We start from the raw sequence: 54,363 nt of genomic DNA on the forward strand, positions 1-54,363 counted from the left end.
GGTGTCGGCGAGGTCGAGATCGCCGTCGCCGAGTACATCGATTGGTTCAATCACCGCCGTTTGCACGGCGAGATCGGCCACGTCCCACCCGTCGAGTACGAGGCCGCCTACTGGTCGACCTACACGGTCACCAGCTACCATGAGAACCCGGTCCCGGCATCCGCTGGAACCAACTAACCGAGCCTCCAGCAAACCCGGGGCGATTCAGTGAGGTCGTTGCAGTACTGGTAGGGCCGGCGGTGGTTGAACCAGTCGACCCATTCCGCGGTGGCGATCTCGAGGTCGTCGAGGCCCTTCCACGGCCGGCGGGGTTTGATCAGTTCGGTTTTGTAGAGCCCGTTGATGGATTCGGCCAGGGCGTTGTCGTATGAGGAGCCCACAGCCCCGGTGGAGGGCCTGATGCCGGCGGCGTCGAGGCGTTCGGAATGGGCCACCGACATGTACTGCACTCCGTGGTCGTGGTGGGCGATCAGACTTGTGAGGTCACTGCCTTCGCGGCGGCGGGTCCAGATCGCCTGTTCGACCGCGTCGACGACGAGTTGGCTGGTCATCGACGTCGAGACCGACCAGCCGACGATCCGACGGGCGTAGGCGTCGATGACGAATGCGGTGTAGCACCAGCCTGACCACGTCGAGACGTAGACATCCCACGCCAGTCAGATGTCAAGCGGAAGTTGGCGGATTCGTTCTTCCAGGTGCGGTCAATGCTGCGGTGGCCGGGGCGGCGGCGCGTGGCCATGCTGCGGTGTCGTCCCAGTACTGGTTGTGGTGTAGGCACCACCAGAGGCGGCCGATGAGTTTGTTGGCCAAGGCACGCAGTGCGGCGTTGTGGTGGTCTCCGGCCGCGCGTCGACCGTCGTAGAAGTCGCGGGCCGGCTTCGACCAGCTCAGCGCGGCGAACGCCCACCAGTGGCACGCGTCAGCGAGGCGCTTATCACGAATCTTTCGCGCTTTGACGTAGTGCGAACGTCCTGACGCGATCGTCACCGGTGCGGTTCCGGCGAAGGATCGTAAACCACTGGGTGAGGTGAAACGATTCGGGTCATCACCGATCTCGGCGAGTAGTCGGGCACCGAGGATGTCACCGATACCTGGGACCGAAGCAAAGATCGGTGCTTGGGGGTGCTCGCTGAAAGCAGCGGTCAGCTCACGTTCGAGGACGGTGACGGCATCGAGCATGGCGGTGATGATGGCGACCAGACTGCCCACTGCGTGGCCCAATGCTGTCGCGACGGCGGCAGGCTGAGCGAGTCCGGGGGCGCGTAGATCGGTCCAGATCTGTTCGACCAAGCCGGGATCGTTGCGTCGCCCTGCCCGTTTGAGTGCAGCAGTGATCCGTGGTCGAGTGAGCTTCGCGGCGGTGGTCGGGGTAGGAGCCAGTGTGAGAATCTCCATCGCCGCACGATGCTTGAGCTTCGGAAATGCTTGCAAAGCTTGCGGATAGAACTCGAGAAGTACTGACCGCAACCGGCTGATCGTCTGGTTCTGCGCCCAGATCGCTTCCTGATGCTGACGTGCGAGCGCCTTGATCACCTGCTGCTGTTCACTGTTAGTTGGCAACGGGCGGTGCTGATGGCGGTCGGTGCGCACGATGTCGGCGAGTACCGCAGCATCTCGAGCATCGGACTTGCTGCCGGACTGACCGTGCCGTTCCCGGTAGCGAGCAACGGCTCGCGGGTTGATCGGATACACGGTGAACCCGGCACCCGCCAATGCCACTACCAATAAGTTCTTGTCGGTCTCGATGGCGACGGGCACGTCGGCGGGGCTACCCCCGTGTTCGGCTACCAGCGCGAGCATCTCGGTAAATCCTTTGGGTTCGTGTTTAATTCGTTTGCGACCGACGACCACTCCATTCTCGTTCATGAGTGCCACGTCGTGGTGGTCCTCGGCCCAGTCGATACCGCAGGTAATCATTCGTTGCCCACTTTCACCAGTCACCTCCAAGCGGGCTTTCCGCCTGGAGAATGTGCGAGCTCGAAGGGCGGGCGGCGACCTAATGGCAGCACTCGTCGGTGCGGCATCTCACAAGCCGAACACGCGTCTTCGTGGCGGACTGGTGGGGTCGCCGTCTACGTTGAGATCTCAGTCATCCCGTGAATCAACTGTTAGTGATCATTCCCGCCAGCAGCTCATGTCAACGATGCGTCCCGATCGGTAAAATCTCAGTGACCACCCACCAGTCGCCGTGTCATCCCCAGCGCGTGCGCGTGGCTCTGACTCTCCCATTAGGTGAAGTCCGCAACCCAGAGCAAATCCGGCGCGAGCGGTGTGAATCGGCGTCCGACCAGATCTGATGGTTTCGGCGATGACGGGTCGCTGATCGTGGTGCGTTTAACCTTGCCGCGGACCGCCCCCGCCAGACCGAGCTCGCGCATCAATCGTTCGACGGTGCACCGTGCGATCGGCGCTTCCCCCTGTGAGCGTTGACGATTCAACGTCAGCCAGACCTTCCTAGCTCCATAGACGCCGTAGTTCGCGGCGTGCACCGCGGAGATCCTCGGCTTCAGGTCCTCATCGCGGACCTCACGGGAGGTGGGCTGGCGTGATCGGTGTTCGTAGTAGGTCGCGGGGGCGATCTTTGTGCCCAGCTCGGTGAGCTGGTTGCAGATCGACTCGACACCCCACCGCAGACCGTCATCACCGTCGCGGGCGCCAGCATGCTCGTCGATGTACCGCGCGATCAACGCTGTGGCCGGTCGAGTTCGGCCGCGAAGAAAGCCGACGCCGACTTCAGAATTGCGTTGGCCCGCTTAAGTTCTGCGTTCTCACGCTTCAACCGTCGCAGCTCCGCTGACTCCTCCGACGTCATCCCCGGACGATCACCTGCATCGACCTGCGCCTGCCGGCACCACTTGCGGACCGTCTCCACTGTCCCGATCCCGAGCAGCTCGGCGACCTTAGTCATCGCCGCCCACTCCGAATCGTGCTCTGACTGGATCTCGGCGACCATCCGCACCGCCCGCTCACGCAGCTCGGTCGGATACCTCTTCGACGTACTCCCTGACATGACTCCATCCTTCCCAAGGAACGGAGTCTCCGGACTCGCCGGGGCGATTCATCCCACAACGACTGGACCACTCAGGAGGGCTCACCTCACTCCGATCCGCGAGTGGGGGACCCCTGGAACTCTTTGCACACCTGTGTGACTTCTGTTCACCACAGGAGCTTGCGTTCACCACCACAGTTCCAGGGGAACTCTTCACTGAAGTTACGAAATGCGTTGCAATGCTACACATCAACCCTGTGAGCATCGTTTAGTGCGACAGGTCGGTGTCGATCGTCGACGCCAAGTGATGTTGAATATCGCGAAGACTCATTCCGCCGGCGTATAGCGAGACGATGATGTCATCAAGACCGCCGAGCCGACGCGCCCCCTTCGGGACCACGCGGTCGTGAAGGTTCCATCTCGGTCGCGTGGCGCGTTCAACTCAAGCTGGCCGACCTCGGGCCGTACCGTCTCGGACTCGCCCCGTTGAGGTCACCTCGGCCCATCACCATTGATTTCGTAAGAACTCCACGGAGAACAGCGCGGGTTCGCATCCGACGATGAGCAGCACACCAACCGCGACACTCGGATCCGAACCCACCCAGCCCCCGGCGAACAGCCGGCAGGCCGTGAACTACTGGCAGGCAGCCAGCACAAGCTCCTGAACCCGAGCCGGATCTGCCTGCCCACGAGTCGCTTTCATGACATCGCCGACGATCTTGCCGGCCGCCTTGACCTTGCCACCGCGGATCTTCTCCACGATGTCGGGGTTGTTGGCGAGCGCTTCATCGATGGCCTTCTGCAAGGCGGAGTCGTCGCGCACGACCTCGAGGCCACGATCGGCGACGATCTGCTCGGGCTCACCCTCACCGTCGAGGACGGCGACAACGACCTGCTGTGCCAGCTTGTTGGTGAGTTTGCCGGCGTCGACGAGACCGATGACCGTGGCAACCTGTGTCGGCGAAATCGGCAAATCGGCGAGCTCGATCTCACGGGAATTCGCCTGCTGCGCCAGGAACGACACCCACCAACCACGAGCCGCCTCGGGCGCTGCGCCCGCGTCGACGGTCGCGATGATCAGGTCGACGGCACCCACGTTGACCAGGTCACGCATCACCTCGTCGGAGACACCCCACTCCTCCTGGATGCGCGCACGACGCACCCACGGCAACTCGGGCAACGTCGCCCGGATCTCCTCGATCCACGCCGGATCCGGCTGCACCGGAGGCAAATCCGGCTCCGGGAAGTAGCGATAATCCTCGGCGGTCTCCTTGCGACGGCCGGGAGAGGTGGTCCCATCGGTCTCGTGATAGTGCCGGGTCTCCTGGATGATCTCGCCACCCGCCGCCAAAATGGCTGCCTGGCGCCGCATCTCGTAGGTGACCGCAACCTCGACACTCTTCAGCGAGTTCACGTTCTTGGTCTCGGTGCGTGTGCCGAATTCGCTTGCGCCCTTGGGCATCAGCGACACGTTGGCGTCACAACGCAGTGAACCCTGATCCATCCGGACGTCGGAGACGTCGAGCGCCTTGAGCAGATCCCGCAGCGCAGTCACATAGGCGCGCGCCACCTCCGGTGCCCGCTCCCCCGCACCGACGATCGGCTTGGTGACGATCTCCACCAGCGGGACACCGGCGCGGTTGTAGTCGAGCAGTGAGTGATCGGCGCCATGGATTCGTCCGGCACCGCCGATGTGCAGCGACTTTCCGGTGTCCTCCTCCATGTGCGCGCGCTCGATGTCGACGCGCCACGTCGTTCCGTCGGAGAGCACCACGTCGAGGTAGCCGTCATAGGACGTCGGCTCGTCGTACTGGCTGATCTGGTAGTTCTTCGGCTGATCGGGATAGAAGTAGTTCTTCCGTGCGAACACACTCGACGGCCGGATCGAGCAGTTCAACGCCAGTCCGATGCGGATGGCGTATTCGATGGCCTTAGCGTTGGCCACCGGCAGCGAGCCGGGCAGTCCGATGCACACCGGGCAAACCTGGGTGTTGGGGTCGGCACCGAAGGCGGTCGGGCAGCCGCAGAACATCTTGGTCGCGGTACCCAGTTCGACGTGGACTTCCAGGCCCATCACCGGATCGAACTCGGCGATGACCTGGTCGTAATCCATCAAGTCGGCAGCTGCGGCAGTCATGGCCACCAGTTTATGCGGCGCCGAACCTCCACGACGCGACGGGTGAGAACACCCCGGACCCCGCTCGGGAAATCTCCGGGTGCGGGTTACGGGTCATCCCCGATGCGGTACTGCCCCACGGTTCCTACCGTGGAAATCACCTGATCATCGACTACTAGGGAGCGCCCGATGGCCACCGACTATTCACCCACCCCGCTGTCGCAACCGACGCCGGAGCGACGCCTCACCCGTTCACGCAGCGACGCCTGGATCGGCGGCGTTTGCGGTGGAATCGCCCAACGCTACGGCTGGGATCCCACATTGATCCGAGTCCTGTTCGTCGCGTCGATTCTGCTCCCCGGCCCGCAGGTGCTCCTCTACCTGCTGCTGTGGATCGTCATCCCCCGCGACCCCGCCTGAGGCCGACAGCAACCCCGAGGTGCACCGGTCACCCGAAGATGACGCGGATCTCCTGATACTGATCCAACGGCACCGTCTTCGGGTTGGCCAACGCCTGATCGAAGGTGATGCGGGCGATCTCGGTGCCGTGCAACGCCACCATGTGACCCCACTCCTTGTCGGCGACGAGGTCGGACACCGCCATCCCCAGCCGCGTCGCGAGCACCCGGTCGAACGCCGTCGGCGTACCACCGCGCTGGATATGTCCCAACACGGTGGCCCGGGTCTCGATGCCGGTGCGTTCCTCGATCATCGGGGCCAGCACCTCGGCAATTCCGCCCAGCCGGGGACGGTTGAAGCCGTCGAGGCCCTTGGTCGAGTGCGCGGAGTCCATGTCCGGAAGCTTGAATCCCTCGGCCACCACCACCATCGGTGACCGGCCACGATTCTTGACACTGGTCACCCACGCACAGATCTGATTGATGCTCTCCGGCTGTTCCGGGATGAGTATCGCGTGCGCACCACCGGCGATGCCGGAGTTGAGTGCGATCCAGCCGGCGTGACGGCCCATCACCTCGAGCACCATGCACCGCTTGTGCGAGTTGCCGGTCGTGCGCAGCCGGTCGATGGCCTCGGTCGAGATCTCGACGGCCGTGTTGAAACCGAAGGTGTAATCGGTGGCGTTGATGTCGTTGTCGATGGTCTTGGGGACGCCGACGATGTTGATGCCGTCCTCGTACAAACGCTTCGCCGCCGACGCGGTGCCCTCACCACCGATGGCGATCACCCCGTCGATGCCGAGGTTCTTGAGCACCTTCTTGATGTTCTCCGGACCACCGTCGGGCTCGGAGTACGGCCCGAAACGGCTGGTCCCCAGGATCGTGCCACCCTGATTCGACAGGCCACGGACCACGCTGCGGTCGAGGTCGATGATGTCGCCGTAGACCAGTCCGTACCAGCCGTCGCGGAATCCGACAAACTCCTGGCCGTAGACGGTTTCCCCCTTGAGGACGGCTCCACGGATCACCGCGTTGAGTCCCGGGCAATCGCCGCCGGACGTGAGTATCCCGAATCGCTTGGCCATTCCGCTGAGTGCCTCCTGCCGCGTCTGATTCCGCGAACGGTTGTCCCGTCCCCGAACAGCACTCAATCTAGTGCGCTGGGAGCACTCGTGCCGGACGTGTGATGGCCCGCCTGAGCGTCGAACACTTCACTTGAGACCGTTCTCATAGGCAAACACGACCGCTTGCGCACGATCACGCAATGACAACTTGGCCAGCACACTGCTCACATGTGTCTTCACCGTCTGCTCTGCGACGAAGAGTTCGGTGGCGATCTCGTGATTGGACTTCCCGTCGGCGACAAGGTCGAGAACCTCACGTTCGCGGGGCGTCAGGATGTCGGCAGCATCGGATCGAGGGCGACGGGGACGCTGGTCGGTGATCTCGCGGATCAACCGCCGCGTGATCGACGGGGCGAGCAACGCCTCACCTGCGGCGACCACCCGCACCGCACGGACCAACTCGTCTGCGGGAGCATCCTTCAGCAGGAATCCGGAAGCACCGACCCGCAGGGCCTCGTACACGTAGTCATCGATGTCGAAGGTCGTGAGCATCAACACCTTGGTCCGGCCGGAAGCCCCGTCGGCGGGGTGCGCAGCCGTCGACGCGCCCGATCCGAGTGACGCGCCCGATCCGAGAATCTGGGCGGCCGCCCAGATTCCGTCCTTGCGCGGCATCCGCACATCCATGAGCACGACGTCGGGTTTCACCCGTCGACACACCTCGACAGCCGCCACTCCGTCGGCGGCATCGCCAAGAACCGAGATGTCCGGTTGCGCGGCAAGTAACGCCGAGAAGCCTTGACGCACCATTGCCTGGTCATCGGCGACGACAAGCGTAATCGGCACGGCCGCAACGCTACCCTGACACCGCGGCGAACCGGCCCGATGCCTCGACGACACCGCGGCCGGCAATGGCAGGAATGTGTGCACGCACGACGAAACCGCCATCGCGGGTGGGATGAGCGGTCAACCATCCACCGACTGCCCGTGCCCTATCGCTCATCCCGGTAATCCCGACACCCGCACCGCCGAGTTCGAGCGGTGCGTCGGTACCAGCCGCGTTCACCACCGTCACCTCGGCACCGTCGTCGGCGGGCACCAGGGTCACCGCGATCGTGGCACCGGGTGCGTGTCGTGTCGCATTGGCAAGGGATTCCTGCACGATGCGGTAGATGACCAGCGCCGATGACTCCGCGAACTCCGCATGATCAAGCGTGTCGGACACCGTCACCGACGCCCCCGCCAGCCGCGTGTGGTCGAGCAGCGAATCGATGTCGGCGAGACCTGGATTGGGCGCTGCACTGGCCTGTGTCCCGTCGAGACGCAGGACACCGAGGAGCTGCCGGACCTCGTCGAGCGAGTTTCGGGCCGCCGACGCGATGGCGTCGAACTCGGCAGCGGCGGCATCGCCGACATCGGGAATGCGGTAACGCGCAGTCTGTGCCATCACCACCACCATTGACATCCGGTGTGCCACAACATCGTGCAGATCTCGGGCAATGCGGGCCCGCTCTTCGAGGACCGCGGTCACCGATTCAGCCGCCTTGGTCTCCTCGGCACTGGCCGCCAGTTGCCTGCGGGAGCTGAGCAATCCTCTGAGCAAGGCCACGACCACCGCCATCGATGTCACGCCGAACACCCACCCCACTCGGACGGTGGGAGGGGCTGCAAGTGCGAACGCTGCTGCCGACACCAACCACACCGGGGCGAGATACCGCAACGGACACCGCAGATACGCCACGAACGTCAGCACCAGCAGCGCAATGATCTGGGTGACCTGAATCGTCCACGGCCAGCCATTGGCGGTGGGCACCAGAAATCCGATCAGCTGCGCGGCAATCACACAGACCGCCCACCCCAACAGAGGCGCCGCCCATGCAAGGGCCAGCGGCAGCGTCGCCACCGCCGCCGTCACCGGCAACGCATACGACGGAAGGTCATGCGTCTCCGGAAGCGTCGGCCATGCCACGGTGAACAACACCACCGCAAAGATCAGGAAGAACCAGTTGACCGGCGACCGTAGATAGGCACGGACATCGGGATGTTGTACCACCGGCAGACCCCGGATCTCCGTGGCGGCCGCGCTGCCGATCTGACGAACTACGCGCAAGAACATGTCACTCACCTCCCGCTCCACGCTAGAGGGTGCGGACCTCCATGTCGTCATACTGCAGAGGGAGATGCGGGTGATACCGGGTGGCTACCTCGCACGTCACACCCCGCTCCGACGTCGCGAGACACAACCACCACTGCGACCGATGTGTGCAGGCGTGCGCGATTCCTAGCGTCGAGAACCATGACCTTGCTGCATGACGATGACCCGAACGCGTCCTTGGCACCGCACCCGCCGACCCAACACCGACCGACACCGCATCGACCGGTCCGCCACCGGCACCGGGTTATCCGAATCATCTTCTGCAGCTTGTGCTTACTTGCAGTCGCTCTCATCCACACCGCCATTCACGTGCCCACAGCAGCGGCCGGCGGACAGTTGGCCGATATGTCGACCGCGCGCAGTTCCCCGGCCGCCACGTCGGCGGTCGACGCCCTGGTCGGCCCTGACCCTGCCCAGACCCTGCGGTACCTACCTCCGAATTTCGCACGAGTGATCGGCTACCGACCGCTCTTGACGGACGGATACCCGGTCAACCCGACCGGCCGGTGCTCCTCACCGGTACCCTTACCGCAGAGGTTCGAACCACTTTGCAAGACACACGATTTCGGCTATGACCTACTCCGCTACAGCGCGCGGACCGGTGCGCCGTTGCAGCCGTGGGCCCGGCTCGCCATCGATCGCATGCTGATCGATCGCATGCGCGCCAGCTGCACCGGCAATCCTTGTGCCGCCGCCGCGGAGGCCAGCCGAATCGGATTGGCCGTCAACACCTGGCGCCAGAACGGCGAAGCCCCGGCATCACGAGAATCGTTGTCGCACATCGTGATGACGACGATGTGGAAGATTGTCGACGGAAACCTTGGAGTCATCGGCGGCGAACGATGATTGCCGTGCGGACCTCGCGTGCCATCGAGGCACCGCATGCCTGTATCCCGATCTCAGCAGCAATCGGTCTGATGATCGCACTGTGGCCCGGCTCGCTGCCTCGCTCCACCGGCTCCTCGGCAGCTGTCGTCGCCGGATGCGTAGGAGTCGCCACGATCGCGGCACGCCTGTGCACGTGCCGACGGACCGCGGACTCGTCGCCACGCCGACGCCTGATACTGGTGGCCGCCACTCTCGCCGCGGCCTCCACCGTCAGCGCCAATGTCGCGTGGCAGAACACCATTCGCGCAGATCTCGGTGTCGCGTCGATTGGCGCGAGGTACTGGTGGGTGATGTTCGGGACCGCCGTGGTCACATTCGTGATCACAGTGTGGACATCACATCGCGCTGTCGCCATCGCAGGCCTGCTGACCGCCCTCGTCGCAGGCTCCCTCGCCCCACCCGCCCCGACGGAAGCCGCCACTGGTACCGGCCGGGAACCGACTCGCATCGACGCAGCGGCGGCCGCGCTCACCCGAGGGTGGGTCCGCAGTGGCGGGCTCGACAGCACCGCAGTGGTGATCGCGATACCGACCGGCTCCGGCTGGGTCGACCCTCAGGCCATCGCCGAGATTCGGGATCAGTTCGGTGGCAGCGAGATTCGTCCCGAAAGCCGGCTCCTGCCCGCTAGCCAGTCTTCCCCGGGCGGCCGGCACGCCGGTGTCGCGATCCTCAGCCTGCCATATGCGAATGCCTCGTCGTGGCGGGTGTTCCTCACCGACCCTGATGCGGCCGCGCGCAGCGCGATCGCACTGTTGCGTCACGTGCTCGACGCGCGTGATCGCCGACCCGGTGGTGCGCGTCTGCCCCGCGTGTATCTCTACGGGCAGAGCCTCGGTGCCCTGGGGGCGGATCGCGCCCGGGCATGGGCCGAGCGCACCCACCCAGGTGCGGTGAGTGCGACCATGCTGGCCGGGGTACCGGCAGACAGTATCGACACCACTCACCCGTCCTCGCCGCGCACCATCGTGGCCAACGACTCAGACCCGGTCACCCACTGGTCAGTACAGGCACTGTGGCGTCGGCCGGCGGCACCGGACGGAACCCGACGCGTGGGCAGACCGGCGCACACACCACCCTGGCTGCCCATCGCCTCATTCATCCAGGCGTCCGTGGACCTGCCGGCGTCTCTCGACGGGCCCGTCGGAACCGGACACCGTTATGGACGCGAGCAGATTCAGCCGATCGGGCCGCGCGCCGCCTCGTAGGCCGCGCCCACCCGGTACAGCCGGTCGTCGGCCAGGGCCGGAGCCATGATCTGCAAACCGACGGGCAGTCCGTCGTCCGCGGACAGGCCCGACGGCACCGACATCGCAGCCACCCCGGCGAGGTTGACCGGCAGCGTGCACAGGTCGAACAGGTACATCGCCAGCGGATCGTCGACCTTCTCCCCGATCGGGAAGGCGGTGGTCGGCGTGGTCGGCGAGACCAGCACGTCGACGGATTCGAATGCCGCGGTGAAGTCGCGGGCAATCAGCGTGCGCACCTTCTGCGCCTGACCGTAGTAGGCGTCGTAATAGCCCGCCGACAACGCGTAGGTGCCGATCATGATGCGGCGCTTGACCTCTGGTCCGAATCCGGCTTCCCGGGTCAGTGCCATGACCTCTTCGGCGCTGTGGTGCCCGTCGTCGCCGACGCGCAATCCGTACCGCATGGCGTCGAAGCGTGCGAGGTTCGACGACACCTCGCTGGGCAGAATCAGGTAGTAGGCACCCAGCGCGTAGGTGAAGTTCGGGCACGACACCTCGACAACCTCGGCGCCCCGCGCGGTCAACTCCGCGACGGCCTTCTCGAAGGAGCCCAAGACCCCCGCCTGATAGCCCTCACCCTGCAACTCGCGGACCACACCGACCCGCACGCCGGTGAGATCGCCTGCGGCGCCGGCCCGTGCGGCGCCGACCACGTCCGGGACCGGAACATCGATGGAGGTGGAGTCGCGCGGATCGTGGCCGGCGATCACCTCGTGCAACAACGCGGTGTCAAGGACGGTGCGACCACACGGACCGCCCTGATCCAGCGACGACGCACAGGCGACCAGTCCGTACCGCGAGACGGTGCCGTAGGTGGGTTTGACGCCGACGGTCGCGGTGACCGCGGCCGGTTGCCGGATCGAGCCACCGGTGTCGGTGCCGATCGCCAGCGGCGCCTGATACGACGCGAGCGCCGCGGCGCTGCCGCCGCCGGATCCGCCGGGAATCCTGGTGGTATCCCATGGATTTCGGGTCACCTGATAGGCGGAGTTCTCGGTGGAGCTTCCCATCGCGAACTCGTCCATGTTGGTCTTGCCGAGGATCGGGATGCCCGCGGCGCGCAGCCGGGCGGTGACCGCGGCGTCATATGGCGGCACCCAGCCTTCGAGGATCTTCGATCCGCAGGTGGTGGGTGCATCGGTGGTGGTGAAGACGTCCTTGAGTGCGATCGGCACACCGGCCAGCGCCGACGGCGCCTCCCCGGCGGCGATCGCGTCGTCGGCGGCCTTGGCGGCGACCAACGCCTCCGCGCCACTGACGTGCAGGAATGCACCGAGTTGATCGTCGATCTCGGCGATGCGGTCGAGGTGCGCCTGGGTGACCTCCACCGAGGAGACCTCACCGGCGGCGATCTTCGCGGCGAGGTCGGCGGCGGACAGACCGGTGATCTCGTTCGCGGTGCGGGTGGCGGATTCGGTACTCACTGCTCTTCCCCCAGGATCTGCGGAACGGCGAAACGGTCCTGCTCGACGGCCGGCGCACCCGCGAGCGCCTGCTCGGTGGTCAGGCCGGGCACCACCTCGTCGGCGCGCAGCACGTTGGCCAGCTTGGCCGGGTGGGCGGTCGGTGGGACATCGTCGGCAGCGACCTCGGACACCTGGGCGACATGCGCCAGGATCGAATCGAGCTGAGCGGCGTAGACGTCGAGTTCCTCGTCGTCGAGTGCCAGTCGCGACAGCCGCGCGAGATGGGCGACCTCCTCGCGGGTGATCGCGGACTCTGACTGCCCTGACATGTCGATCGTGTCCTTTCTGACCTGGCACTCGAAGACGAGGGCGCACCTCATCCGCTCCTCAGCGCAGTGCCGACAACGCCATCAAGCCTAGACGCCGCCGCCGACGGCGGGCCCGGCACGGTCAGTGCAGCCACCTGGAGAGGCGGGCGGTGATCCACGGCAACACCAGGTACACCATCAGCGGCGTGTTGATGAGGGTGCCGATCAGCGTTTTCAGGACGATGTGCACGCCGTCGAGGTGGGCGAGCACCAGCACATTGATCAGCAGGGACATCGGGAAGAACCCGAGCCAGATGGTGATGGCCTGCTTCCAGCGTGGCGGTGGCGCACCGACCACCTTCACCGCATTGGTGAGGTTGTGCTGCGGCTCGAACCACCCTTCGATCCCCGACAGCCGGTGCGTCGCGTATTCGACGGCGACGCCCTCTCCGCGGGACAACCACGCCTTGCGCACCGGCGAAGAATTCCAGTCGTCGAGCGCGTCCTCGTCGGCGAATCGGTAGACGACGTAGTACTCGTCCGGTTTTCTGGTCGACCGCAGCCAACCTCCGCCCAGGAATCCCGGGAAGGTGCGGGCCAACGCGATACCGGCGTCGGTCCAGGTCACGAAGTCGTGTTCGCGCCCGGGCTGGATGCGGCGGGCCACCGACGTCGTGACGTGTGGGGACTCGTCGACCGCGTTCTCGGCTGGATCCGTCATTACCCCATCGTCACGGCTTCACCGGCCGGACGCACGTTCGTTGCCGACAACCGTGAACGGACCGCCTCGACTCTGGTCGACGTGATCGACGTCACCACCGGGCATCCGCCGGCGGTGCACCGCCCCGAGCACGCCACGCCTACCGGTGCGACAATGCTCGTCGTGTCGTACCTCCTACGGGTCTACCTCCAAGACCGCCCGGGCAGCCTGGGTCTGCTCGCCGTGCAACTGGGATCGGTGGGCGCCGACATCCTCTCCCTGGAGGTCGTCGAACGCGGTGAGGGCTATGCGGTCGACGATCTGGTCGTCGAGGTCGCGCCGGGATCACTGCCCGACGCGTTGATCACCGCCGCCGAGAAGGTCAAGGGTGTGCGGGTCGATTCGATTCGGCCGTATTCGGGTGTGTTGGACACCCATCGCGAACTCGAACTGGTCGACAAGGTCGCGACCGCCGGCACGGACCGATTGCAGATCCTGGTCGACAACGCGCCCCGCGTGCTGCGTGTCTCTTGGGCCACCGTCATCACCAGGGCGGCCGGCGGCGTCCTGCAGCTGTTCGGGAGTTCGGGTGCGCCGGAGACCCCGCTGACGACGGCCGACTGGCTGCCGCTGACCACCGCCACGCAACTCGATTCGGAGGCCGAGTGGGTTCCGCAGGCGTGGCAGGACATGGACACGCGGATGGCGGCGGCGCCGCTGGGTGACGGTGCGAAGGCAATCCTGTTGGGCCGCATCGGCGGTCCCGATTTCCGTCCGTCGGAGATCGCGCGGCTCGGCTACCTCGCCGGCATCGTCTCGACGGTTCTGCGCGCAGAAGGTTGAATTACAGAAGGTTGAATTACAGAAGGTTGAATCACAGCGGGTGACCCCGGTGGGTTGAGCACAGCCCCTTGCCCCCGACCAGAACTGCGCCGACAATTGCAGGGTGATCGAGATCGCGTTGGTCCGGGGTGACATCACCGTCGAATCGGTGGATGCCGTGGTCAATGCGGCCAATTCGTCGTTACTCGGTGGTGGCGGCGTCGACGGGGCCATTCACCGTCGGGGTGGTCCGGAGATCCTCGCCGAATGTCGGGATCTGCGCGCCACGCGATTTCCCGATGGCCTGCCCGCCGGGCAGGCCGTGGCCACCACCGCCGGACGCCTTCCTGCACGGTGGGTGATCCACACAGTGGGCCCGGTCTACTCGGCGCACCAGGACCGTTCGGCGATCCTCGCCTCCTGCTACCGCGAAACACTTAGGGTCGCAGACGAACTCGGTGCGACGTCGGTGGCGTTCCCGGCCATCTCCACCGGAATCTACGGGTGGCCGATCGACGACGGAGCCCGGATCGCCGCGGCCACGGTGCGGGCCACCGACACCTCGGTCACACAGGTCCGCTTCGTGTTGTTCGATGATCGCGCGTTCGACGCGTTCAGCGCTGTCGCGAAATGAACAACCACCCGCGGAGCCGCCACAGAATGATCCGCAACCAGATATGTTGTGCCGCGGTGATATTCAACTCGGTTCGGCGTCACCGGTTTCCAGGAGTCGTTTGAACCCGTCTTCATCGAGGACAGGCACACCGAGTTGCTCGGCCTTGTCGGCCTTGCTCCCGGGTGAATCCCCCACCACCACATAGTCGGTCTTCTTCGACACCGACCCCGACGCCTTCCCGCCGCGGACCAGGATGGCCTCCTTGGCACCGTCGCGGGAGAAGTCCTGCAGCGATCCGGTGACGACGATGGTCTTGCCCTCGAGTGTGCGGGTGATCGACTCATCGCGCTCGTCTTCCATGGACACGCCTGCGGCACGCCACTTGTCGACGATCTCGCGATGCCAGTCGACGCCGAACCAGTCACGGATGCTGGTGGCGAGGGTGGCCCCGAGCCCCTCGACCTCGGCGAGTTGTTCGGCGGTGGCGTCCTCGATGGCCTGTAACGAACCGAATTCGGTGGCCAGCGCCCGTGCGGCGGTCGGTCCGACGTGGCGGATCGACAGTCCGACCAGAACCCGCCACAGCGCAACGTGTTTGGCGTTGTCAAGGTTGGCCAGCAGTCGTTTTCCGTTGGCCGACAACACACCGTTCTTGGTGGTGAACAGGGTGGTCTTGGTCAGGTCGTCGGCGGTCAGCGAGAATAGATCGCCCTCGTTCTTCAGGACCCCGGCCGACAGCAGCGCCGTCGCCGCCTCATATCCGAGTGCCTCGATGTCGAAGGATCCCCGCCCGGCCAGATGGAACAGCCGCTCCCGCAACTGTGCCGGGCAGCTCTCGGCGTTGGGGCATCGGATGTCGACGTCGCTGTCCTTCTCCGGACGTAGCGGCGCACCGCATTCCGGGCATCGATCCGGCATCACGAACGCGCGCTCGGTGCCCTCGCGGAGGTCGACGACGGGGCCGAGGACCTCGGGGATGACGTCGCCGGCCTTGCGGATGGTCACCGTGTCACCGATGAGCACGCCCTTGCGTTTGACCTCCGACTCGTTGTGCAGGGTCGCGCGCGCCACCGTGGAGCCGGCCACCAGCACCGGTTGGAGTACGGCGAACGGGGTGACGCGTCCGGTCCGTCCCACGCCCACTTCGATTCCCAGGAGTTTGGTGGTCACCTCTTCGGGCGGGTACTTGTAGGCGATCGCCCAGCGTGGCGCCCGCGACGTCGCCCCCAGCCTGCGCTGCAGACCGAAATCGTCCACTTTGACGACGATCCCGTCGATCTCGTGCTCGACGTCGTGACGATGCTCGCCCCAGTAATCAATCTTGTCCAGGATCGCCTGTGCACCGGTGAGTTTGGTGGTGTGCGAGGAGACGGGCAGGCCCCAGGCACCCAACGCCAGATACGCGTGGTGCAGCGAATCGGGCCGCCATCCTTCGATGTGACCCACGCCGTGGCAGATCATCCGCAGCCGGCGGCGAGCGGTGATCTGCGGATTCTTCTGCCGCAGCGAACCCGCCGCAGAGTTACGGGGATTGGCGAACGGGGGTTTGCCGTCGGCGACCAACGACGCGTTGAGGGCCTCGAAGTCCTCCACCCGGAAGAACACCTCTCCGCGTACCTCGAGGACGTCGGGGATGGGGTACTCCGGTGTCGACGTCAGCCGCGCGGGGATGTCCTCGATGGTGCGGGCGTTGAGGGTGACGTCCTCACCGGTGCGGCCGTCACCACGGGTGACCGCGTGGTCGAGGACGCCATTCCGATACACCAGGGCCAGCGCGACGCCGTCGATCTTGAGTTCACACAGGTACTCGACGCCGGCGCCGACCTCGTCCTCGACGCGTGAGACCCACGTCCGCATCTCGTCGGCGTCGAAGACGTTGTCCAACGACAGCATTCGTTCGAGGTGATCGACCGGGGTGAACGCGGTGGAGAATCCGCCGCCGACGAGCTTCGTCGGCGAGTCCGCGGTCGCCAGCTCCGGGTGCGCGTCCTCGAGTTCTTGCAGTTGGCGGAGGAGCCGATCGAACTCCCCGTCGGAGATGACGGGGGCGTCCTTCACGTAGTACCGGAACTGATGCTCGCGGATCTCTTCGGCGAGCGTCGACCATTGCTCCCGGATGCCGGGATCGATCGGGGTCTGCTCCTCATCTGCCACGTCATGAGGGTATCGGAGCCCCCCGACAGACCTCGTCGACCTCCGGCCGCCCGCCACTCAGCCGGGATCAGTGCACCGCTCGGCGTCCCATCAGCGCAACATACCCCGCGATCAGCGCCGCGGCGACAGCGATTCCCACGATGAACGGGATGACCTTCCAGCCGCCGTTGTCGTTGCTGTATCCGAAGAGCGAATAGCAGATCCAGGACCCGATCAGTGATCCGGCGATTCCCAGGACGATGGTCATGATCACGCCGATCGCCTGCTTGCCCGGCATCACCAGTCGCGCCAGTGCTCCGATGATTGCGCCCACCACGATGGCGCTGATGATGGTCATGAACATGGCCGCCTCCTTCGTTTGTCCTACTCGATGGCGGACCACGCTCGCTGCTCGACGTGATCTGTTCGAAGCCTACGTCCGCGTGTCGGCTGTGGCGAGGACCTCGGGAATCCGAGACCGCACTGCAATGTCGCCCGAGTCGCGTACGGTACGGCGCAAGAGGTTCCGGACCACGCAGGGAGAGGACACCCATGCCGCATCCGATCATGTTCGACGACGCCGATCCGCACCTGATCCGGGTCCGCGAGATCGCGCTCGCCCTCCCGGACACCACCGAGGTTGTCGCACACGGCCGCCCGACGTTCCGGTGCGGAAAGATGTTCGGCAACTACGGTGGCGGTGAGAAGGGTGGGCCTCGGCATGATCAGTCGTTGCTGTTCATCCCGGAACCCGCCGAGCGGGAGGCGCTGAGCGCCGATCCGAGGTTCTTCCTGCCCGCATATCTGGGCCCCTACGGGTGGCTCGGGATCCTGCTCGACGACGATGCCGACTGGACCGAGGTCGCCGAACTCCTCGACGCGAGCTACCGACAGGTCGCCCCGAAACGTTCGGTCGCCAAGCTGGACGGCTGACCCTCCACCGCGTCCGATCAACGACCGTAGGTGCACGCGCAACTCCCACATACCCACCACGCATTCCGTGCAGGTGGGAGTAGAACGCGCATCTACCGTGGTCGACGGGGCTACAAGGCGTCCGGGTCGGTGGCCAGCAACTCCCCCACCTGGGCGCAGATACCGAGGGCCGTCGTCGCCCACTGTGGGGAAGCGCCCGCCAAACCGCAGGTGGGTGTGACGATCACCTTCTCCGACAGCACTTTTCGATTCAATCCGATGCGGTCGAGCACCGCCGCCAGCGATGTGGCCACCGTCTCGGCACGCACACCCGGCCGTTCCCGTTCTGCCGGAACCACGCCGGCGACGAGCACGTCTCCCCGGTCGAGGAGCGCGCCGATGCCGTCGAGTGTCTCCGCGTCGAGCGCCGCCGCACCGATGGTCGTGGCGGTGGCCGCGCTGACGTCGACGCTGTGGGCCACCCCCGGGACCCGGGCGATCAGATCCCAGCGCGGCGCACCGCAATTGTGGATGATGATCGGCGCGTCGATACCTTCGGCCAGCGATGCCAACGCGTTCGCGACGTCGGCGATCGGCAGCGGCGGGATGACGTCGAGCCGGGTCAGCGGTGGCACCGTGCCGTCGAGGACCGCACCGATCATCGGTTCGTCGATCTGCACGGTCACCTCCGCACCCAACCGGCGTCGGACCTCGGCGATGTGCGTTCCGACGCCTTCGACGGCCGAGTCGGTGAGATCACGCAGCGCCCCCGGATCGCGAATCGCCCTGTGCCCGTTGGTCAATTCGATCGAGGATGCCAGGGTGAACGGTCCCGCCGCCTGTACCTTGACGGCACGGCCGGTACCGATGAAGCCCGCGGTATCCCAGATCTCCTCCACCGCATCGAGATCGGCGCTGAGGAAGCCGCGGGCGCGACGCACCACCGACGATCCCCGGGTGCCCAGCCGGTAGCCCCAGGTCGATGCGTCGATGGGCATGTCCACCAGGATCGCGGACATCCGCCCGATCATGTCGGCGCCGATGCCGCGCGCGGGAAGCTCGGCGAGATGGGCGAGGTCGAGTTCACCGTTGATCACGGCCGCGGCCTGTTTCGGGTCGGTGCCGGGCATGGAACCGACGCCGGTTCCCACGCCGGTGGGCGGCTGGCTCATCGGCCGGTGCTCACCGTGCCGATACCGCGTGGGTGTCGGCGGGTCTCGTCGACGAGGTCACGCTGATGCGTCCCGAGCCGACCACGAGGTCACCGCGCTGCGCGTCGGGCAAGTACAGCACCGCAGCCTGTCCGCGGGCGACGCCGGTCAGGGGTTCGGCCAGCGAGATCTCGATGCCGGGTCCGCCGGCGTCGTCGATCGGGGTCGCGAGCGCCGGTGCCATCCCGCCGTGCGCACGCACCTGGACGATGCACTCGACCGGCCCGTCGGGAGCCTGTCCGGAGGTCCAGACCGCACGCGATGCCCGGATCGTCCACACCTGCAGGTGCTCCTCGGATCCGACTCGGACAGTTCCCGATTCCGGATCGATGTCGGTGACGTACCGTGGCCGCCCGTCCGCGGCGGGCGCCTCGATACCGAGGCCCTTGCGCTGCCCGATCGTGAAACCGTGCACGCCCTCATGGTCGGCGAGCCGTTCACCGGTGTCTGCGTCGACGACGGCGCCGGGACGAATACCGATCCGCGCACCGAGGAACGCCCGGGTGTCGCCGGTCGGGATGAAGCAGATGTCGTGCGAGTCCGGCTTGTTCGCCACCGACAGTCCGCGACGTGCCGCCTCCGCACGGATCTCGGGCTTCGGGGTGTCGCCGATCGGGAACATCGCGCGATCGAGCTGCTCGCGGGTGAGTACGGCCAGCACATAGGACTGGTCCTTGTCGGCATCGACCGCCCGACGCAGTTCCCCGTCGGTCAGCTGTGCGTAGTGACCGGTGGCCAGCGCATCGAATCCCAACGCGATCGCCTTCTCGGCCAGGGCCGCGAACTTGATCTTCTCATTGCAGGTCAGGCACGGATTCGGGGTCTGACCGGCGGCGTAGGCCTCGACGAACTCGTCGATCACATCGTCCTTGAACCGATCGGCGAAATCCCACACGTAGAACGGGATGCCCAGCACGTCGGCGGCCCGCCGCGCATCGTCGGCGTCCTCACGGGAACAGCATCCTCGCGAGCCGGTACGCAACGCACCCGGCGCGGTGGACAGGGCCAGGTGCACTCCCACGACGTCGTGACCGGCCTCGACCGCACGGGCCGCGGCAACCGCCGAATCGACGCCACCACTCATCGCCGCCAGTACACGCATCAGCGTGCCTTCCCACTCGGGGAGGCGACCAGCCCGGCGACGCGGGCTCGTTCGACGACCTCACCGATCACCTCGGCGACGGTCTCGATGTCGGCGCGGGTGGTGGTCGGTGCCAGGGAGAAGCGCAGCGATCCGCGGGCACTGGCCATGTCGATGCCCATGCCCAGGAGCACGTGACTGGCCTGCGCGACACCGGCGGTGCACGCCGAGCCGGTCGAGCATTCGACACCGTTGGCGTCGAGGAGCATCAGCAACGAATCGCCCTCGCAGCCCTCGAAGGAGATGTGGACGTTTCCGGGTAGCCGTCGCTCATCCATCGGTCCGTTCGCGCTGCTGCCCGGAACGTCGAGCAGAATCGCGAACAACTCGTCACGCAGCGCAGCGACCTGCCGCATCGAGTCGGCCAGTTCCTCGGTGGCCAGCCGCAGTGCGGTCGCCATTCCGACGGCTGCCGCCACCGGTTGAGTACCCGACCGCACATCCCGCTCGTGTCCACCGCCGTGCAGCGACGGCACACACGCGACGTCGCGGCCGAGCAGGAGGGCACCCACACCTTGCGGTCCGCCGAACTTGTGGGCGGCGATGCTGACCGCCGAGAGTCCACTCGCCGCGAAGTCGACCGGGATATGCCCGACGGCCTGGACGGCGTCGGAGTGCATGGGCACGCCGAACTCCGCGGCGATCGCGGCCAGCTCGGTGATGGGTTCGACGGTGCCGACCTCGTTGTTGGCCCACATCACCGAGACCAGCGCGGTCTGCGCGCCGTGCTCGGCGAGTTCGGCGCGCAGATCGGCCGGTGAGACGAATCCCTGGGTGTCGACGGGCAGGATCACCAGTTCGGCGCCCTGCGCCTGAAGCCACTCGGCGGCGTCGAGGACGGCGTGATGCTCGATCGCGGAGATCACCACCCGCCGGCGGCGGTCGTCGGCCTGCCGTCGGGCCCAGTAGATCCCCTTGATGGCGAGGTTGTCGGCCTCGGTGCCGCCGCTGGTGATGATCACCTCGGACGGCCGGGCGCCGACGGCGGCGGCGATGGTCTCGCGGGCCTCCTCGAGGAGACGACGCGCCCAGCGGCCCGACCCGTGCAACGACGACGCGTTGCCGGGCTGGGCGTGGACGGCATTCATCGCCTCGATCGCCTCCGGACGCATCGCGGTCGATGCGGCGTGGTCGAGGTAGACGGGCACTCGGCTGGGGAAAGACATGTCGATGCCAAGGATAAACGCGTGACCGGCAGCGACAAATTCCTGACGCCGCCACATCGGCGTGGTGCCTCGGTCACCGGACCACCTGGCCGACGTGGAGCACCCCGCGTGGATCGTGCTGCGCGGCCAGCGCCGACAGCCAGGCGGCGGTGTCCTCGTCGTAGCAGCGGCGGATGTACGCCGGATCGGTGGTGGTCGCAAAGTTGGGCATCTCACCACCGTGCGCCCAGGGTCGTAGCGCATCGACGGTCTGCATTCCGGCGGCGGTGACCAGATCGGCGATCGGTGGGACGAGGACGCCGATCGTGTGCAGGGTGTAGGCGGCGTCGCGGTGGCAGAAGGCACTGGGAACCGCGGGCCGGTCGGCGAGCGCACCACCGAGCAGCCGTAGTTCGACGATGGTCAGCGGCGAGCCCGATTCCGGTCCCGCGACCCGCAGCAGTTCGGTGGCCGCGTCGTCGGTGAATTCGCGCAGCAGGGTCCCGCATTCGGCAGCCGGCATCGGCGCCGTGGGGTCGGCGTGGATGGCCCCGATCTGCGCGTAGGGCATGACGCCGACGGCGTCGAGGAGCACGGTGCCGAGGGTTCGCAGCGGAGCGATCAGGTCGGGGCCGTGGGCGAGGTCGCCCACCACGGCGACGCGGACCGCGACGCTGAGGCGGCCGGCCAGCATCGGCGGGACGTCGGGCATCTCGGGCAGTCGGAGCAGCGCGAGCGAGGTGCTCACCTCCCGGGGCAGCGCCTGCGCCCAGTTGCGCCAGCCGCGGAGCACGGCCTCGGCATCGGTCCCGTCGAAGTACAGTGCGCCACCGTAGATCTCGGCGATGGGCGGGAGTTCGATGACCACCTCGGTGATGATGCCGAGGGTGGACTTGCCGCCGCGGAGTCCCCAGAACAGCTCAGGGTTGATCTCGGGTGTGGCCTGTTTGACGGCACCGGTGCCGGTGACCACAGTGAAGGACCGCACGTGATCCGCGGACATGCCGACGGTCCGGACCAGCGGCCCGATGCCGCCGCCGGTCAAGAGGCCGACCACGCCGACGCTCGGCGAGGAGCCGCACAGCGGCGCCAGGCCGTGCGGTGCGGCGGCGTCGATCACCGTCTGCCACCGCACCCCGGCGCCGACGCGCGCGGTCCGTGTCTGCGGGTCGATGACGCAGTCGTCGAGCGCGGCGGTGCGCACCACGATCGTCCCGTCACCGACGGGAGTGGCGCCGTGACCGGTGGCGTGGACCGCAACCGTCATCCCGTGGGCGGAGGCGAATCCGATCACCGCGGCGACGTCGGCCGCGTCGGCGACGTCGACGACCGCCCAGGGATTCTGGGCGACGGCGACGTTGAAGGTCACCGACGGGTATCCGGGGTCTCCAGGGCGGTGGACGGCGCCGCGCACCGCGGCCTGCAGCGCGGTGACGTCCGCGGTGATCGGGTCGGCGGCTACGGGGCGAGTCGCCTCGGGGATCGATGACATGCGTTCTCCTGTGTGACTGTGATCCAGCGGTGCTGGCTGATCGATGCCCTCAGAGAATGCGGCGGGCCGGTTGCGCCATTCTTGGAACGTCCTTGGAGCAGAACCGTCAGCGGATCGCGGCGGTGGAATCCGGTGTCCCACCCGACTCGACCGGCTCGGCGAGCAACGCGCCCGCGGTCGCCGCAACCTGCGTCATACCCAGGGAGCGGGACCGGAACTCGATCTCGGCCAGGATCTCCGACCGTTCCGTCGACGGTGGCTGCAACTGCGCGGCGAGCAGCCGGCATCGCAGAGTCGAGGGCACCCCACGTCCCTGTCGGGCGATCTGGTGCGCGGTGACCAGGGCGTCGTAACCACGTTTCTCGTCGCCGACGAGGTAGTGCAACTCAGCGAGGGCCAGGGCAACCGGCCCCACGCATCCCACGTGCCCCAAGGTCGCGACGCAGTCCTGGTACGGGGTCAGGTAGTCGATGAATGCCGGCGCGAACTCCGACAGTTCGAGTTCGGCCACCACGTGCGCCAGGAGGACGCCGTGGCACAGCGACGTCCAGACCATGGGCCTGTCGTCGTCGACCCACATGGTGATCATCGTGCGGGCCAGACTGCGGTCGCCCTCCGCTCCGGCGATCCGGGCGATCCCCGCGGCGAGCAGGACCGCGACCTGGTTGTCGCTGGCCCCCTCACTGACCCGACGAGCCCAGTCCAGCGGCTGCAGCCCTTCGGTGTCGACGACCTCGTCGAGCATGCCGCGTTCGCAGGCCAGGGCCATCATGGCCATCCAATTGCTGCCGGCGACATACAGTTCGGTCTGCTCGTGCACCGCGACGGCGGTTTCGTAGTGGCTGCGGGCCAGCGAGAAATCACCGTGCCACGCGGCCAGCGACATCTCCATCCACCGCAACTGCGCCCGCACGATCGGCAATCGGAGCCGCTCGCTGCCCGCGATGCCACGGCGCACGAGCGCCTCGGTCGTGTCGATGTCGCCCAGCGTCATGGTCGCCATCGTCAACGCGGCGTCGACGATGACCTCGTCGACGCCGGCTTCGGGGTAGGTGAGCCCGCGCAGGGTCTCCGCCCAATTCAGGGATACGGCAGCGTATTCGGCCACGCCGGCGTAGGTGATCAGGCGGGCCAGTGTGACGTCGGCCAATACGTCCTCACCGAGATGTGCGGCGAGATCATCTGCCGCGGCGAGGAGTTCGGCGGGGACGCCTGGATCGTGGTGATAGCAGTGACCGATCGCCGAGGCCGCCAGCACCCGGGCGAGGCTTGCCGGTTCGGTCCCGACGGCGGTCGCGGCCGCGCTCAACGCGGCGAGGAGGCTCTCGTTCTCGTCTGTCGGGCCCATCCATGGCCACGACCCACCGGCCCGGATCAGGCTGCTCGCCAAACGTCCCACGGTGGACAGTGCGCCGGACCGAATCGATTGGTACAGGCGGGTTTCTGCCGTGTCGAGAACCATCTGGAGTTGCCCGGCGCGGGCTCGGGCGGCCAGTAGCGCGATCAGCAGGTCATCGCGTGCGGTGGTATCGCCGCCGGGCACGGCCACCGATTCGTGGGTGCGCAGCGCCGCATCGAGCCAGAATGCCGCGGTCTGCGAATCCCATTGTGCGGTGGCCTCGTCCGCGGCCGCGCGGCAGGCCGCCACCACCTCGGCCGCGTCGGCGACCGGACGCGCCTCCAGCAGGTGCGCCGCCCGGCGCGGCGCAGCGTCCACCCCACCGGTGGCGGCGAGGACCTCGGCGAAGCGCAGGTGGATGCGACAGCGGCGCAGCGGGCGGATCGTCGACGCCGCCTCGTCGCGGAGCAGGGCGTGAGCGAATCGTGTCCGCCCGCCGGTTGCCGTGGTGACCAGGATGCGTTCGTCGACCGCTTCGTCGAGGCAGTCGGCGATCTCGGCGACGTCCCGGTCCATTGCCATGGCCAGCAGGGTCACGTCGATCTCCTCGCCGAGGACCGCGGCATATCCGACCACTTCCAGGACCGCGGGGTCCAAGGAGAGCAACCGTCGGTCGAGCACCGACCGCACCGCCGCCGGGACCATCTCGCGACGCCGCTCTGCGGGTGGCAGCCGTGCGAATTCCGAAACGAACAGCGGGTTTCCGCCGGTACGCCGGGTGAGGGTCTCGATGTCGGTCGGGCCGAGCGTCTCATCGGCGACAACGCGGACGAGTTCGGCGACCTCGGCGCGCGCGAGTTGCGGCACCGCGATCAGGGTGCCGCCGGCCCGGGAGAACGCGGTGCGCAGTCGCTCGGTGTCGTCGCCGCCCTCGCCGTCGCGGGCGGTGGCGATGACACGCAGCGGCGCGGTGTGCATCACGGTCGTCAGGTAGGCCAGCAGGCGCAGGGTCATCGCATCGGCCCAGTGCACGTCGTCGACGATCACCGTCAACGATTGCGGCGCCATCGATTCCAGCATCGTCTGGACGTGTTCGTACACCGCGAAGCGGGCGGTGTCTGCGTCGACGCCGGCGGGCACGGTGAGCACATCTTCCGGCGGCACGTTGAGCGCCCGGCACAGTTGCCGCAACGGCCACCAGGCCGGAACGCCCTCCGCGTCGGGACAGCGCACCCACACCACGATGTCGCCGAGCGCCTGCGCGTGTCGGGCCGCCTCCTCGGCGAGGCGGGTTTTGCCGATTCCGGCCGGTCCGCTGAGCATCAGCCATCTGGTGGTCGCAGGGCCGTCGAAAAGTGCTGCGATGCGCTCGGTTTGAGCTGCGCGGCCCACGAGGGGCACGTCGTCGGCCACGTCGTCGGCGGAGGGGGCTGCCGCCGCCACCGGCTGCTCGGCCTCGGTCGGCATGGCCACCTCGGTGGCGCCCGACCAGTGCGGCGCACGTGGCCAGGCCGCGATGACCGGATCGTGCCGGAGGACCGCGCCCTGTAGTTCGATGAGTTCGCCGCTGGGTGCCAGGCCCAGTTCCTCGTCGAGGGTCGCCGCGTGCCTGCGGTAGACCTCGAGCGCCTCGGTGGATCGCCCAGCGCGATAGAGGGCCACCATGTGCAGCCATACTCCCCTGTCGCGCAACGGGTCCCGGGCTCGGAGGGCGACGATCCCGGCAAGTGCGCCGCCGGTGTCACCGGCGGCCAGCAGTGCGGTGATGTGGGTGTCCTCGACGGCCATGCGTGCCTCGGCGAGTGCGGCCGCCTCGGCCACGATCCACCCCGCATCGGTCCCCTCGTCGCCCAGCAGCTCGCCGCGCCACAGGGAGCGCGCCGCGTGCGCGTCGGCGAGGGCGTCGGCCCACCGGGCCTCGTCCCGCGCCGCCCGGGCGCCTGCGACGAGGTCGCCGAAGGTCACCAGATCCAGCCGGTCGGCACCGAGGTCGAGTCGGTAGCCTGCGGCGACCCGCTGGATCGGGGACGTCTCACCCCGATCGCCGCGCAGTGCGCGCCGCAGATTCGAGATGTAGGCCTGCAGACTCGTGGTGGCCGCGGAGGGCGGTTCGTCACCCCAGACGGTGTCGATCAGACGATCGCTGGAGACGACTCCGCCGCGTGCCAGGAGCAGCGCCGCGAGCACCGTCCGCTGTTTCGGTGAGCCCAATTCGACGGGGACGCCGTCGCGTCGTACCTCGAGCGGCCCCAGCACCAAGTACTCCAGCATGCCGGATTCCTCGCTTGCATCGATCGTCCGATCCAGATGTCGCCTATATCCGAGGATTCTAGGCGGTAACGCGTGGTCGCGGCGACCGACCGGGCGAGTTCGTCGGTTGTCTATTCCGGCGGGGATCATGGGTTCACCGGCATCGGGGCGACGCCCCTCGTGCCGTCGCCGGTCGCGTCATGCTGCGCCGACGGGGCGTCACCGGTGGTGGCCCGGGCACCGCGCATGGTGAGCGCGGCGATCACCGCACCGCCGATCGCGACGGCGGCGCTGATCCACAATGCGGTGTCGAGTGCGGCCACGAAGTCCGCGGGCGACCCGCCGCTCAGGACCGACTGCACCGGGAACACGGCCCCGAGTGCCGCCACCCCGAGCGCGATGCCGGACTGCCGGAACACGTCGTTGATTCCGGTGGCCAGACCGGCGTCGTCGAGACCGCTCTCGGCGAGCACGATTCCGCTCATCACCGGATTGAAGACGCCGGCGCCGACGCAGGCGAGCACGAAGCCGCCCATCAGGTCCCAGCCACTGCTGTCCAGACCGCCGATGGTCATCCAGGCGAGGCCGCCACCCACCGCGAGCAGTCCGCCGGCGATCAGCCGCCACGGCGCGACCCGCCCCAGGATGCGGTCGGTCAGCCCTGCAACGATCAGCATCACCATGGTTCCGGGGAGGTAGACCAGGCCGGCATCGATGGGCGAGAGTCCCACGACTCCCTGGAGGAAGATCGTGACGTAGATGAACACCGCGAACATCGATGCGGAGATCGCGAAGGTCGCCACCTGCGCCCCGGCGAAACCCGGGTTGGCGAACAAGGACAGCGGCATCATCGGTTGTGCCACGCGACCTTCGACGATCACGAAGACCACGATGGCGGCGGCGGCCAGACCGAGGGCGGTCAGGGTCACCGGATCGGTCCATCCGCGGGCGTTGGCCTCGATCAGCCCGTAGGCGAGCGCGGCCAGGGCGACGATCACCGTCACCCCACCGGCCTTGTCACCGCGTCGCGGTGTCTCGCTGCGGGACTCGTCGACCAGGCGGGTGCATCCGATCATCACCACCCCGACCGGGATGTTGATCAGGAAGATCGCACGCCAGTCGAGGGTTTCGGTGAGCACACCGCCGAGGAGGGGGCCCACGGCGAACGACGCACCGATCGTGGCCCCGTAGGCGGCGAGCGCCTTGCTGCGGGCGGTCGGTCCGGGGAAGGCGGGTGCCAGCAATGCCAGCGACGTGGCGAACAGCAATGCCGCACCCACACCCTGGACGACACGAGAGATGTTGAGCAGCAGCATGTCCGGGGCCAGCGCGCACGACGCCGACGCCGTGGTGAACACCACCGCGCCGATCCGGAAGACTCGGCGACGGCCGATCCGGTCCGCCCACGCACCCGCCGACAACACGATGGTGGCCAGGGCCAGTGTGTAGCCGTCGATGACCCATTTCAGGGCGGCGAAATCGGCGTCGAACTCCCGGGCGATGGCCGGTAAGGCGGTGTTGACCACGGCGATGTCGAGCATGAGCATCGCGGTGGCCGCACAAGAGACCCCGAGGGTGATCCGCGCGACGAGGCGGGAACGGGTCGGTGGTGTGGTGGTCGCGGGCGGTGGAGTGGGCACAGGGCTTCCTTCGTCGGGCCGGTATGTCGGCCACCACCGTCACCCGATGATCTTGGAACCCTCTTGTCGACTGCTTGGCCGATCTCTTCGCACGGCTTGGACGAGCACCCTCTCGCGGCCGTCCGGCCGGGCGGCGCGACCCCCTGCGGTCAGTCCCGGTCGAGGTAGAAGTACAGGTGGCGGCCGTCGATGACGCCGCCTTTTCCGTTCATGATGCCCATCAGGGTGGTGTCGTCGACGCGCTTGAAGTGATCGATCACCGGCTGCCCGTCGTAGACCATCGACGCGGTGACCTCACCGCGGAATTCGATCATCCACAGACTGGCCTCTCCCTTGCCCAGCTTGGTGTTGGAGAACAGTTCCCCGTTCTCGTCACGGCACACCAGCGGCTGGACGTCATTGCGGGAGATGAAGGTCTTGCCGTACCAGCCGACCTTGGGCAGCAACCCGTTGGTCTGGTGGCCCGTCGTGAACTCGCCGCCCTTCCACCGGCCGAGCATCTCCTCGGGACGCAGGGTCGGCAGCGCCGCCCAGATCTCGTCGAGTTCGGCGTCGTCGACGGTGCCGTCGACGGCACGCAGGTCGGCGAAGCGGGCGCGTGCCTGGTCGGCGGTGAGCTTCGTCGGTGGTGTGGGGGTGGCGGTGTCGGACATGTGGCGGTCCCTTCCGGCGCGTGAGACAACATCGGCGTCGCGTCCATCACAGACGCGTGCAGCATCATATATGTTGTCAGATCCTCGGCGCAGTGGCGCTCGGAACCCAGGGCTCCGGGGCCGATCGGATCAGCATCTCGCATCGCGCGGCGAGCGCGCGTCGATCACCGCGCGGCAGTTGGGGTTCGTGCAGGCTGACGTGCACCGTGAGGTCGCGCAGCGCCAGCACCCGACGCAACGTGTCGGCGGGCCCGTCATCGCCGATGAAACCCGGCGCGGTGCACCGTCCGCCGCGTGCGCTGAAGGCGATCCCGACCGGGAGGACCGGGACGCCGGCATCGAGTGCGGATTGGAAGAAGGCCGGCCGGAAGCTGCCCTGCGCGTGTCCGCACCACGTGGTGCCCTCCGGAAACACCGCCACCGAGGAGTCCGCACACAGTCCGGCGGTCGCCTCGCCGATGACCGTGGGCAGGGTGCGCAGCGACGAGCGGTCGATGCAGATGACCCCGAATCGCCTGGCCAGCACCGAGATTCCCGGCATTTGGGCGACGTCGGATTTGGCCACGAAGTGCGCGGGCTGCACCACCGCGATCGCGAGGATGTCGAGGTAGGAGATGTGGTTGGCGACCACGAGACCGCGGGCGCGGGAACCGAAGGGGCGGTGATCGTCGAGGAGGATGCGGATGCCGATGGCATGCAGCACCGCCTGCGCGGAGCGACGGAGGTACGCGCGTCGCACCAGTCGTGGCATGGGTGCGACGAGGGCCCCGAGGAATGCGATCACGGTGAGGACCATCGTCAGCCGGATCAACCGGGCCGCCACGATCACTCGTCCCGCCCGCAGCGCCGGGGCGTCGAGGCACTCGGCACCGCAGGGGCTCGTCGGGTACCACGAGTGGTGATCGTGCCGGCAGACCTTGCCGTGGGGTTGCCGGGTGAGACGATCCGGTGCGGCTTCGACGGCCGGGAGCACCGCGGTCATCGGTCACCGCCGAGGCGAGCCACCGAGTCACGGAGCCGGTCGAGATAACGGGAGTTGGCTGTGCGGGTGTCGAGCACCGTGAGGAAATCACCGACGTCGAAGGCCGGGTCGACGGCCGGCTCACCGCCGATCTTCGCGCCGAGTCGCAGGTAGGCGCGCATCAATGGCGGCATCGTCACCGAGGCGGGGGGCTCGATCTCGTAGAGCAGCACGCCGTCGATGCGGGCCCGCACATGGGGGTACGCCTGCCAATCGGCCCGATGGCGCTGCGCCAAGACATCCCGGACGCCACGCAGCAGCGAACCACGGGCCGCCAGGTGACCGGAACTGCGGGTTGCGTTGTCGCCCAGCGGAACCGACACCGAACCCATGACGTAGCGGTAGCCGGTCTCGTCGAGGTGACGGAAGAGGGCCGCCCACAGCAGTGCAGTCACCGAGCCGTGACGATGGCCGTCGAGCACACACGCCCGGCCCATCTCGACGGTGGCCGGGGCGATCTCGTCGAGTTCGGACAGGTCGAATTCGCCCGAGCTGTACCACCCGCCGGCGGCGATGGCCCGCGGCGGCGGCAGCAGACGCGCGCACCCGATGAGGCCGTGATCGTCGTGCCAGGCAAGCAGGTGCTCGCAATGGGCGTCGAAATGGTCTGCGTCCCTGCCCGACTCGTGATCACCGATCGTGTCGGCGAATCCGGGTTCGGCAGCGAAGACGGTGTAGCGCAGTCGCTGGGCGGCGACGACGGCAGACGGATCGTCGGTCAGGATGACCCGTAGCGGGCCCGCATCGACGAGGGTGCGGAATCGGCCGGTGAAGACGGTGACCGGGGCTGATGTCATACCCCAGATGAAAGCGAGGTGACACATCTCGACGGCGACGGTGGCGCGTCGTGTCGGTGCTGGGCGGGTGAACACGTCGGCGGCCCAACCGACCGTCGCATGAACCGCCCCTGAAATCGCGGTGACCCCCGACCACGGGGGTCGGGGGTCACCGGAAGACCGGTGTCACCGAGGTGACACGGACGTCACTTGCGCTTCTTGACCTCGTCGGTCAGCTGCGGGGCGACGTTGAACAGGTCGCCGACGACGCCGAAGTCGGAGATCTCGAAGATCGGAGCCTCCTCGTCCTTGTTGACGGCGACGATGGTCTTGGAGGTCTGCATGCCGGCGCGGTGCTGGATGGCACCGGAGATGCCGAGCGCCACGTACAGCTGCGGCGACACGGTCTTGCCGGTCTGACCGACCTGGAACTGACCCGGGTAGTAGCCGGAGTCGACGGCGGCGCGGGAGGCACCGACGGCGGCACCGAGCGAATCGGCCAGTTCCTCGACGACCGAGAACTTCTCGGCCGAACCGACACCGCGGCCACCGGAGACCACGATCGAGGCCTCGGTGAGCTCGGGACGGTCGCCGCCGACGTTCGGCTCGACCTTGGTGATCTTCACGCCACCGTCCTGGTCCGGGACGGCGACGTCGACGCGCTCGCCGGCACCGGCCTGCGGGGCGGCCTCGACACCACCGGGACGGACCGAGAAGACCGGGACGTCGCCCTTGGCCTGGGCCTCGACGGTGAACGCGCCACCGAAGATCGAGTGGATCCCGATGCCACCCTCCTTGACGTCGATGACGTCGGCGAGCACACCCGAACCGAGGCGCACGGCGAGGCGCCCGGCGATCTCTTTGCCGTCGGCGGTGGCCGCGACCAGGACGCCGGCCGGGGCCGCATCCTCGGCGATCGACGACAGCACGTCGACCTGCGGGCTGATCAGATAGCCTGCGGCGTCATCGGATTCGGCGACGTAGATCTTCTCGGCGCCGGCTTCCTTGAGGCCGTCGATGATGGGATCGGCCGACCCGGGCTTGCCGACGACGACCGCCGACGGGGTGCCCAGTGCGCGTGCGGCGGTGATGAGTTCGCTGGTCACCTTCTTCAGGGCGCCCTCGGCGTCCTGCTCGACCAGAACCAGAACTTCTGCCATTTCCTTCTCCTGAATGTGTGTGGGGCCCTGCGTCATTCGCGGGGAATGCGCGGGCGCGGTGATAGGGTTCCGGCTGGGGCCTAGATGATCTTCTGGCCGACCAGGTACTCGGCGACCTTCACGCCACCATCACCCTCATCGGTGACACGCTCACCGGCGGTCTTCGGCGGCTTCGGGGTGGAGCTGGTAACGGTGGATCCGGCGTTCTCCAGGCCCACATCCGACGGTTCGACGTCGATCTCGGCCAGGGTGAGGACGGCGACTTCCTTCTTCTTGGCGGCCATGATGCCCTTGAAGGACGGGAAGCGCGGCTCGTTGATCTTCTCGTTGACGCTGACGATGGCCGGCAGGTCCGCGGTGATGGTGTAGATGCCGTCGTCGGTCTCACGCTCACCAGTGAGGGTCTCGCCCTCCAGGGTCAGCTTGCGCAGGTGCGTCAGGTGCGGCAGCTCGAGGTACTCGGCGATCATCGCGGGGATGGCACCGACACGACCGTCGGTGGCCTCGTTGCCGGCGATGACCAGCTCGACACCCTCGACCGTGCCCAGCGCGCGGGCCAGGACGTACGCGGTCTGCACCGCGTCGGAGCCGTGCAGCTGGTCGTCCTTGATGTGGATGGCCTTGTCGGCTCCCATCGACAGTGCCTTGCGGATGGCCTCGGTGGCACGCTCGGGGCCGGCCGTCAGCACGGTCACCTCGCCACCGTTGGCCTCCTTGATCTGCAGCGCTTCCTCGACGGCACGCTCGTTGATCTCGTCGAGAACGGCGTCGGCGGCCTCACGGTCCAGGGTGAAGTCGTCGTCGGAGAGCTTGCGCTCGGACCAGGTGTCCGGAACCTGCTTGATCAGAACGACAATGTTTGTCATGGGTCTACGTCGACCTCCTGCGTCGGGTTCGGCAACTTACCGGCGGGTAAGGCCATCGGTCTCCCCACTTTAACCCGTCCTATTATCGGGCTGGACATCGACTACCTCACAAAACGGAGGGGAGACTAGTGTCGTGGGGATGACCGACGTACACCGGACACACGTGCCCGGCGCGCCGCAGGCACTGACGACCGACCAGCACCTCGCCCTCACCGGCGAACGCACCGTTCCCGGCATTCCCGCCGAGAACTACTGGTTCCGCCGCCATGAGATCGCCTACACCCACATCACCGGGCGCTGCGCGGGCCTGCGTGTTCTCGAAGCCGGGTCCGGTGAGGGCTACGGGGCCGCAATGCTCGCCGCCGCCGGTGCCTCGGTGACGTGCGTGGATTACGACGACGCGGCGGTCGCGCACACGCGGGTGCGCTACCCCGAGGTCGAGATCGTCCAAGGGAATCTGATCGCTCTCCCGCTGCCGGATTCCTCGGTGGACGTGGTGGTGAACTTCCAGGTCATCGAGCATCTGTGGGATCAACCGGCGTTCATCGCCGAATGCCTGCGGGTGCTGCGTCCCGGCGGCGAACTGCTGATCTCGACCCCCAATCGCATCACCTTCTCCCCCGACCGCGACACCCCACTCAACCCGTTCCACACCCGCGAGCTCGATGCCGCGGAGCTGACCGAACTCCTCGTCGACGGCGGGTTCACCGTGTCGGCCATGCTCGGAGTGCATCACGGCGCGGCGCTGGCGCGCCTGGACGAGAAGTGGGGTGGGTCGTTGATCGACGCGCAGATCGAACGCGCCCTCGCCGGTCAACCGTGGCCGGACGAGCTGGTGGACGATGTGGCCGCCGTCGCGGCCACCGACTTCGACATCCGCGACGACGCCGACATCGACGCCTGTCTGGACCTTCTCGCGATCGCGGTGCGACCCTGAATCCCCACATCACCGACGCGACGCCGGTACCGGGACAGTTCACGCTGGTTCTGCATTCGCATCTGCCGTGGCTGGCCCACCACGGCCGGTGGCCGGTAGGCGAGGAATGGCTCTATCAGTCGTGGGCGGGTTCGTATCTGCCGGTATTCGACATGCTGCGCCGCCTCGCCGACGACGGATTGCGGGACGTCATGTCGTTGGGCATCACACCCGTACTGGCCGCACAACTCGACGATTCGCACTGCTGCGCGTCGATGTACGAATGGCTCGCGGACTGGCAACTGCGCGCATGCGAGGCCGCGGTGTCGCGGGAGGACGCCCGCCGCGAATTGGGGACGCGTGAGTACCGTTCGGCGGCGGCCGCATTGGGCGACTTCGAGCAACATTGGCGCCACGGGAGCTCGCCCATGCTGCGCCGGATCGCCGACAGCGGGGTCGTCGAGATCCTCGGCGGTCCCCTCGCCCACCCCTTCACGCCCTTGCTCGATCCGCGGCTGCGCCGGTTCTCGCTGTCGGAGGGTTTGGCCGACGCCCATGCACGGTGGGGGCGACAACCACGCGGGATCTGGGCACCCGAGTGCGCCTTCGCGCCCGGTATGGAAGCCGAGTATGCGGCGGCAGGAGTCGGTCACTTCATGGTCGATGGTCCGACTTTGCACGGCGACACCGCGCTGGCCCGGCCGGTCGGTGACACCGATGTGCTGGCGTTCGGTCGGGACCTGCAGGTCAGCTATCGCGTGTGGTCACCGCGGTCGGGCTATCCGGGTCACGGCGCCTACCGCGACTTCCACACCTACGACCACGGCACCGGACTGAAACCGGCCCGGGTCACCGGTAAGAAGGTCCCCGGTCACGCCAAGAAGCCTTATGACCCGCAGCGCGCGGATGCGGTGATCGATCGCCACGTCGACGACTTCATCGCCCACATCCGCCGGCGCCTGATCGACGAGTCCGCCCGGATCGGTCGGCCCGCCCTGGTGGTGGCCGCCTTCGACACCGAGTTGTTCGGCCATTGGTGGCATGAGGGACCGATCTGGTTGGAGCGGGTGCTGCGTCGACTTCCCGAGGCGGGCGTGCGGGTGGGGACGCTCGCCGGTGCCGCGGCCGACGGTTTCGTCGGCGAACCGGTGGATCTGCCCGCGTCGTCGTGGGGGTCGGGAAAGGACTGGCGGGTGTGGGAGGGACCGCAGGTCTCGCATCTGGTCCAGCTCAATGCCGAGGTCACCGAGACCGCCCTGGCCGCCCTTGACAAGCTCGTCGTACCGGGTGCCGGACGCAATCGGGTCGCCGACCAGATCGTGCGCGAGACCCTGCTGACGGTGTCATCGGACTGGCCGTTCATGGTGTCCAAGGACACCGCCGCCCACTATGCCGTCACGCGTGCGCATACCCACGCCCACGCCACCCGCGAAATCGTCGATGCCGCACTGAGCGGACGTGACCGCGAGGCACAACGGTTGAGCCACAACTGGTTTCGAGCAGACAACCTCTTCGCCGACCTGGATGCCCGCCGGGTCCCCCCGGCGATGGCCGCAGGCCGCGCGGAGTCGATCTGATGCGCATTCTGCTCGTCTCCTGGGAGTACCCACCCGTGGTGGTTGGAGGTCTCGGGCGTCACGTGCACCATCTGGCCACCGAACTCGCCTATCTCGGACACGATGTGGTGGTGCTGACGCGCCGCCCGCCGGGCACCGATGCGCTGACGCATCCGACGACCGACACCGTCGTCGACGGGGTGCGGGTGATCGCCGTCGCCGAAGACCCGTTGGAGTTCGAGTTCGGCACGGACATGATGGCGTGGACCCTCGCGATGGGGCATGCCTTCATCCGGGCCGGTCTCACGATCCTCGGCGGCCACCACCCGACGCACGGCGGTTGGTCACCGGAGGTGGTGCACGCCCACGACTGGATCGTCGCGCACCCGGCGATCGCGTTGGCCGAGATCTTCGACGTCCCACTCGTGTCGACCATTCACGCCACCGAGGCCGGGAGGCACAGCGGTTGGGTGAGCGGCCGGATCAATCGGCAGGTGCATTCGGTGGAGTGGTGGCTCGCCGAGGAGTCCGACGCCCTGATCACCTGCTCGGTGTCGATGTGCGACGAGGTGTCGCGACTGTTCGATCCGGTCGCCGACATCACGGTGATCCACAACGGGATCGACATCACCGCATGGCCTTTCACCCCGCGGCCGACTCCGTCGGGACCGGCCGAGCTGCTGTTCGCCGGGCGCCTGGAGTATGAGAAGGGCCTGCAGGATCTGCTGGCCGCGCTCCCCCGCATCCGTCGGACACATCCGGGAACGACGCTGACCGTGGCCGGGACCGGAACGCAGCGCGACTGGTTGGTCGAGCAGGCGCGGCGGTACCGGGTGTCGCGCGCGGTGAGCTTCATCGGCGCCGTCGACCATCACGGTCTCGTCGATCTGATGCACCGGTGCACCGCGATCGTGTTGCCGAGCCGCTATGAACCCTTCGGCATCGTCGCCCTCGAGGCCGCCGCGACGGGCATCCCGCTGGTGGTGTCTCGAGCCGGCGGACTCGGTGAGGCGGTGCAGGATTCGGCGACGGGGCTGAGTTTCGCACCCGCCGACGTGGCGGGCCTGACGGCGGCCGTGCGGGCCACGCTGTCGGACCCGGCCGAGGCCGCCACCCGAGCCCGCAATGCGCGGGCCCGTCTTGGCACGGACTTCTCCTGGACCGAGGTCGCAACCCGCACCCTGGCGGTCTATGCAGCCGCGAAACGGCGAGTTCGTACCCCGGTCGGCCGTCGGCCGATCGCCGAACGCCCACTGCCCGAACGTGATCCGAACAACCTCTGACCCGCGGCGATCAACCTTGCCGAAACCCGTTGTCCCGCAGGCCGAGGAACGAGGGGCCTTGGCTTGAGCTCCGCCGAAACGACGATCCTCGAGACCACGCAACGTGGACCTGGGAACTGGTTGCAGCGCAGCATCACCCGACGGTAGTGGACTACCGCGGATAGGTGGTGATGGTTTCCCCGGTGACAGGGTCGCGCCAGATGACCGCCCGATCGGCGAGCATGGTGGGGATCAACAACCCCATATGTTTGCGTTGGTGGTCCGGCGTGCACAGCGGCATCAGGTTGAACTCCACCGTCCAGCCACCGGTGATCGGATCCTGGTGCACGAACTTCACCACGTGATCGATCTGGCAGTCACTGGCCGGCCGCCCGCACTGCGGATACCGGCAGGTGCCATCCAACTCGATGATCTTCTCCCGCAACCACGCCGGAACCCGATACGTCAACGCACCCGGTGGTGGGAGGAGATATCCGCCGTGCCCGGACGGGTCAATCGGTGGCGCGGGGAACGGATCGTCGAGACGACGCCACGCCGCCGGTATCCGATCCAACGAGGTGGCGGTGCTGATCGTGGGTATGTCCAGGGTGGGACACTCGCTGACGGTGACCAACTGTCCCGAATTGATCAGCGTTCGGGCGTGAGCTTCGTCAATCACGCCGAAGTATTCCAGCCGGGCTTACCGCTGCCCGGACGGGTCGGTGATCAACGACAGCGACAACTGCGAATCACTGACGGTATCGGGTTCGGAGTCGGTGTCGGTGTTGGTGCCCGTGTCGATGTTGGGTTGCGCCTCGACGGTATTTGTTGCCGCACAATCAGCGTCGTCACAATCAGCGTTGTCGGTGACCGTCTCGGGATCGACGGCCACGTCGGCCGCGACGTCAGCGTCCGACTGGGGATCGACGGTCGTCTCGGGTTCGGTGATCTCGTCAGCCTCACCACGCTCGGCTTCGACATCGTCAGACAGATCAGCCGCGTTGCCGTCGACATCGATGTCGAGGTCGGTCAGGCCACTGGGTTCTTCCGGCAACGGGATCGCCCGCGAGCAGTCACCTCGACCGCATTCACACGACAGGTACGCGCCGGGTAGGCCTTGGATTTCGGCGAACGCCGCGACCTGCACCTCGCCCCGACGACGCCGATCACGCGGGCAGATCCGCTCACGGACCATCTGTGCGATCCGCGCCGCCAGATGCGCACCCACCTCCCCCGGTGCGTACACCGAGATGCTGCAGTGCCCGTTGGTGTCCCGACGGACCCGCACATTCTGATCGCGTGCGGCAGCTTCCTCACGACGGTCGGCGGCACCGTCGGGATCCAGCGCGATCACCATCTCGGCGACCTGATCCCGCAACGTCGTATCCGCCTGATTACGTCCAGCGAGTTGCAGTGCACGGGTTTCGGCGAACGCGCGCACATCCTCATCGGACAGCACGACGATCTCGCCGGCGATGATCCGGATACGCTCCAACGACTGATCACCAGCCAAGAACGCCGCAGTCACCGTCGGGAGCGTCGACAGCAAGAAACTCAACGTCATCCACGACGTCGCTTGCGGCACCGACACACCCAACGCGGTCGACACCCTGCCGGTCGCAGCCTTGTCGACGCCACCGGTGGTGTGCACATTGGTCACGTGACCCGACAGCAGCATCTCGTCGTACACGGCATGCCCGATCCGCGCTGCCGACAACACCTTCCGGGCGATCACCTGTCGTTCCTGGCGTTGCAGGGATCGGGCCAGAGCGGTGGCCGCCTCGACAGGGAGGTGATCGATCATGGCCGCATCGTCGGCGGTCATCGACAACTCCGGCGCGGTAGTCGCGCGAATTGTGGTGTCGGCCACGATGTTCACCCCCTCTGCTCGGTCGCTCCAACTGAACTGACGCAAGTGTAGCGAGGGGGTACGACAAAACTGATCGGTGCGGAATCTGCTGGGTACGAGAACTATCCGCGTCCTCAACGTTGGGTTCGGTTGGCGGCAGGCTGGTTTCACTGTCGGGTTGCGGAGGTGGCCTCGACCTCGACAAGCTCGGCCTGCCGGACACGCCACAGGCGGGTCGCCCACCAACGAGAGGCTTTGGCTCGGCTCAGCCAAGGGAGGGTGGGGCCGGTCAGCCCTCGCCGCGCGCCGCTTGTGCCTTCTTACGTTCGATGTCGGCGAGAGCGCGTTCGAGTTCGGCACGTTCCGCGGCGTTGGCGGCCCAGGCGTCCTTGCGATTCTTGACGACGCGGGCCGGTGCACCGACGGCTATCGAGTAGTCCGGGATGACGCCCTTGACCACCGCGTGGGAGCCGAGGACGCAGCCGCGGCCGACGATGGTGTTGCGCAGCACCGTCACCTTGGCGGCGACCCAGGTGTCGGGGCCGATGCGCACCGGCCCCTTGACGATGCCCTGATCCTTGATGGGCAGCGTGATGTCGTCCATGCGGTGGTCGAAGTCGCAGATGTAGCACCAGTCGGCGATCAGCGTCGAGCCACCGATCTCCAGGTCGAGGTAGGAGTTGACGACGTTGTTGCAGCCGAAGACCGTCTTGTCGCCGATGCGCAGGCTGCCCTCGTGGCAGCGGATGGAGTTGCCGTCGCCGATGTGGACCCAACGGCCGATCTCCATCCGGCTCATCTCCGGGGTGGCGTGGATTTCCACATTGCGGCCGAGGAACAGCATTCCGCGCAGCACGATGTGCGGATTGGCCATCCGGAACTTCGCGAGTCGGTAGTAACGGACCAGATACCAGGGCGTATAGGCCCGATTGCGGAGCACCCAGCGCAACGAGTCGATCGTCAGGAAGCGCACCTGCTCGGGGCCCCGACGACGCCCGGCCCGGAACCGCGACCGGTAGCTGGCGTTCCACATCGTGGTCATGACAGGCAACCCTAGGCCATCGCATGTGGACCGGATTCGCCAGATATCGCCTCCGGAGGCCGTGTCCGGGGCGTCGCGGCACCGGTCGCCGACGCCCCACAGGATAGGCTCTAGCGTTGGCGTCGCCGGTGATGACTCCGGCGAGCAGAGGTGAAGGAGCTTCGATGGCGGTTGCCCGACGTCCGCGAGGTATGCGGCGCATGCCGGCAACTGTCGTCGTGGTGTTCGCGGCGGTGGTCGCCCTGGCGCTGTCGTCATGCTCCGACGGCCACATCGACGTCCGGTCGGTCGCGGGGATCGGGTGGTCCAGCTACGGCGGCAACGCTGCGAACTCCAACTTCGCCTACCCCAGCGTCCCCGACGATCTGGCGTTGAGCTGGACCCGCCCGACCGGTGGCACGGTGACCTCGCCGGTGACCATCTCGGCGACCGGCAACGTCGGGGTGACGTCGAATTCGACCGGATGCAACCTGCTGGTGCTCGATCAGCGCTCGGGACGCAAGAACTTCTGCAAGAAGATGCGTGAGGGTGTCTCGGGCAACGCCATGCTCACCGATCAGTACGACCAGCCCTACATCGGGGAACAGACCACCTTCCTGGCATTCAACGCCGGTGGTGCGATCCGGTGGCGGATGCCGGTGATCGGGGTGCCGTTGTCGGCGAAGTTCGCCGACCCCGGCATCGCCCTGATGGTGACGACACAGGGCCAGATCCTGCTCATCGACACCCAGACGGCGCAGTTCGCCGCGCCTGAGGTACGGCTGCGTCCCGAGGCCGATCCGGCCGACCCGCTGTACGGATACGGCGACTGCGTCACCAACGGTCCGCGGTGCACGGTTCCCGCTCCCCCGGCGGTCGACATGGCTCATCAGCGCTTCTTCCTGAATGTCTGGCCCACCGGCGCGATCGCCAGCGAAATCCGTGGGTTCTCCTACGCCGAGGTCGACGGCAAGCGGACGATCTCGGAGATGTGGAAGGCGCAGGTGCCCGGCGGGGTGATCGGGCCGGCCACGTTGTCGGCCGACGGCTCCACCGTCTACACCTTCAGCCGCCTCGGCCAAATCGTGGCCCTCGACGCCGCGACCGGCACCACCCGCTGGACCTACGACAACGGCGGCTACGGGTTCGCGACGATGACGGTGTCCCCGGATGGGTTGATCATCCCGACCGGTGTCATCGGCGCCCCCTTGACGCTGCTGCGCGACCGCGGCGACAGGGCCGAAAAGGTCTGGCAGCGCAACGATCTGGCGACGGTGAGTCTCTCGGCGCTGACCAACTCAGGGACCGCGTGGACCGTCGTGCGCGATCCCGGCAAGGACACGCTGTCGCTGACCGAGGTGTCCACCGCCGACGGCAGCACCACGCGCAGGCTGACCTTGCCCAATTCGGCCGGCTTCACCACCGGTATCGCGGTGTCGGCGTCCGGGCAGATCGCCACCGCCACCAATCTCGGCGAGGTGTACTTCTTCGACTCGAAGAGCAACATCCCCGGCTGAGCGGAAGGTTCACGCACCGCGGAACGTGCGCCGGTAGGCGATCGGGGCCATGCCGAGTTCCTTGCGGAGGTGGTGACGAAGGTTGTCGGCGGAGCCGATACCGGTCTGTTCGGCGATGACATCGACGGGCAGGTCTGTGGTCTCGAGCAGTTCCCGGGCGAGGTCGAGCCGCCGGTCGCGCAGCCACGCGCCCGGCGCGGTACCCGTCTCGTCGCGGAACCGCCGGATGAAGGTCCGCGTACTCATCTGCGCGTGTGCGGCCATCCGGTTGACGGTGACGGGTTCGGCCAGATGCGTGAGTGCCCACTCCCGCGCCACCGCCGTTCCCGGACCGTCCTGGACCGGTACGTGCCGTTCGATGAACTGCGCCTGGCCACCCTCACGCCAGGGCGGGACCACACAGTGCCGGGCAACGCGGTTGGCGACGGCGGCCCCGTGATCGCGCCGAATGATGTGCAGGCACAGGTCGATTCCGGCGGCGAGACCCGCCGAGCTCAGCACCGCACCCTCATCGACGAACAGCACCGATTCATCGAGGTCGACCTCGGGGTAGAGGCGCCGGAAGTCGTCGGCGTACTGCCAGTGCGTGGTCGCCCGCCTTCCGTCGAAGACGCCTGCCGCGGCGAGAACGAAGGCACCGGTACAGATCGACACCAGTCGGGCGTCGGGCTTGCGCGCGTCGAGTGCTCGCGCCACGTCGGGATCGAGGACGCCGTCACAACGACTCGACGCCAGGCGCGTACCGGGCACGACGATGGTGTCGGCCGTGGCGAGCGCCTCGGGTCCCGCCGCGGCGAGGATCCCGTAGCCGGTGGTGGTGTCGAGAGGTCCGGGCGACAGCGACACGGTCGTGACCGAATACAGCGGGCTGCCGTCGTCGGCGCACGCCTGGCCGAACAGCAGCGACGGCATCGTCGCGTCGAAACCTACGACCGGCGGCAGCAGCAGGACCGCCACCGCATGCGGAGTCGCGACAGACACACACTTGGCATGATCTTCCGACATATTGGCAATCATGCCAGTGGTGGTCCGGCACGTCGATACCCGATGCTGTATCGGTGACCAACTCCCCCACGCCCACCGTGCCGACCTCCGGCCGGTGGACACCGCACCTGCACTGGGCCTGGATCGTCGCCGCCGTCAGCTTCATCGCGATCCTCGGCGCGGCCGGCTTCCGGGCCGTTCCGAGCGTGATGATGGACCCGTTGCACATGGAGTTCGGCTGGTCGCACGCCACCGTCGGCGCCGCCATGTCGATCAACATGGTGCTCTTCGGTGTCACCGCCCCCTTCGCGGCGGCACTCATGGACCGATTCGGGGTGCGCCCGATCCTGACCGGTGCGCTCCTGCTGATCGCCGCCGGCACCGGACTCGGCGTGTTCATGAGCGCCAGTTGGCAATTGCTACTGCTGTGGGGTGTCCTCGTCGGCCTGGGCACCGGGTCCATCTCGATGGGCTTCGTGGCGACCGTGTCCACCCGCTGGTTCGTCGCCAAACGCGGCCTCGTCACCGGAATCCTCACCGCCGCAGCGGCGACGGGACAGCTGATCTTCCTCCCCGTGGTCGCCCACATCACCGACGCATACGGCTGGCGGTGGGCGTCGCTCGTGGTCACCGGCGCAGCACTTGCTGTGGTTCCGCTGGTGGTGCTGTTCATCCGGGACCGTCCCACCGACGTCGGTACCACCGCGTACGGCGCCCGTCCGGACGACACCGAAACCGCCCTGCCCACCAGCGGATTCGGCGCCGCGGCAAGCGGACTCGTGCGCGGGATGCGCGTCCGGGCCTTCTGGCTGCTGGCCGGCAGCTTCGCGATATGTGGAATGACGACGAACGGTCTGATCGGGACCCACTTCATTCCGGCGGCGCACGATCACGGCATGCCGACCACCGTCGCCGCATCGCTGTTGGCGACGATCGGTATCTTCGACGTCGCCGGCACCGTGTTCTCGGGATGGTTGACCGATCGGGTGGATCCCCGCACCCTGCTGGTGATCTACTACCTCGGCCGCGGTCTGTCCCTGGTGCTGCTCCCGATGCTGCTGTCGCCCAACGCCGAACCGAGCACCTGGGTGTTCATCATTTTCTACGGCCTCGACTGGGTGGCGACCGTCCCACCGACGATCGCGATCTGTCGGCACTACTTCGGCGCGGACACCCCGGTGGTGTTCGGCTGGGTGTTCGCCTCCCATCAGATCGGTGCTGCCGTCGCTGCTTTCGGCGCCGGCTACATCAGAGATGCGCAGGGCTCCTACGACAACGCCTTTCACGTCGCGGCGGCACTGTGCGTCGTCGCCGCCGCACTGTGCGCGGGAATCCGTCTCCGCGCCAACGACATCGCCGAAACCGATGTCACCGAAACCAATGTCACCGAAACCGGCGTCACCGGAGCCGCGCCGGCGGGCTCAGATCCCGCGGACCCCGGCCTCGCAGACGAAGGCCACTCCCTTGCGGCCGATCCTGGTGAGCACCAACGACAGTGACCGGGTGCCCTTGAGCTTGAGCCGTTTCCGCAGTGCGTCCGGGTCGACGTCGAGGCCGCGCACCAGGATCTCCAGGGTGCCGCAGTCGTGGGCGGCGAGCGCCTTGCGCAGGACCTTCTCACTGGTCGAGCCCAACCGCTCGATGATGCGGAATCCGCGCTCACCGGGTGGCACCGCATCGCCGGTGAGGTAGGCGATCTGCGGATCCAGTTGCCACAACCGGTGTCGGTGCGCGTAGTGCCGCACCAGTCCGGCACGAACGACCGCACCATCGGGATCGATGATCCACTCCCCCGGTTCACCGGTCGGGATGTCGTCGGATTCGGCATCGGTGAGTTCCCAGACCGACACGGCGCCGTCGACACCGGTGCGCATCACGGTGGCCCGCCGTCCGACGCCGATCCCCGGCCCCGACCACAGGCACGCCTCCCGCACCGACGAGTCGAGCGAGGTCACCTGCACCTCACCGGAGAATCCGAAACGATCCCGAATCACCTGATAGTCCAGTCCCGGAGCACATTTCACCGCCAGAGGACGCCCGGCATAGGTCATCAGAACATCCAGCAGCGGCGGGCTGAGCGCGTCCGGTGAAAACACCCGCCCGGCACCGGTGCGTCGTGCCGGGTCGGCGAGGACGACGTCGGCGGTCGAGGTCGGGGTCAGTGCGTCGGCGACGAGCAGCGTCGGAGGGCACGACACATCAAGTGCGGTGTTGTGCCGCGCCATCGCGAGTCGCACACGATCGAGGTCGCTGCCGATGACACCACCGATTCCAGTGGTGCCGGCTAGTTCGATCAGTTCGGCGCCGACCGAACAGGTCACGTCGTGCACGATCGCATCGGGATAACGCCGGGCGATCTCGGCGGCGCGCTGCGCGGCGACGACCGATGCGGTCGACTGTTGCAGGGCGTCATCGGTGAGAAGCAGATCGGCGGCGTGCCGGAGCTTGCCGACGGCACGCCGACGCAGTCGGACCGTCTCGATGAGAGCGGCGTCATGCGGTGCGTAGCGGCTGCGTGCCTCGGCGATGTCGGACAGCATCGACGCCGGCGTCAGGACGAGGCCACCGACGTTCTCCAATGCCTTGTCGCCGTGCCGTGACCGCAGAAATGCCGCATCGTCGAGTCCGAACCTGTAACCCATCACCGTTGATCTTCCCGCGTCCGGGCCGCGGCGGACCACCCGGGTCCGCCGTCGTCGGTCCATCCGGTCCGTTCGGCACCGGCATGTCGGGGCATCCGCCCGGTCGCTCGCGTTAATCTCACGGCGTGAAGTCGAGCGATCACCGTCCCGAAGAGTTGAACGGTCCGGCAGTCACCCGTGCCCAGTGGTGGGCCGGCCTCCCGGAGTCCGAGCGTGCCCGCCTGTGCACCGATCATCCGCAGTGGATCGGCAACTCCGACGGCATCCTCGCCACCGACCGCGACATCGCCAACCGCGCGATGCTCCCCACCGTGCGTGCCGACCTCCAGAAGCAGAGCGTTGACCTCGAGAAGCGGCTCGCCGACAACCGCTTCGGCGGAACATTCACCAGTGACGACACCCGCAAGTGGTACGTCGACAAGAAACTCGCCGACATCGGCGCCATCGAACACGAACTCGGACGCGCCGACGAGAAGAATCCGCGACTGCTGATCTCCTTCGACATGCACAGCGGTGAACGCGGCCACTGCGCCGTGGCCATCGGCAACCCGGATCACGCCGATCACATCGCCATCAGCACCCCCGGGCTCGGCACGACGATCTCGCCGTCACTCACCGGCGATCTGCCCTATCAGGGGATGGGTGGCGAATCGCGACTGCTCCGTGAGGAAGCCACCCGGCAGCTGGGATTGGCGCACCGCGGACCGGAGACCGTGGCGGCCATCGCCTGGATCGGCTACGACACCCCGAATCTCACCGGGCCCGGCGGCCGAATCTCGACCGCTCGCGGCGCCTTCCACGTCAGCACCGAGGGCAAGGCCCGCGACACCGCCCCGATCCTGTCCCGCTTCTATGCCGGCATCGCCGCCGCCTCGGACCGCCGCCCGCATCTCGTCGCGCTCGGACACTCCTACGGGTCACTCGTGACCGCCGAAGCGCTACGCCTGACCCACGGGCTGATCAGCGACGTCATCTTCTACGGCTCACCCGGTCTCGGGGGCGAGCGCGGTTACGATTCGGATTACACCCCTGAGGATTTCAACCTGATCGGCGGTCGCGCCTACTACCTCCGCAACGATGGCGACACCATCGCCGAACTCGGCATCTTCGGCAGCGACCCTGCCGAGAGCGCCGACCTCATCCGGCTGTCGACCCATGCCGGCACCGACAAGACCGGCGTGCCCCGCGTCGGGAGCACCGCCCACGCCAGTTACACCCGCGATGTCGACGGGAAATCGACCATGGCCCAATACAATATGGCCGCGGTCGTCGCGAATCTCCCGGAGAATCTGATCGTCGGGCCCTAGAGACTACTGCGGCTTGGTCCCCGTCACCACGACGTTGTAGAAGAACTTCGGCGGCACGATCTTGCGCAGCACGTTCTCGTCGAGCCAGGTGAGCCGCTTCCACGAACCGAACGCGAATCCGGCCCAGCCCCAACCCAATTTGCCTGCCGGCACCGCGGCCTCGAAGGTCCGGACCGGCCAGCCGAGCATCGCGGCGGCGAACTCCTCGGTGGCGGTGTCGACGCCCTCGGCGCCGGCGGCGCGGGCGATGCCGGCGAGCTCGTCGGGATCAAAGGTGTGGATGTCGACGACGGCCTCGAGAGCGGCCGCGCGAGAGGATTCGTCGAGTTCTTCCTGGGGCCGCCGCCACGACTGCAGCGGACCGAGTTTGGTGATGTTGGTCGTCAGATACCAGGTGGCGCGACTCATCCACCGGGCGTAGAAGTCGCCGATGGTCGACGGCTCGCCGGCGAACAGGAACCGACCGCCCGGCTTGAGAACGCGCAGTACCTCGCGCAGCGCCTGCTCCACATCCGGGATGTGATGCAGCACGGCGTGTCCGACGACGAGGTCAAAGGTGTTGTCGTCGTAGGGAATCTTCTCCGCGTCGGCCACCCGGCCGTCGACATCGAGTCCGAGGTTCTCCGCGTTGCGTAACGCCACCTTCACCATGCCCGGCGACAGGTCGGTGACCGACCCCTTGGTCGCGACCCCGGACTGCATCAGATTGAGCAGGAAAAACCCTGTGCCGCAACCGAGTTCCATCGCCCGCCCATACGGCAGCCCCTCGTCGGTCTGCACCGCGTCAAACCGGCCGCGCGCGTAATCGATGCAGCGCTCGTCGAAGCTGATCGACCACTTCTCGTCGTAGGTCTCCGCCTCCCAGTCGTGGTAGAGCACCTGGGCGAGTTTGGTGTCGGTCAGCGCGGCCTGCACCTGCTCGGCGGTGGCATGCGGATTCGGTGCGGGATCGATTCCCTGTTCGTCGGTCGCGCCGCCCTCGGGGGTGGTCCCGTTTTCGGTGGTCGTCATCGCTTGGCGTTTCCTCTCTCCGACGCCCCCCGGCGGGGGCCATCGCCTTACTTGCCGGTGAACGTGGCCTTGCCGGGGCCGTTCTCCACGAACGACGCCATCCCGATCTTGCGATCCTCGGTGGCGAAGAGCGCGGCGAACAGTTGCTCTTCGATCTTGAGCCCGGTGTCCAGGTCGACGCCGAGACCCTGGTCGACGGCCTTCTTCGCCGCGGCGATGGCCACCGACGCGGCGTTCGCGAACTGTCCGGCCCACGTCAGGGCGGCGTTGTATACCTCGTCGGGGGCGACGACCTCGTCGACGAGACCGATCTCCAGCGCCTCGGCCGCACCGACGAAGCGCCCGGTGAACATCATGTCCTTGGCCTTCGACGGCCCGACCAGCCGGGCCAGACGCTGGGTGCCACCGCCGCCGGGGATCACGCCGAGCAGCACCTCGGGTACGCCCAGTTTGGCGTTGTCGCCGGCGATCCGACGATCGGCGCCGAGCGCCACCTCGAGTCCGCCGCCGAGCGCGTATCCGGTGATCGCGGCGACCGTCGGCTTCGGGATCTCCGAGATCGCACCCAGCGCACGCTGCAGAGACCCGGCGACCTTGGACATCTCCGCGTAGGTCATGTCGGTCATCTCCTTGATGTCCGCACCGGCCGCGAGCACCTTGGGTCCGCCGTAGACGATGACCGCCTTGATGTCGTCACGTTCGGTGGCCTGCGCCGCGGCGGCCGCGAGTTCGGACTGCACCTGCCGGTTCAGCGCATTCATCGGTGGGCGATGGAGCAGGATCGTGCCCACGCCGGGATGCTCTTCAGAGGTTTCGAGAGTGACGAACTCAGCCATGGTCGAAGGCTACCGGTCCGATCCCGCCGATCGCGTCCCGGGTTGACCAACGAGACGGGTGGGGCGCCCGATTCGCACGATCTGTCGGCCACCGCTACCGAGGTGGCGAGGTCTGCCATCGTCACCGCCCTCAGCCCCCGGCGTCCGCCATCGGAGAGCTCGACCGCCCGCTCGGCAGCGAGGACCGCGGCGACGCCATCGGGCGCACTGGACGCTCGGTGCGTTGCGTGACGTCATCCCCACCGACCCAGATCCGGACCGCCACCGTTCGATGCTGATCATTCAGTGCACGGGCATGGCGACCGCCACTGCGGCCGCCGCGATGGCAGACTCCACAGGGACCGCTTCCCGACCTCGGTGAGGAGATCCCATGAGCCCGACGTCGGCCGGCGAACCCGTCATGCTCGAGGTGAACGGCCGCACGGTCCGGCTGTCGAGCCCGGAACGCGTGTACTTCTCCGAGCGCGGTGAGACGAAGCTCGATCTCGCGCGCTACTACCTGTCGGTGGGCGACGGAATCGTGCGCGCCCTGTTCGAGCGTCCCTGCATGCTGCACCGATTCCCGAAGGGTGTCGACGGAAAGAAGGTGCACCAGAAGCGGATTCCGGCGGGGGCGCCCGACTGGGTGCAGACCACGCAGTTGTGGTTCCCGCGGTACGGGCGTACCGCCGACGAGTTGAGCGTCACCGAACTCGGCAGTGTCATCTGGGCGGTGCAGATGTCGACGGTCGAGTTCCATCCGTGGAACTCGCGCAGCGCCGACCCGGAGTCACCCGATGAGTGGCGCATCGATCTCGACCCGATGCCCGACTGCGACTTCGCCCGCATCCGCCGGGTGGCGGGCGTGGTGCACGAGGTTCTCGACGATCTCGGTATCCGCGGGTTCCCCAAGACCTCCGGTGGACGCGGCCTGCACATCTATGTCCGGATCGCCCCGGAGTGGGGTTTCCAGCAGGTCCGCCAGGCGGCGCACGCCTTCGCCCGGGAGGTTGAGCGACGCTCTCCCACCGATGTGACGACCGCCTGGTGGCGCAAGGACCGCGACCCGGCCGCGGTCTTCGTCGACTACAACCAGAACACCCGCGATCACACCATGGCGTCGGCGTACGCGGTGCGCGGCAATCCGCGGGGCACCGTGTCGGCGCCGGTGACCTGGGCCGAGATCGAGGACATCGAACCCGACGACTTCACCATCGCGACGATGCCCGCTCGCTTCGCCGAGCTCGGTGACCTGCACGCGGAGATCGACGACGTTGCCTTTCGCATCGACGAGCTGCTCGACTGGGCCGAGCGCGACGGCGGCGATGAGGCCGGGTATCCATCCCAGGTCGACGACCCGGACATCGTCGACCTCGACTGAGGTCGTCGGCTGCGGTTTCGGCCACGGTCACGGCGCCGATCGCGTCGCCGCCGCCCGTCCCACGCGGAGAAGTTGCCGACCGAGCGTGATCATCACCGCGCCGGGCACGACGATCCAGACCAGATTCGGCAGTACCGCGACCGTGAGGAATCCGACGACGTCGCCCCGTTCCAGCGACTGCCTGGTCATCTCCAGACCACTGGACGCCTCCACGAGAAAGTAGAGAACCGTTTTCCAGAAGGTGGCGACCGTGACGATCAGTCCCACCACGACCGCGGAGAACCGCCGTCGGCGCGAAAGTACCCAGATCAGCGCCAGCACCTCGAGCAGGTTGGCCCAGCTCTGGGCGCTGCCGAACGCATCGGCGCCCGCGTAGCGGTGATCGAAGGACGAGTAGAAGACGTGTCCCGGCCACAGCCACGCCATCGATCCACCCTCGTGCGAGACCGATCCCAGCAGCACATAACAGGCGTCGTAGGTCTGGATGGCCGCGGTGATGACGAACCAGATCACCACCCACTGCGGCAATCGCAGGTCGGCGGCTCGTGTGGTCACCCCGGACGGCGTCGACACGGTCATCGGATGAGCGTATGCCTCGGCGTGGGCGATCTGCGGGCCAACGACTGAGAAACCCGATGCGCTACAACCCCACTCGCACGCCGATTCCGGCGATCAGCGCCTCCAGACCCCACTCGAATGCCTCGACCGGCAACGACACCACCTCGTCGCTGAGCGCGTACTGCAGCGGCTGCTCGTCCGGATCGAGGCGGGCGCGGCGTTCTTCGGCGGTGAAGCGATCGGCACCTCCGTCGGGATGGCGATGCTGCTCCTCGATCACGAATCCGGTGACGTAGGCATTGACCGATTGCAGGGCGCGTTGGGCGTCCAGCGGCGTCATCCCGGCGGCGACGAGCACCCGGACCGGCGCTTCCAGACCACGCAGGGCGGTGTCGTCGACGAGGGTCGTGCCGGCGACCAGTTTTGCCCCGTCCCGGAACGACAGCAGGATCTCGCGTGTTCGGTGACCACCGGCGCGCAGCAGTTCTCGCCAGTCGTCGGCCAACCCGTCGGGCACCGGTTCGGCGAGCAGGGTCGCCAGTACCCGGGAGGCCATCTCGTCCTGCAGGTCGGCCATGTCGCGGAAGTGGTAGTACAGCGCCCCCGCCCGCACTCCGAGACGGGCGGCCAGCGCTCGTGCCGTGATCCCGTCGAGACCGGCCTCGGCGAGCTGCTCGAATGCGGCGTCGATGATCGCGGAACGGGTGAGCTGTGCACGTGGCACGAGTCGGCCCCTCTCTCTTGACTTTTGAACATTGTTCAACGATGCTAGCAGACGTCATTTTGAACAACGTTCAGGAGAGATCATGAAAGCTGCAGTCGTCTCCGACTTCACCTCACCGCCGCGATACGCGGACTTCCCGGAGCCGCCGGTCACCGACGACGTCATCGAGGTTCGGATGCTCGCCGCCGGTGTCCACAACCTCGTCCGATCCGTGGCGGCCGGCGCGCACTACTCGTCCGGCGACGACCTACCCTTCGTCGCCGGGGTCGACGGCGTCGGCCTGATCGATGGACGGCGCGTCTACACCGGCGGATGCCCAGACCCGTACGGCACCATCGCCGAGCGCACCATCGTGCCGAACGGATTCGCCGTTCCCGTTCCGGACGCACTGACCAGCGAGGCCGCCGCCGCCGTGGTCAACCCCGCGATGTCGTCGTGGATGCCGTTGCGCTCGACCACCTCGCGACTCGACGGCGGAACCGTCGCGGTCCTCGGCGCCACCGGAACGTCGGGTTGTCTGGCGGTCCGGATCGCGCTGCATCTCGGTGCCGCGCGGGTCATCGCGGCAGGTCGCAATGCCGAGGCTCTCGCCCGGCTGGCGGAGGATCCCCGGGTGGTGACGGTGTCGTTGGCCGACGCCGACGCCGATGAACATCTCGCCGCGGGGTTCGCCGACGGCATCGACATCGTGCTCGACTATCTGTGGGGGCCGGTCGCCGAGCTGGCGCTCGGCGCACTCCGGGCGCACAGCCTCACCGCGCGCCAGACACCGGTCGACTACGTCCAGATCGGCGCGATGGCGGGACGATCATTGCAGCTCGACGCCGCCATCCTGCGCGCTCGGCCGCTGACGATCCGCGGGTCGGGCGGCGGATCCATCGATCCGGCCCTGCTATTCGGCGAGCTGCCGAAGATCCTTGACGTCGCGGCGAGCGGAGAGCTGCCGATCGCGATCCGCACCGCGCCGTTACCCGACGTGACGCAGGCATGGAATGCCGACGCGCCGGGCCGCCTGGTGATCACGATCGGCGACTGAGCACTCAGAGGTCGATATTCGGCGTCGTGGTGCCCAGCCCGGCGAAATAGTCGTCCGAGTTGACGAAGGCTAGACCGGAAAGACCTTGTCCGGCACTGACCTTCGGCTCGATCGGCTCGATCACGCGCTCCGCGGCCAGCAACTCGGCAACGGTGGCGAACCCGGCCACCTCGGTCAGTTGCGCCCACGTCGGTGGCAGCAGGAAGTGTTTGCCCGCCGACCACGCCTCGAGTGCGTCCCCCGCGCTCGCCCAGCGTGCGATGTCGGCCTCACTGGTGGAGTCGTCGGGTTCCTGCCCCGGCGGCACCGCCGCGAGGAAGAACCGGGTGTCATACCGCCGCTTCTCATTCACCGGTGTGATCCAATGCGCCAGCGGCCGAAGGAGATCCGCGCGCAGGGTCAACCCGCGCAAGCGGAGGAACTCGGCGAAGGACAGGGATTTGTCGACCAGGGCGACGCGGTCGTCGCGCAACGTCGCCGGGTCGGGAAAGGTACCGTCCGCGGTGGAGGCAAGCAGCACACCGCATTCCTCGAAGGTCTCACGCACCGCCGCACAGACCAGGGCCTGCGCGAGTTCGTTTGTGGTGGAGAGGATTTCCGACCACCAGGCGGCATCCGGCCCGGTCCAGGAGAGATCGGCGTCGCTGTCCCGGGGATCGACACCACCGCCGGGGAACACGGTCATGCCACCGGCAAACGCCATCTGCTTGACGCGACGTTGCAGGAACACCTCGATGCCGTGATCGCTGTCGCGGACGAGAACAACGGTCGCGGCGTCACGAAGCGGGGCGGGCGTATCTGTCATGGCGGGCCTCCTACCGGTCACCCGAGCGTGTGCTCGGGCTCACCCGATCGACCCTATCGACGCGCGCCCCGGCACCACCGACTGGGTTAGCCCGCCGAACGACGATGGGAACCCGCCCGGCGGTTGCGCCGCGCGAAGAACCGCCCGTCGACGCGCGACAGACTGATCTGTTGGCGAAAGGCCTTGGTCAGATTGCGACTCGTGAGCACCTTGTTCAGGAGCCCTTGGGCGACGACCTCCCCCTCCGAGAGGAGCATCGCGTGGGTGAATCCGGCGGGGATCTCCTCGACGTGGTGGGTGATCAGCACGATGGCAGGCGAATCGGGGTCGGCCGCCAGCGCGGAGAGTCGCTCCACGAGTTCCTCGCGTCCGCCGAGGTCGAGGCCCGCGGCGGGTTCGTCGAGAAGCAGCAACTCCGGGTCTGTCATCAGGGCCCGCGCGATGAGGACACGTTTGCGCTCCCCCTCCGACAGCGTCCCGAAGGCACGGTCGGCGAGGTGCTCGGCGCCCATCGACTCCAGGGATTCCAGTGCCTGCGCGCGGTCGACGTCGTCGTATTCCTCCCGCCATCGGCCGATCACCGAGTATCCGGCGGAGATCACCACATCGGCGACGATCTCGTCGTCGGGGATGCGGTCGGCCAGGGCCGGGCTGGCGACACCGATGCGCGTCGAGAGCTCGCGCACCTCGACCTTGCCGAGCAACTCACCGAGGACGAACGCGACTCCCGACGACGGGAACAGTTCGGCGTTGGCCATGCGCATCAGCGTGGTCTTGCCTGCACCGTTGGGGCCGAGCACCACCCATCGTTCGTCGAGTTCGACCTGCCAGCTGACGGGTCCGACCAGCGTGTTTCCCTCGCGCACGACCGCGACGTCGCGGAAGTCGATCATCAGATCGGGGTCGGTGGTCGGCTCTTGCGGCTCACTGGCGTTCACGGTTCCTATCGTGCCCTACCGGGGGCCGCCGTCGCGTGACAAACACCCGGGGAGGATGGCCGGCGATGCACCCGGCCAAACGTCCACTGCCGCCGAGTAATCGAGAACGGCGCGACCGAGGGCGGAATAGTCGGGCAGCACCACGCCTTGGCTACTCATATGAGTGTGCCGCTTTCCATCCTCGATCTCGCCCAGGTGGGCGCCTCCGAAACCGTCGGTGACTCGCTCGCCGCGTCCACCGAGATGGCCATCGGTGCCGAGCAGTGGGGTTACACCCGGATCTGGTACGCCGAGCACCACAACATGGCGAGCATTGCGTCGTCGGCGCCGGCTGTGCTCATCTCGCACATCGCGGCCCGCACCTCGTCGATCCGGCTCGGCTCCGGCGGAGTGATGCTGCCCAACCACTCGCCGTTGACCATCGCCGAGCAGTTCGGAACGCTCGGCGAGCTCTATCCCGGTCGCATCGACCTCGGCCTCGGCCGCGCCCCCGGCGGTGACCAGAAGACCTTCGCGGCACTGCGCCGCGACATCTCCGCGGCCGAGCATTTCCCGTCCGACGTTCTCGAATTGCAGGGCTATCTGACCGGCAACACGCGGGTGGAGGGCGTGCAGGCAACACCCGGTAATGGTACGAACGTACCGCTCTACATCCTGGGTTCCTCGCTTTTCGGCGCGCAGCTCGCCGCCGCGCTCGGCCTGCCCTATGGGTTCGCCTCCCACTTTGCACCGGCGGCCCTCACCCAGGCCGTCCGTATCTACCGCGAACAGTTCCGTCCGTCCGAGCAACTGAGCGAGCCGTATGTGATCGCCGGGGCCTGTGTGATCGCCGACGACGACGCCGAAATCGCCAAAGCCCAGCTACACCAGGCCAAGCGGCAACGCGTTGGTGCCTTGTTCGGCCGCGGCCGCCGCTTCACCGACGAGGAGGCCGACGCCATCCTGTCGATGCCGCAGGGCCGCCAGATCGACGAGATGATGACCTACAGCGGAGTCGGCACGCCCGCCGAGGTGCGTGACTATCTGGGCTGGTTCGCCGGACATGCCGACGCCGACGAGGTGATCGTCGCGTCCATCGCGCCGGACCGGGAGATCTGGTTGCGGACGCTGGAGCATCTGGCGCCGGCGCGCGACCGGTCGGTGGCCTCGGCCTGACGCGACTCGTGGCGGTTCGGACACCATCGCCGAGGACGCGGTGTGGTCATACGTCACCTTCAACCGGCGACCGCACGTCACGTTCGGAGACGGGCACTGGTATGTGATCTGCGAGGACGAATGCGCCTGGGAACCCGAACACGGCTTGCAGACCGTCTTCACCGACGGCCAAGCGCCCACCCGGATCAGCTCCTACGACGGACACCCGACCCACCAATCGGCCTACGGTCGCGGGTACGACGTTCCCGAGGGTGCGGTGTACTGGTCGCAACCAGCAATTCCGCCGGTCGAGCCGGGCGCGAGCGCCAGCGAGTGCCCGAGTCGAGACCACCGCACGACAAGACCGGAACCCGAAACCAGCCCTGTCTCACCAGGTCTCGAGGCTCGTCGCTAGCGCTCCTCGCACCTCGACCAGCGGGACACGGACACCTCGACCAG

At 67.4% G+C, this 54,363-nt stretch carries 48 protein-coding genes and 4 pseudogenes; 17 read left to right on the forward strand and 35 right to left on the reverse strand.

Going from position 1 to position 54,363, the window contains the following annotated elements; all coding sequences use genetic code 11:
• Window positions 1–18 precede the first annotated feature (18 nt).
• Window positions 19–177 (forward strand): IS3 family transposase, encoded by a 159-nt coding sequence (locus ACWDPV_RS11080; RefSeq protein WP_449743266.1) that lies wholly within the window; start codon window positions 19–21, stop codon window positions 175–177.
• On the opposite strand, the pseudogene ACWDPV_RS11085 reads toward ACWDPV_RS11080, so the two are convergent.
• The 5 genes and pseudogenes from ACWDPV_RS11085 to gatB form a co-directional block, all read right to left on the reverse strand.
• Window positions 174–641 (reverse strand): annotated as a pseudogene (locus ACWDPV_RS11085) (DDE-type integrase/transposase/recombinase); the annotation flags it as partial. The gene ACWDPV_RS11080 and the pseudogene ACWDPV_RS11085 overlap by 4 nt on opposite strands.
• A gap of 22 nt (window positions 642–663) precedes the next feature.
• Window positions 664–1,917, reverse strand: coding sequence for an IS110 family transposase (locus tag ACWDPV_RS11090; RefSeq protein ID WP_449743010.1), 1,254 nt, complete (start codon window positions 1,915–1,917; stop codon window positions 664–666).
• 314 nt (window positions 1,918–2,231) lie between these two features.
• Window positions 2,232–3,010: pseudogene (locus tag ACWDPV_RS11095) on the reverse strand (IS3 family transposase); the annotation flags it as partial.
• A 250-nt stretch (window positions 3,011–3,260) separates the two neighbouring features.
• Window positions 3,261–3,442 (reverse strand): annotated as a pseudogene (locus ACWDPV_RS11100) (transposase); the annotation flags it as partial.
• Between the two features lie 181 nt (window positions 3,443–3,623).
• Window positions 3,624–5,126: an Asp-tRNA(Asn)/Glu-tRNA(Gln) amidotransferase subunit GatB gene (gatB, locus tag ACWDPV_RS11105; RefSeq protein ID WP_449743011.1), complete on the reverse strand. Its 1,503-nt coding sequence runs from the start codon at window positions 5,124–5,126 to the stop codon at window positions 3,624–3,626.
• Between the two features lie 168 nt (window positions 5,127–5,294).
• Here gatB and ACWDPV_RS11110 point away from each other — a divergent pair, with 168 nt between their 5' ends.
• Window positions 5,295–5,525, forward strand: coding sequence for a PspC domain-containing protein (locus ACWDPV_RS11110; protein WP_449743012.1), 231 nt, complete (start codon window positions 5,295–5,297; stop codon window positions 5,523–5,525).
• Window positions 5,526–5,553: 28 nt separating this feature from the next.
• Here ACWDPV_RS11110 and ACWDPV_RS11115 read toward each other — a convergent pair whose 3' ends face one another.
• From ACWDPV_RS11115 to ACWDPV_RS11125, 3 genes are all read right to left on the reverse strand, one after another.
• The gene (locus ACWDPV_RS11115; RefSeq protein ID WP_348806670.1) at window positions 5,554–6,588 is read right to left on the reverse strand and encodes a 6-phosphofructokinase; all 1,035 of its coding nucleotides are present in this window, start codon (window positions 6,586–6,588) and stop codon (window positions 5,554–5,556) included.
• Between the two features lie 126 nt (window positions 6,589–6,714).
• Complete coding sequence (locus ACWDPV_RS11120) at window positions 6,715–7,413, reverse strand: LuxR C-terminal-related transcriptional regulator (RefSeq protein ID WP_449743013.1); 699 nt, start codon at window positions 7,411–7,413, stop codon at window positions 6,715–6,717.
• A gap of 10 nt (window positions 7,414–7,423) precedes the next feature.
• The gene (locus tag ACWDPV_RS11125) at window positions 7,424–8,683 is read right to left on the reverse strand and encodes a sensor histidine kinase (RefSeq protein ID WP_449743014.1); all 1,260 of its coding nucleotides are present in this window, start codon (window positions 8,681–8,683) and stop codon (window positions 7,424–7,426) included.
• Between the two features lie 348 nt (window positions 8,684–9,031).
• Here ACWDPV_RS11125 and ACWDPV_RS11130 point away from each other — a divergent pair, with 348 nt between their 5' ends.
• Entirely contained in the window at window positions 9,032–9,568 is a 537-nt protein-coding gene (locus tag ACWDPV_RS11130; protein WP_449743015.1) for a hypothetical protein, read from the forward strand.
• Window positions 9,565–10,815: an alpha/beta-hydrolase family protein gene (locus ACWDPV_RS11135; protein ID WP_449743016.1), complete on the forward strand. Its 1,251-nt coding sequence runs from the start codon at window positions 9,565–9,567 to the stop codon at window positions 10,813–10,815. The genes ACWDPV_RS11130 and ACWDPV_RS11135 overlap by 4 nt, the downstream gene beginning before the upstream one ends.
• Here the strand turns inward: ACWDPV_RS11135 and gatA are convergent.
• The 3 genes from gatA to ACWDPV_RS11150 form a co-directional block, all read right to left on the reverse strand.
• A complete protein-coding gene (gene gatA / locus ACWDPV_RS11140; protein WP_449743017.1) occupies window positions 10,785–12,281 on the reverse strand; it encodes an Asp-tRNA(Asn)/Glu-tRNA(Gln) amidotransferase subunit GatA in 1,497 nt (498 codons plus the stop codon). The genes ACWDPV_RS11135 and gatA overlap by 31 nt on opposite strands.
• Window positions 12,278–12,592 carry an Asp-tRNA(Asn)/Glu-tRNA(Gln) amidotransferase subunit GatC gene (gene gatC, locus ACWDPV_RS11145; protein ID WP_449743018.1) on the reverse strand — a complete coding sequence of 105 codons (315 nt, stop codon included), beginning with the start codon at window positions 12,590–12,592 and terminating at the stop codon, window positions 12,278–12,280. The genes gatA and gatC overlap by 4 nt, the downstream gene beginning before the upstream one ends.
• A 121-nt stretch (window positions 12,593–12,713) precedes the next feature.
• Window positions 12,714–13,292, reverse strand: a complete 579-nt coding sequence (locus tag ACWDPV_RS11150; RefSeq protein WP_449743019.1) for an antibiotic biosynthesis monooxygenase — start codon at window positions 13,290–13,292, stop codon at window positions 12,714–12,716.
• 153 nt (window positions 13,293–13,445) lie between these two features.
• Between ACWDPV_RS11150 and ACWDPV_RS11155 the strand changes: the two genes are divergently transcribed.
• Window positions 13,446–14,114: an amino acid-binding protein gene (locus ACWDPV_RS11155; RefSeq protein ID WP_449743267.1), complete on the forward strand. Its 669-nt coding sequence runs from the start codon at window positions 13,446–13,448 to the stop codon at window positions 14,112–14,114.
• A gap of 103 nt (window positions 14,115–14,217) precedes the next feature.
• Window positions 14,218–14,727: an O-acetyl-ADP-ribose deacetylase gene (locus tag ACWDPV_RS11160; RefSeq protein WP_449743020.1), complete on the forward strand. Its 510-nt coding sequence runs from the start codon at window positions 14,218–14,220 to the stop codon at window positions 14,725–14,727.
• A 63-nt stretch (window positions 14,728–14,790) separates the two neighbouring features.
• Here ACWDPV_RS11160 and ligA read toward each other — a convergent pair whose 3' ends face one another.
• Together ligA and ACWDPV_RS11170 are read right to left on the reverse strand one after the other, a co-directional pair.
• Complete coding sequence (ligA, locus tag ACWDPV_RS11165; RefSeq protein ID WP_449743021.1) at window positions 14,791–16,863, reverse strand: NAD-dependent DNA ligase LigA; 2,073 nt, start codon at window positions 16,861–16,863, stop codon at window positions 14,791–14,793.
• 67 nt (window positions 16,864–16,930) lie between these two features.
• On the reverse strand, window positions 16,931–17,206 hold the full coding sequence (locus ACWDPV_RS11170; protein ID WP_348806661.1) for a GlsB/YeaQ/YmgE family stress response membrane protein: 276 nt from the start codon (window positions 17,204–17,206) through the stop codon (window positions 16,931–16,933).
• A gap of 188 nt (window positions 17,207–17,394) precedes the next feature.
• On the opposite strand from ACWDPV_RS11170, the gene ACWDPV_RS11175 reads away from it, so the two are divergent.
• A complete protein-coding gene (locus ACWDPV_RS11175; RefSeq protein ID WP_449743022.1) occupies window positions 17,395–17,775 on the forward strand; it encodes an MmcQ/YjbR family DNA-binding protein in 381 nt (126 codons plus the stop codon).
• 110 nt (window positions 17,776–17,885) lie between these two features.
• On the opposite strand, the gene ACWDPV_RS11180 is transcribed toward ACWDPV_RS11175, so the two are convergent.
• From ACWDPV_RS11180 to ACWDPV_RS11230, 11 genes are all read right to left on the reverse strand, one after another.
• Window positions 17,886–18,926: a vitamin-B12 independent methionine synthase gene (locus ACWDPV_RS11180; RefSeq protein ID WP_449743023.1), complete on the reverse strand. Its 1,041-nt coding sequence runs from the start codon at window positions 18,924–18,926 to the stop codon at window positions 17,886–17,888.
• Window positions 18,927–18,936: 10 nt separating this feature from the next.
• Complete coding sequence (gene mnmA / locus ACWDPV_RS11185; protein WP_449743024.1) at window positions 18,937–20,067, reverse strand: tRNA 2-thiouridine(34) synthase MnmA; 1,131 nt, start codon at window positions 20,065–20,067, stop codon at window positions 18,937–18,939.
• Entirely contained in the window at window positions 20,067–21,272 is a 1,206-nt protein-coding gene (locus tag ACWDPV_RS11190; RefSeq protein ID WP_449743025.1) for a cysteine desulfurase family protein, read from the reverse strand. Before ACWDPV_RS11190 ends, mnmA begins: the two co-directional genes overlap by 1 nt.
• Before the next feature lie 73 nt (window positions 21,273–21,345).
• The gene (locus ACWDPV_RS11195; RefSeq protein WP_449743026.1) at window positions 21,346–22,743 is read right to left on the reverse strand and encodes an FAD-binding oxidoreductase; all 1,398 of its coding nucleotides are present in this window, start codon (window positions 22,741–22,743) and stop codon (window positions 21,346–21,348) included.
• A gap of 106 nt (window positions 22,744–22,849) precedes the next feature.
• Window positions 22,850–26,353 (reverse strand): BTAD domain-containing putative transcriptional regulator, encoded by a 3,504-nt coding sequence (locus tag ACWDPV_RS11200; protein WP_449743027.1) that lies wholly within the window; start codon window positions 26,351–26,353, stop codon window positions 22,850–22,852.
• Window positions 26,354–26,478: 125 nt separating this feature from the next.
• Window positions 26,479–27,879, reverse strand: a complete 1,401-nt coding sequence (locus tag ACWDPV_RS11205) for an MFS transporter (RefSeq protein WP_449743268.1) — start codon at window positions 27,877–27,879, stop codon at window positions 26,479–26,481.
• Window positions 27,880–28,121: 242 nt separating this feature from the next.
• Complete coding sequence (locus ACWDPV_RS11210; RefSeq protein WP_449743028.1) at window positions 28,122–28,625, reverse strand: DUF4334 domain-containing protein; 504 nt, start codon at window positions 28,623–28,625, stop codon at window positions 28,122–28,124.
• 76 nt (window positions 28,626–28,701) lie between these two features.
• Window positions 28,702–29,607 (reverse strand): lysophospholipid acyltransferase family protein, encoded by a 906-nt coding sequence (locus ACWDPV_RS11215; protein WP_449743029.1) that lies wholly within the window; start codon window positions 29,605–29,607, stop codon window positions 28,702–28,704.
• A complete protein-coding gene (locus ACWDPV_RS11220) occupies window positions 29,604–30,470 on the reverse strand; it encodes a GNAT family N-acetyltransferase (protein WP_449743269.1) in 867 nt (288 codons plus the stop codon). Before ACWDPV_RS11220 ends, ACWDPV_RS11215 begins: the two co-directional genes overlap by 4 nt.
• A 158-nt stretch (window positions 30,471–30,628) precedes the next feature.
• On the reverse strand, window positions 30,629–31,582 hold the full coding sequence (locus tag ACWDPV_RS11225) for an electron transfer flavoprotein subunit alpha/FixB family protein (protein WP_449743030.1): 954 nt from the start codon (window positions 31,580–31,582) through the stop codon (window positions 30,629–30,631).
• 80 nt (window positions 31,583–31,662) lie between these two features.
• Window positions 31,663–32,448, reverse strand: a complete 786-nt coding sequence (locus ACWDPV_RS11230; protein ID WP_449743031.1) for an electron transfer flavoprotein subunit beta/FixA family protein — start codon at window positions 32,446–32,448, stop codon at window positions 31,663–31,665.
• Between the two features lie 139 nt (window positions 32,449–32,587).
• On the opposite strand from ACWDPV_RS11230, the gene ACWDPV_RS11235 reads away from it, so the two are divergent.
• From ACWDPV_RS11235 to ACWDPV_RS11245, 3 genes are read left to right on the forward strand one after another with little or no spacing between them, the layout of a single operon-like run.
• Window positions 32,588–33,385: a class I SAM-dependent methyltransferase gene (locus ACWDPV_RS11235; protein ID WP_449743032.1), complete on the forward strand. Its 798-nt coding sequence runs from the start codon at window positions 32,588–32,590 to the stop codon at window positions 33,383–33,385.
• Window positions 33,386–33,393: 8 nt separating this feature from the next.
• A complete protein-coding gene (locus tag ACWDPV_RS11240) occupies window positions 33,394–34,941 on the forward strand; it encodes a 1,4-alpha-glucan branching protein domain-containing protein (protein ID WP_449743270.1) in 1,548 nt (515 codons plus the stop codon).
• Window positions 34,941–36,203, forward strand: coding sequence for a glycosyltransferase family 4 protein (locus ACWDPV_RS11245; RefSeq protein ID WP_449743033.1), 1,263 nt, complete (start codon window positions 34,941–34,943; stop codon window positions 36,201–36,203). Before ACWDPV_RS11240 ends, ACWDPV_RS11245 begins: the two co-directional genes overlap by 1 nt.
• A 151-nt stretch (window positions 36,204–36,354) precedes the next feature.
• Here ACWDPV_RS11245 and ACWDPV_RS11250 read toward each other — a convergent pair whose 3' ends face one another.
• From ACWDPV_RS11250 to ACWDPV_RS11260, 3 genes are all read right to left on the reverse strand, one after another.
• The gene (locus ACWDPV_RS11250) at window positions 36,355–36,861 is read right to left on the reverse strand and encodes an HNH endonuclease signature motif containing protein (RefSeq protein WP_449743034.1); all 507 of its coding nucleotides are present in this window, start codon (window positions 36,859–36,861) and stop codon (window positions 36,355–36,357) included.
• Window positions 36,862–36,882: 21 nt separating this feature from the next.
• The gene (locus tag ACWDPV_RS11255; protein ID WP_449743035.1) at window positions 36,883–38,052 is read right to left on the reverse strand and encodes a hypothetical protein; all 1,170 of its coding nucleotides are present in this window, start codon (window positions 38,050–38,052) and stop codon (window positions 36,883–36,885) included.
• 268 nt (window positions 38,053–38,320) lie between these two features.
• Window positions 38,321–39,073 (reverse strand): acyltransferase, encoded by a 753-nt coding sequence (locus tag ACWDPV_RS11260; protein WP_449743036.1) that lies wholly within the window; start codon window positions 39,071–39,073, stop codon window positions 38,321–38,323.
• A gap of 164 nt (window positions 39,074–39,237) precedes the next feature.
• Between ACWDPV_RS11260 and ACWDPV_RS11265 the strand changes: the two genes are divergently transcribed.
• The gene (locus ACWDPV_RS11265) at window positions 39,238–40,569 is read left to right on the forward strand and encodes an outer membrane protein assembly factor BamB family protein (RefSeq protein ID WP_449743037.1); all 1,332 of its coding nucleotides are present in this window, start codon (window positions 39,238–39,240) and stop codon (window positions 40,567–40,569) included.
• A 9-nt stretch (window positions 40,570–40,578) separates the two neighbouring features.
• On the opposite strand, the gene ACWDPV_RS11270 is transcribed toward ACWDPV_RS11265, so the two are convergent.
• Window positions 40,579–41,574: a GlxA family transcriptional regulator gene (locus tag ACWDPV_RS11270; protein WP_449743038.1), complete on the reverse strand. Its 996-nt coding sequence runs from the start codon at window positions 41,572–41,574 to the stop codon at window positions 40,579–40,581.
• 53 nt (window positions 41,575–41,627) lie between these two features.
• Here ACWDPV_RS11270 and ACWDPV_RS11275 point away from each other — a divergent pair.
• Window positions 41,628–43,049 (forward strand): annotated as a pseudogene (locus ACWDPV_RS11275) (MFS transporter); the annotation flags it as partial.
• Here ACWDPV_RS11275 and ACWDPV_RS11280 read toward each other — a convergent pair.
• Window positions 42,975–44,195 (reverse strand): THUMP-like domain-containing protein, encoded by a 1,221-nt coding sequence (locus ACWDPV_RS11280; protein ID WP_449743039.1) that lies wholly within the window; start codon window positions 44,193–44,195, stop codon window positions 42,975–42,977. The pseudogene ACWDPV_RS11275 and the gene ACWDPV_RS11280 sit on opposite strands and share 75 nt — an antisense overlap.
• Window positions 44,196–44,320: 125 nt before the next feature.
• Here ACWDPV_RS11280 and ACWDPV_RS11285 point away from each other — a divergent pair, with 125 nt between their 5' ends.
• Window positions 44,321–45,502, forward strand: coding sequence for an alpha/beta hydrolase (locus ACWDPV_RS11285; RefSeq protein ID WP_449743040.1), 1,182 nt, complete (start codon window positions 44,321–44,323; stop codon window positions 45,500–45,502).
• Window positions 45,503–45,505: 3 nt separating this feature from the next.
• On the opposite strand, the gene ACWDPV_RS11290 is transcribed toward ACWDPV_RS11285, so the two are convergent.
• A complete protein-coding gene (locus ACWDPV_RS11290) occupies window positions 45,506–46,513 on the reverse strand; it encodes a class I SAM-dependent methyltransferase (protein WP_449743041.1) in 1,008 nt (335 codons plus the stop codon).
• A gap of 47 nt (window positions 46,514–46,560) precedes the next feature.
• A complete protein-coding gene (locus ACWDPV_RS11295; protein ID WP_449743042.1) occupies window positions 46,561–47,349 on the reverse strand; it encodes an enoyl-CoA hydratase/isomerase family protein in 789 nt (262 codons plus the stop codon).
• Window positions 47,350–47,719: 370 nt separating this feature from the next.
• Between ACWDPV_RS11295 and ligD the strand changes: the two genes are divergently transcribed.
• A complete protein-coding gene (gene ligD / locus ACWDPV_RS11300; protein ID WP_449743043.1) occupies window positions 47,720–48,709 on the forward strand; it encodes a non-homologous end-joining DNA ligase in 990 nt (329 codons plus the stop codon).
• A 27-nt stretch (window positions 48,710–48,736) separates the two neighbouring features.
• Here the strand turns inward: ligD and ACWDPV_RS11305 are convergent, their stop codons facing one another.
• Both ACWDPV_RS11305 and ACWDPV_RS11310 read right to left on the reverse strand, forming a co-directional pair.
• On the reverse strand, window positions 48,737–49,288 hold the full coding sequence (locus ACWDPV_RS11305; RefSeq protein WP_449743044.1) for a hypothetical protein: 552 nt from the start codon (window positions 49,286–49,288) through the stop codon (window positions 48,737–48,739).
• Between the two features lie 61 nt (window positions 49,289–49,349).
• Window positions 49,350–49,991: a TetR/AcrR family transcriptional regulator C-terminal domain-containing protein gene (locus ACWDPV_RS11310; protein ID WP_449743045.1), complete on the reverse strand. Its 642-nt coding sequence runs from the start codon at window positions 49,989–49,991 to the stop codon at window positions 49,350–49,352.
• An 82-nt stretch (window positions 49,992–50,073) separates the two neighbouring features.
• On the opposite strand from ACWDPV_RS11310, the gene ACWDPV_RS11315 reads away from it, so the two are divergent.
• On the forward strand, window positions 50,074–51,027 hold the full coding sequence (locus tag ACWDPV_RS11315) for an alcohol dehydrogenase (RefSeq protein ID WP_449743046.1): 954 nt from the start codon (window positions 50,074–50,076) through the stop codon (window positions 51,025–51,027).
• Window positions 51,028–51,031: 4 nt separating this feature from the next.
• On the opposite strand, the gene ACWDPV_RS11320 is transcribed toward ACWDPV_RS11315, so the two are convergent.
• The gene (locus ACWDPV_RS11320) at window positions 51,032–51,832 is read right to left on the reverse strand and encodes an NUDIX hydrolase (RefSeq protein WP_449743047.1); all 801 of its coding nucleotides are present in this window, start codon (window positions 51,830–51,832) and stop codon (window positions 51,032–51,034) included.
• An 86-nt stretch (window positions 51,833–51,918) separates the two neighbouring features.
• Window positions 51,919–52,725 carry an ABC transporter ATP-binding protein gene (locus ACWDPV_RS11325; protein WP_348807556.1) on the reverse strand — a complete coding sequence of 269 codons (807 nt, stop codon included), beginning with the start codon at window positions 52,723–52,725 and terminating at the stop codon, window positions 51,919–51,921.
• 204 nt (window positions 52,726–52,929) lie between these two features.
• Between ACWDPV_RS11325 and ACWDPV_RS11330 the strand changes: the two genes are divergently transcribed.
• The gene (locus ACWDPV_RS11330) at window positions 52,930–53,925 is read left to right on the forward strand and encodes an LLM class flavin-dependent oxidoreductase (RefSeq protein ID WP_449743048.1); all 996 of its coding nucleotides are present in this window, start codon (window positions 52,930–52,932) and stop codon (window positions 53,923–53,925) included.
• A gap of 40 nt (window positions 53,926–53,965) precedes the next feature.
• Window positions 53,966–54,319: a DUF6985 domain-containing protein gene (locus tag ACWDPV_RS11335; RefSeq protein WP_449743049.1), complete on the forward strand. Its 354-nt coding sequence runs from the start codon at window positions 53,966–53,968 to the stop codon at window positions 54,317–54,319.
• Window positions 54,320–54,363 lie beyond the last annotated feature (44 nt).

The organism is Gordonia sp. NPDC003504 (genome assembly GCF_053587995.1).

Excerpts from the sequence above, each read along its gene's own strand:
- ACWDPV_RS11090 (WP_449743010.1), bottom strand. The coding sequence starts at position 1,917 with ATGATTACCTGCGGTATCGACTGGGCCGAGGACCACCACGACGTGGCA.
- gatB (WP_449743011.1), bottom strand. The coding sequence starts at position 5,126 with ATGACTGCCGCAGCTGCCGACTTGATGGATTACGACCAGGTCATCGCC.
- ACWDPV_RS11110 (WP_449743012.1), top strand. The coding sequence starts at position 5,295 with ATGGCCACCGACTATTCACCCACCCCGCTGTCGCAACCGACGCCGGAG.
- ACWDPV_RS11115 (WP_348806670.1), bottom strand. The coding sequence starts at position 6,588 with ATGGCCAAGCGATTCGGGATACTCACGTCCGGCGGCGATTGCCCGGGA.
- ACWDPV_RS11125 (WP_449743014.1), bottom strand. The coding sequence starts at position 8,683 with ATGTTCTTGCGCGTAGTTCGTCAGATCGGCAGCGCGGCCGCCACGGAG.
- ACWDPV_RS11135 (WP_449743016.1), top strand. The coding sequence starts at position 9,565 with ATGATTGCCGTGCGGACCTCGCGTGCCATCGAGGCACCGCATGCCTGT.
- gatC (WP_449743018.1), bottom strand. The coding sequence starts at position 12,592 with ATGTCAGGGCAGTCAGAGTCCGCGATCACCCGCGAGGAGGTCGCCCAT.
- ACWDPV_RS11150 (WP_449743019.1), bottom strand. The coding sequence starts at position 13,292 with ATGACGGATCCAGCCGAGAACGCGGTCGACGAGTCCCCACACGTCACG.
- ACWDPV_RS11155 (WP_449743267.1), top strand. The coding sequence starts at position 13,446 with ATGCTCGTCGTGTCGTACCTCCTACGGGTCTACCTCCAAGACCGCCCG.
- ACWDPV_RS11170 (WP_348806661.1), bottom strand. The coding sequence starts at position 17,206 with ATGTTCATGACCATCATCAGCGCCATCGTGGTGGGCGCAATCATCGGA.
- ACWDPV_RS11175 (WP_449743022.1), top strand. The coding sequence starts at position 17,395 with ATGCCGCATCCGATCATGTTCGACGACGCCGATCCGCACCTGATCCGG.
- ACWDPV_RS11180 (WP_449743023.1), bottom strand. The coding sequence starts at position 18,926 with ATGAGCCAGCCGCCCACCGGCGTGGGAACCGGCGTCGGTTCCATGCCC.
- mnmA (WP_449743024.1), bottom strand. The coding sequence starts at position 20,067 with ATGCGTGTACTGGCGGCGATGAGTGGTGGCGTCGATTCGGCGGTTGCC.
- ACWDPV_RS11190 (WP_449743025.1), bottom strand. The coding sequence starts at position 21,272 with ATGTCTTTCCCCAGCCGAGTGCCCGTCTACCTCGACCACGCCGCATCG.
- ACWDPV_RS11195 (WP_449743026.1), bottom strand. The coding sequence starts at position 22,743 with ATGTCATCGATCCCCGAGGCGACTCGCCCCGTAGCCGCCGACCCGATC.
- ACWDPV_RS11200 (WP_449743027.1), bottom strand. The coding sequence starts at position 26,353 with ATGCTGGAGTACTTGGTGCTGGGGCCGCTCGAGGTACGACGCGACGGC.
- ACWDPV_RS11205 (WP_449743268.1), bottom strand. The coding sequence starts at position 27,879 with ATGCTCATGCTCGACATCGCCGTGGTCAACACCGCCTTACCGGCCATC.
- ACWDPV_RS11210 (WP_449743028.1), bottom strand. The coding sequence starts at position 28,625 with ATGTCCGACACCGCCACCCCCACACCACCGACGAAGCTCACCGCCGAC.
- ACWDPV_RS11215 (WP_449743029.1), bottom strand. The coding sequence starts at position 29,607 with ATGACCGCGGTGCTCCCGGCCGTCGAAGCCGCACCGGATCGTCTCACC.
- ACWDPV_RS11220 (WP_449743269.1), bottom strand. The coding sequence starts at position 30,470 with ATGTGTCACCTCGCTTTCATCTGGGGTATGACATCAGCCCCGGTCACC.
- ACWDPV_RS11225 (WP_449743030.1), bottom strand. The coding sequence starts at position 31,582 with ATGGCAGAAGTTCTGGTTCTGGTCGAGCAGGACGCCGAGGGCGCCCTG.
- ACWDPV_RS11230 (WP_449743031.1), bottom strand. The coding sequence starts at position 32,448 with ATGACAAACATTGTCGTTCTGATCAAGCAGGTTCCGGACACCTGGTCC.
- ACWDPV_RS11235 (WP_449743032.1), top strand. The coding sequence starts at position 32,588 with ATGACCGACGTACACCGGACACACGTGCCCGGCGCGCCGCAGGCACTG.
- ACWDPV_RS11245 (WP_449743033.1), top strand. The coding sequence starts at position 34,941 with ATGCGCATTCTGCTCGTCTCCTGGGAGTACCCACCCGTGGTGGTTGGA.
- ACWDPV_RS11260 (WP_449743036.1), bottom strand. The coding sequence starts at position 39,073 with ATGACCACGATGTGGAACGCCAGCTACCGGTCGCGGTTCCGGGCCGGG.
- ACWDPV_RS11265 (WP_449743037.1), top strand. The coding sequence starts at position 39,238 with ATGGCGGTTGCCCGACGTCCGCGAGGTATGCGGCGCATGCCGGCAACT.
- ACWDPV_RS11270 (WP_449743038.1), bottom strand. The coding sequence starts at position 41,574 with ATGTCGGAAGATCATGCCAAGTGTGTGTCTGTCGCGACTCCGCATGCG.
- ACWDPV_RS11280 (WP_449743039.1), bottom strand. The coding sequence starts at position 44,195 with ATGGGTTACAGGTTCGGACTCGACGATGCGGCATTTCTGCGGTCACGG.
- ACWDPV_RS11290 (WP_449743041.1), bottom strand. The coding sequence starts at position 46,513 with ATGACGACCACCGAAAACGGGACCACCCCCGAGGGCGGCGCGACCGAC.
- ACWDPV_RS11295 (WP_449743042.1), bottom strand. The coding sequence starts at position 47,349 with ATGGCTGAGTTCGTCACTCTCGAAACCTCTGAAGAGCATCCCGGCGTG.
- ligD (WP_449743043.1), top strand. The coding sequence starts at position 47,720 with ATGAGCCCGACGTCGGCCGGCGAACCCGTCATGCTCGAGGTGAACGGC.
- ACWDPV_RS11305 (WP_449743044.1), bottom strand. The coding sequence starts at position 49,288 with ATGACCGTGTCGACGCCGTCCGGGGTGACCACACGAGCCGCCGACCTG.
- ACWDPV_RS11315 (WP_449743046.1), top strand. The coding sequence starts at position 50,074 with ATGAAAGCTGCAGTCGTCTCCGACTTCACCTCACCGCCGCGATACGCG.
- ACWDPV_RS11320 (WP_449743047.1), bottom strand. The coding sequence starts at position 51,832 with ATGACAGATACGCCCGCCCCGCTTCGTGACGCCGCGACCGTTGTTCTC.
- ACWDPV_RS11325 (WP_348807556.1), bottom strand. The coding sequence starts at position 52,725 with ATGATCGACTTCCGCGACGTCGCGGTCGTGCGCGAGGGAAACACGCTG.
- ACWDPV_RS11330 (WP_449743048.1), top strand. The coding sequence starts at position 52,930 with ATGAGTGTGCCGCTTTCCATCCTCGATCTCGCCCAGGTGGGCGCCTCC.